The 47,241-nt window shown below is 43.6% G+C and carries 32 protein-coding genes and 1 tRNA gene (1 of these 33 only partly in view); 32 read left to right on the top strand and 1 reads right to left on the bottom strand.

Annotated features, from left to right (window positions below; genetic code table 11):
* The 6 genes from AB5150_RS05460 to AB5150_RS05435 form a co-directional block, all read left to right on the top strand.
* Positions 1-686, top strand: a 686-nt coding sequence (locus tag AB5150_RS05460; protein WP_368291457.1) for a phosphatidate cytidylyltransferase, incomplete at its 5' end; no start/stop codon positions are given.
* Positions 687-778: 92 nt separating this feature from the next.
* Positions 779-1,921 carry a 1-deoxy-D-xylulose-5-phosphate reductoisomerase gene (dxr, locus tag AB5150_RS05455; RefSeq protein WP_368291456.1) on the top strand — a complete coding sequence of 381 codons (1,143 nt, stop codon included), beginning with the start codon at positions 779-781 and terminating at the stop codon, positions 1,919-1,921.
* Between the two features lies 1 nt (position 1,922).
* Positions 1,923-3,020 carry an RIP metalloprotease gene (locus tag AB5150_RS05450; protein WP_055144682.1) on the top strand — a complete coding sequence of 366 codons (1,098 nt, stop codon included), beginning with the start codon at positions 1,923-1,925 and terminating at the stop codon, positions 3,018-3,020.
* Positions 3,021-3,078: 58 nt separating this feature from the next.
* Positions 3,079-4,128 carry a flavodoxin-dependent (E)-4-hydroxy-3-methylbut-2-enyl-diphosphate synthase gene (ispG, locus tag AB5150_RS05445; RefSeq protein ID WP_015534833.1) on the top strand — a complete coding sequence of 350 codons (1,050 nt, stop codon included), beginning with the start codon at positions 3,079-3,081 and terminating at the stop codon, positions 4,126-4,128.
* A gap of 47 nt (positions 4,129-4,175) precedes the next feature.
* Positions 4,176-8,987: a PolC-type DNA polymerase III gene (locus tag AB5150_RS05440; protein ID WP_368291491.1), complete on the top strand. Its 4,812-nt coding sequence runs from the start codon at positions 4,176-4,178 to the stop codon at positions 8,985-8,987.
* 130 nt (positions 8,988-9,117) lie between these two features.
* Positions 9,118-9,189, top strand: a tRNA-Glu gene (locus AB5150_RS05435).
* A 66-nt stretch (positions 9,190-9,255) separates the two neighbouring features.
* Here the strand turns inward: AB5150_RS05435 and AB5150_RS05430 are convergent.
* Complete coding sequence (locus tag AB5150_RS05430) at positions 9,256-10,488, bottom strand: peptidoglycan-binding protein (protein WP_055280011.1); 1,233 nt, start codon at positions 10,486-10,488, stop codon at positions 9,256-9,258.
* 99 nt (positions 10,489-10,587) lie between these two features.
* Between AB5150_RS05430 and AB5150_RS05425 the strand changes: the two genes are divergently transcribed.
* The 26 genes from AB5150_RS05425 to ffh all read left to right on the top strand — a co-directional run.
* Positions 10,588-11,226, top strand: coding sequence for a bifunctional precorrin-2 dehydrogenase/sirohydrochlorin ferrochelatase (locus tag AB5150_RS05425; protein ID WP_055280010.1), 639 nt, complete (start codon positions 10,588-10,590; stop codon positions 11,224-11,226).
* Between the two features lie 4 nt (positions 11,227-11,230).
* Entirely contained in the window at positions 11,231-11,833 is a 603-nt protein-coding gene (gene rimP, locus AB5150_RS05420; protein ID WP_368291453.1) for a ribosome maturation factor RimP, read from the top strand.
* Between the two features lie 12 nt (positions 11,834-11,845).
* On the top strand, positions 11,846-13,027 hold the full coding sequence (gene nusA, locus AB5150_RS05415) for a transcription termination factor NusA (RefSeq protein ID WP_055144675.1): 1,182 nt from the start codon (positions 11,846-11,848) through the stop codon (positions 13,025-13,027).
* A 49-nt stretch (positions 13,028-13,076) separates the two neighbouring features.
* Complete coding sequence (locus AB5150_RS05410; RefSeq protein ID WP_055144672.1) at positions 13,077-13,346, top strand: RNase P modulator RnpM; 270 nt, start codon at positions 13,077-13,079, stop codon at positions 13,344-13,346.
* Complete coding sequence (locus tag AB5150_RS05405) at positions 13,330-13,659, top strand: ribosomal L7Ae/L30e/S12e/Gadd45 family protein (RefSeq protein ID WP_082418050.1); 330 nt, start codon at positions 13,330-13,332, stop codon at positions 13,657-13,659. The genes AB5150_RS05410 and AB5150_RS05405 overlap by 17 nt, the downstream gene beginning before the upstream one ends.
* A 3-nt stretch (positions 13,660-13,662) precedes the next feature.
* Complete coding sequence (infB, locus tag AB5150_RS05400; protein ID WP_173795457.1) at positions 13,663-16,548, top strand: translation initiation factor IF-2; 2,886 nt, start codon at positions 13,663-13,665, stop codon at positions 16,546-16,548.
* 8 nt (positions 16,549-16,556) lie between these two features.
* The gene (rbfA, locus tag AB5150_RS05395; protein ID WP_015534838.1) at positions 16,557-16,970 is read left to right on the top strand and encodes a 30S ribosome-binding factor RbfA; all 414 of its coding nucleotides are present in this window, start codon (positions 16,557-16,559) and stop codon (positions 16,968-16,970) included.
* Between the two features lie 33 nt (positions 16,971-17,003).
* Entirely contained in the window at positions 17,004-17,951 is a 948-nt protein-coding gene (locus AB5150_RS05390; RefSeq protein ID WP_349818310.1) for a bifunctional oligoribonuclease/PAP phosphatase NrnA, read from the top strand.
* 84 nt (positions 17,952-18,035) lie between these two features.
* Positions 18,036-18,938, top strand: a complete 903-nt coding sequence (truB, locus tag AB5150_RS05385) for a tRNA pseudouridine(55) synthase TruB (RefSeq protein ID WP_055273491.1) — start codon at positions 18,036-18,038, stop codon at positions 18,936-18,938.
* 12 nt (positions 18,939-18,950) lie between these two features.
* The gene (locus AB5150_RS05380) at positions 18,951-19,922 is read left to right on the top strand and encodes a bifunctional riboflavin kinase/FAD synthetase (RefSeq protein ID WP_055273490.1); all 972 of its coding nucleotides are present in this window, start codon (positions 18,951-18,953) and stop codon (positions 19,920-19,922) included.
* Between the two features lie 134 nt (positions 19,923-20,056).
* Complete coding sequence (locus AB5150_RS05375; RefSeq protein WP_368291452.1) at positions 20,057-25,396, top strand: glycoside hydrolase family 9 protein; 5,340 nt, start codon at positions 20,057-20,059, stop codon at positions 25,394-25,396.
* A gap of 173 nt (positions 25,397-25,569) precedes the next feature.
* Positions 25,570-26,031, top strand: a complete 462-nt coding sequence (locus tag AB5150_RS05370) for a MarR family winged helix-turn-helix transcriptional regulator (RefSeq protein WP_368291451.1) — start codon at positions 25,570-25,572, stop codon at positions 26,029-26,031.
* Positions 26,028-26,723 (top strand): YitT family protein, encoded by a 696-nt coding sequence (locus AB5150_RS05365; protein ID WP_015534844.1) that lies wholly within the window; start codon positions 26,028-26,030, stop codon positions 26,721-26,723. The genes AB5150_RS05370 and AB5150_RS05365 overlap by 4 nt, the downstream gene beginning before the upstream one ends.
* Before the next feature lie 301 nt (positions 26,724-27,024).
* The gene (locus AB5150_RS05360) at positions 27,025-28,527 is read left to right on the top strand and encodes a type I restriction-modification system subunit M (protein ID WP_368291450.1); all 1,503 of its coding nucleotides are present in this window, start codon (positions 27,025-27,027) and stop codon (positions 28,525-28,527) included.
* A 39-nt stretch (positions 28,528-28,566) separates the two neighbouring features.
* Positions 28,567-29,394, top strand: coding sequence for a hypothetical protein (locus AB5150_RS05355; protein ID WP_055144638.1), 828 nt, complete (start codon positions 28,567-28,569; stop codon positions 29,392-29,394).
* A gap of 59 nt (positions 29,395-29,453) precedes the next feature.
* Positions 29,454-30,005 carry a restriction endonuclease subunit S gene (locus AB5150_RS05350; RefSeq protein WP_055144635.1) on the top strand — a complete coding sequence of 184 codons (552 nt, stop codon included), beginning with the start codon at positions 29,454-29,456 and terminating at the stop codon, positions 30,003-30,005.
* An 8-nt stretch (positions 30,006-30,013) separates the two neighbouring features.
* A complete protein-coding gene (locus tag AB5150_RS05345) occupies positions 30,014-30,646 on the top strand; it encodes a restriction endonuclease subunit S (protein WP_207643007.1) in 633 nt (210 codons plus the stop codon).
* Positions 30,647-31,001: 355 nt separating this feature from the next.
* A complete protein-coding gene (xerA, locus tag AB5150_RS05340) occupies positions 31,002-31,970 on the top strand; it encodes a site-specific tyrosine recombinase/integron integrase (RefSeq protein WP_307741214.1) in 969 nt (322 codons plus the stop codon).
* A gap of 17 nt (positions 31,971-31,987) precedes the next feature.
* Entirely contained in the window at positions 31,988-33,181 is a 1,194-nt protein-coding gene (locus AB5150_RS05335) for a restriction endonuclease subunit S (protein WP_368291449.1), read from the top strand.
* Between the two features lie 486 nt (positions 33,182-33,667).
* Complete coding sequence (locus AB5150_RS05330) at positions 33,668-36,844, top strand: type I restriction endonuclease subunit R (protein WP_368291448.1); 3,177 nt, start codon at positions 33,668-33,670, stop codon at positions 36,842-36,844.
* A gap of 13 nt (positions 36,845-36,857) precedes the next feature.
* The gene (locus AB5150_RS05325; RefSeq protein WP_368291447.1) at positions 36,858-38,924 is read left to right on the top strand and encodes a DUF262 domain-containing protein; all 2,067 of its coding nucleotides are present in this window, start codon (positions 36,858-36,860) and stop codon (positions 38,922-38,924) included.
* A gap of 38 nt (positions 38,925-38,962) precedes the next feature.
* On the top strand, positions 38,963-39,376 hold the full coding sequence (locus tag AB5150_RS05320) for a hypothetical protein (protein ID WP_022216717.1): 414 nt from the start codon (positions 38,963-38,965) through the stop codon (positions 39,374-39,376).
* A gap of 21 nt (positions 39,377-39,397) precedes the next feature.
* Positions 39,398-44,941, top strand: a complete 5,544-nt coding sequence (locus tag AB5150_RS05315) for a DUF4132 domain-containing protein (protein ID WP_368291446.1) — start codon at positions 39,398-39,400, stop codon at positions 44,939-44,941.
* Positions 44,942-45,082: 141 nt separating this feature from the next.
* Positions 45,083-45,328 carry an aspartate dehydrogenase gene (locus AB5150_RS05310; RefSeq protein WP_243002897.1) on the top strand — a complete coding sequence of 82 codons (246 nt, stop codon included), beginning with the start codon at positions 45,083-45,085 and terminating at the stop codon, positions 45,326-45,328.
* A gap of 199 nt (positions 45,329-45,527) precedes the next feature.
* Entirely contained in the window at positions 45,528-45,884 is a 357-nt protein-coding gene (ylxM, locus tag AB5150_RS05305) for a YlxM family DNA-binding protein (RefSeq protein WP_120123079.1), read from the top strand.
* A gap of 30 nt (positions 45,885-45,914) precedes the next feature.
* Positions 45,915-47,241, top strand: the 5' portion of a protein-coding gene (ffh, locus tag AB5150_RS05300; protein WP_118757790.1) for a signal recognition particle protein. Its footprint extends 20 nt past the window's final position; the window shows 1,327 of its 1,347 coding nt (coding positions 1-1,327); it begins with the start codon at positions 45,915-45,917; the stop codon falls past the right edge of the window.

The raw sequence follows: 47,241 nt of genomic DNA, 5'->3' as shown, positions 1-47,241 counted from the left end.
ATATGGAGCTGCTCAGAGTATACGGAGTGAACAAGAAGACTCCGGGAATCGTGTGTTACCTGGCGACAGTTCTGTATTATATAGCCATATACCTGGATCGTATGGACATTATTGTTCCTATGATGGTCATATATTTATTGGTTATGCTTGCTGTGTATGTGCTGACATTCCCAACATACAGTGATAAACAGATCATGGCGGCATTTATGGATTTCTTCTATGTAAGTGTCATGCTGTCATTTGTATATCTCATAAGAAACATGGAGCATGGACTGGTACTTGTCCTGCTGATATTTGTCAGCTCATGGATAAATGATACATGTGCTTACTTCGTGGGAAGAGCCCTCGGAAAGCACAAGATGGCACCTGTGCTCAGCCCTAAGAAGAGCATAGAGGGTCTTATCGGCGGTATCGTTGGAGCAGGTGTATTCGGAGCAGTGTTTGGCATACTGTTTGATAAGTATGTAGACACCATGAACTATGCGCCATTACTTTTTGCAGTTGTCGGCGCTGTCGGTGCACTTCCGGCGGTTATTGGAGATCTGGCAGCATCTGCGATAAAGAGAAATAACGACATCAAGGACTACGGAAAGCTGATTCCGGGTCACGGAGGAATATTGGACAGATTTGACAGCATAATATTTACAGCACCGATAATTTATTATCTGCTTGTATATCTGCTGTAGGATACATGATGGGCAGTGCCCAGTGGGTTCACTGGATACTGCCTATTATATTCGGATAGATGATCCGGTAAATCCGGATACAGGAGGATAACATGAAGAATGTAGCGATAATTGGCTCTACAGGTTCAATTGGAACACAGACCCTTGAGATAGTTAGGGTTCAGGAAGATCTGAATATAGTGGCGCTTGCCGCCGGAAGTAATATAGAGCTCCTGGAAAAACAGGCGAGGGAGTTTTCGCCTGAGGTTGTGGGAATATGGAGCGAAGAGAATGCTGCGAGACTCAGAGAGTGCCTTGCGGACACTGACATAAGAGTTGTTGCGGGCATGGACGGATTGATAGAGATAGCAGAGCTTTCGTCATCAGACATCCTTGTCACGGCAATAGTTGGCATGATCGGAATAAGACCGACTATAGCAGCCATAAATGCGGGAAAGGACATAGCACTTGCCAATAAAGAGACTCTGGTGACAGCGGGACATATCATCATGCCGCTGGCGGCGGAGAAGAATGTAGCGATACTGCCTGTTGACAGCGAACATTCCGCTATATTCCAGTCCCTTCAGGGAAATGTGCACGGCGATGTGGAGAAGATACTGCTCACAGCGTCAGGTGGGCCTTTCAGGGGAAAGGATACCGCATTTCTTGAGAATGTTCAGGTGGAGGATGCGCTCAAGCATCCAAACTGGAGTATGGGAAGAAAGATAACAATAGATTCAGCAACCATGGTCAACAAGGGACTTGAGGTTATAGAGGCAAAGTGGCTCTTTGATGTGAAGCCGGAGAATATCCAGGTGGTAGTCCAGCCACAGAGCATAATCCACTCGATGGTTGAGTACAGGGATGGCGCAGTCATAGCACAGCTTGGAACTCCGGACATGAAGCTTCCGATACAGTACGCTTTGTGTTATCCGGAGAGAAGATACATGGCCGGTGACAGACTGAACTTCTGGACTATGAACTCGATTCTTCTTGAGAAGCCGGACATGGATACATTTAAGGGATTAAAGTATGCGTATTCTGCCATAGCAGATGGCGGTTCAATGCCGACTGTATTCAATGCGGCAAATGAGTGCGCAGTGTCAAAATTCCTTGACAGGAAGATACGCTTCCTCGATATATACAGGATAATAGAGGAGTGTATGGCGAGTCATACAGTTATAGAAAACCCTGACGTGTCACAGATACTTGACACTGAGCGCAGGGTATATGATTTTGTAGAAAGCAGGTGGTAGATTGAACATAATTCTCATAATTCTAGTATTTGGTGTGATAATATTTTTTCATGAGCTTGGACATTTTATTGTCGCAAAGATCAATCATATATCGGTAATTGAGTTTTCCATGGGACTTGGCCCAAAGCTCTTCTCGTTTACCAAGAAGGATACACAGTATTCACTGAGACTCATACCTCTGGGCGGTTATTGTATGCTGCTAAGCGAAGGCGAGGAAGGTCATGAGGATGACGAGAACGCATTTGAGAAGAAGTCCATATGGGTGCGTATGGCGGAGGTTCTTGCCGGTCCGTTCATGAACATAGTTATAGCATTTATCTTTTCAGCGGTCATAATCCACTTCTGTGGTACAGATCCTGCGACTATCGGCAGGGTGTACGACAGCGAGATGGCGAAGGAAAGCGAGTATGCGGATGTTGTCAAGGAGTTCAATGGAGTTTATCCTGCGGAGCAGGCCGGGATAGAGGATGGAGATACCGTCCTTGAGATCGGCGGAAGCAAGATCAAGAACTTCAGGGAGCTTCAGATATATCTTGAGATATACGGGGACGGTTCTCCTATAGACCTCAAGATGCAGAAGAAGGATGGCACGGTGTACGATACGACTGTATATCCGGTGGAGACAAGTGCAGGTTATAAGGTGGGAATCGTAAGCTGCGGTTATGTCTTGCCACAGAATTTTGGCGAGCTGATGAAGTATTCTGCCTATGAGGTCAGATACTGGGTCAAGGCCACGTTCCTGAGCCTTAAGCTCATAGTCACCAGACAGGTCAGCTCAGATGAGGTGTCCGGCCCTGTGGGTGTGGCAAAGTCCATGAACGATACGTTCAATGAGGCTGCAAAGGTCGATGTCCTTACGGTTCTCCTCAACTGGATGAACTATATAGTGCTTCTCTCGGCCAACCTTGGAATCATGAATATGCTTCCGATACCGGGACTTGACGGAGGACGTTTCCTGTTCCTGCTGATCGAGCTTATAACCAGGCGGAAGGTTCCGAAGGACAAGGAAAACATAGTCACATTTGTGGGATTTGTGCTGGTCATGATCCTCATGGTCGTAATATTGTTCAATGATATAAAGAATGTATTTTTCAGTTAAAGACAATTAAAGAAGGAGGAAAGGCGCCAGTGCTTATGTACTGGCGCTGTGAGTATATATGAAGACAAGAGAGATCCACATAGGTGACAGGGTTATAGGCGGAGGCAATCCGATACTTATACAGTCCATGACCAACACAAAGACGAGCGATGTGGAGGCTACGGTTGCACAGATACTCCAGCTTGAGAAGGCCGGATGTGACATAATCAGATGTACGATAAACGATGAGGCTGCAGCAGATGCAATCCCGGCTATAAAGAAACAGATCCACATTCCGCTTGTGGGCGACATACATTTTGACTACAGGCTTGCCATAAAGGCCATAGAAAATGGTGTGGACAAGATCAGGATAAATCCGGGAAATATCGGAGGACAGGAGAAGCTGGCAAAGGTAGTCGAGGCTGCCAGAAAGAGAAATATTCCTATAAGGGTCGGTGTAAACAGTGGTTCTCTGGAGAAGAATCTCGTGGAGAAGTACGGCGGAGTGACCGCAGAGGGAATAGTTGAGAGCGCTCTTGACAAGGTGCGCATGATCGAGGAGCTTGACTATCACAACATAGTCATAAGCATCAAGTCGTCTGATGTTATGATGTGCGTGAGAGCCCATGAGCTCATCGCGGACAAGACAGATTACCCTCTGCATGTGGGAATCACGGAGTCAGGAACCGTCACAAGAGGAAATATCAAATCATCGGTGGGACTTGGAATCATACTCCATGAGGGAATAGGCGATACGATAAGAGTGTCCCTGACAGGAGATCCGGTGGATGAGATCCTGTCGGCAAAGCTTATTCTCAAGGCTCTTGGACTCAGAAAGGGCGGAGTAGAGCTTGTGTCATGTCCGACCTGTGGACGTACTGAGATTGACCTTATCGGACTTGCAAACAAGGTTGAAAAGCTTGTGTCAGACTATGACAATCTCAATATTAAAGTCGCAGTTATGGGGTGTGTGGTGAACGGCCCGGGAGAGGCCAAGGAGGCAGACCTTGGTATTGCAGGAGGCAAGGGCTGCGGACTGCTCATCAAAAAGGGTGAGATAGTAGGCAAACTCAGTGAGGATGAATTTATACCGGCGCTGAAGCGCGAGTTAGATAATTGGAGTGAATAGGATTGAACAACGAAGATCGTATTTGGGAACAAGAGAATATAGATCAGATGTATGCCGATGAGATGCAGACTCAGATGGATTATGAAGCCCAAATGGCTGAACAGGAGATGTATGAGAGCCAGATGTATGCTGATATGCAGCAGGAGAGCGCATCGTACACCCAGGCGGATGTTCACGACTCGGACTGGCATATCGCAGATGATATGGAGGAAGATGCCGAGGACGAAGACGTGGTCAGTGATGGCTCTGCAACGGCGGTTTCAGATGCCGGAAATGAGCAGGCGGAGCTCTTCATGACGGTGTTCCCCGGAGTGGAGATGACTAAGGAGCTTGCAGGTCTGTTCACCGAGGTGTATGTGACAAAAGTCACGATATATGACAGTAAAAATATCCTGCAGGTTGACATAAGATCGAGACATATAATAAGCAGACCGAATATAGAAAAGGCGGAGGAGTGTATCCGTAAGTTTGTATTTGGCAATAAAAGGTATACGGTCCAGATACGGGAACACTATACACTTTCTACACAGTACAATCTCGAAGCAATAGTCAAAGCATATCAGGACAGCATACTCTACGATATAAGATCATTCAGCAATGTGGGCTACAGGCTTATATCCAGATCGATAGGAGAACTGTACTGTGACGGAGACGCGATAACCATAGCTATAGAGGACAGTAAGATAGCGCATATACACGCTGAGAAAATAAAGGCGTATATGGAGGAGATGTTCCAGGAGAGATTTGACCTGAATGTCAATGTTGCATTTGAGTACAGTGAGGCGGACAAGGAGAAGCTGAGGAGAGCCAGTGCACTTGTTGAGCAGCAGAAGATAGATGCCATATTGAACAACCTCAGGGATCATGGCGACATCATCGTGGATGGAAAGGCCGTGGACAAGGATAAGCTCGGAGTGTCGAAGAAGGAAGATAAGAAGAGCGAGGGACACAAGTCTGATGAGAAGAAGGCTGCTCCTGCATCCTCCGGCGGCGATTCAGGCCAGAAAAATGGCGGTGAAAAGGAGAAGTTCGGAAGAAGGCGAAGATATTCAGATGATCCAGAGGTGTTCATAGGAAGAGATGTGGAGGGCAAGCTGCTTGAGATATCCAGCATCAACGATGGTATCGGAGAGGTCGTCATCCACGGACAGATCATGAGCACTGAGGAGAGAGAGCTCCGAAATGGCAAGATCATACTGACGGGATATATAACAGATTTCACAGACACCATAGGCTTCAAGATGTTCTGCAGTCCTGAGGATATGGAGGTCTACCGCGAGGAGATACAGAAGGGTAAGTTCTATAGGATGAAGGGCCTTGCCGAGTTCGACTCGTATGCCAAGGAGGTTATGATATGCCGAGTGCTCGGTATGAAGCACATTCAGGACTTCCGTGTACCTCGTATGGATACATATCCTGAGAAGCGTGTCGAGCTTCACATGCATACCAAGATGAGCGAGATGGACAGCGTGGTCGATATAGAGACCATCGTGAAGCGTGCCAGCGACTGGGGACACCCTGCCATAGCGATCACGGATCACGGTGTTGTTCAGGCTTTCCCTATAGCAAACCATACAAAGGGACTCAGAAAAGATTTCAAGATCATATATGGTGTCGAGGGTTACTTTGTCGATGACCTGAAGGATCTGGTTAAGAACTCAAGGAATCAGAGCCTTGATTCGGAATACGTGGTATTTGATATAGAGACAACGGGACTTTCCAAGAAGCACAACAAGATCATAGAGATCGGTGCGGTCAAGGTGAAGGACGGAGAGGTCGTAGATACATTCTCGGAGTTTATAAATCCGGGTGTGCCTATCCCATACCAGATAGAACAGCTCACATCCATAAATGATGATATGGTAAAGGATGCGCCGATGTTCGATGTGATCGTTCCGAGATTTGTGGAGTTCTGCGGTGACGATATCGTGGTTGCCCACAATGCGTCATTTGATACGGGATTTGTGAGAATGAATGCGGAGGAGCTTGGACTTAAGTTCGACAACACGGTTCTGGATACCATGACGCTCAGCCATATACTGCTGCCGGAGCTTGGAAAATTCACTCTGGACAGAGTGTGTAAGGAACTCAAAGTCGTGAATGCGCATCACCACAGAGCCATAGACGATGCGGAGGCCACGGCGAAAGTATTCTTCAAGCTGCTCGACATGCTGAAGGAGAGAGATGTTAAGACCATGGATGATCTAAATGTCCTTGGAAGCACCTCACCTGATGCGATCAAGAAGGATAAGACATATCACGGAATCATCCTGGCAAAGAACGAGATAGGAAGAGTCAATCTGTACAGGCTCATATCTGAGTCTCATCTGACATATTTTGCGCGAAGGCCGCGTATGCCGATGAGTCTCATCAACAAATACAGAGAGGGTCTGATAATAGGCTCTGCCTGTGAGGCGGGAGAGCTGTTCCGTGCCATAGTTGATGATGCGTCGGATGAGGAGATAGTGAGACTGGTCAACTGGTTTGACTACCTTGAGATACAGCCGCTTGGCAACAATGAATTCATGACGAGGGATACAAGGAATCCAAAGACCATGGACGATCTGATCGGATACAACAAGAGGATCGTGGAGCTCGGAGAGATGTTCAACAAGCCAGTGGTCGCAACCTGTGATGTGCATTTCCTTGATCCTGAGGATTATATATACAGGGCGATCATCATGAAGAGCAAGGGCTTTGACGATGCTGATATGCAGCCACCGCTGTATTTCCGTACCACGGAGGAGATGCTGGCAGAGTTCCAGTATCTTGGAAGTGACAAGGCCAAGGAGGTCGTCATCACAAACACGAATATGATAGCGGACATGATAGAGAGGATAGAGCCGGTCAGACCGGACAAGGCGCCTCCTATCATCGAGAATTCGGATCAGACACTTACGGATATATGTTATACCAAGGCACATGAGATATATGGCCCAGACCTGCCACCTCAGGTTCAGGAGAGACTTGACAGGGAGCTGCACTCCATCATTTCAAATGGATTTGCGGTTATGTACATCATCGCACAGAAGCTTGTGTGGGATTCCAATGACCACGGATATCTGGTTGGTTCCCGAGGTTCGGTTGGATCTTCATTTGTTGCAACAATGGCCGGTATCACGGAGGTAAATCCGCTGTCGGCTCACTATATCTGTCCGAAATGCCACTTTGTGGATTTTGATTCAGAGCTTGTAAAGTCGTATTCGGGAATGAGCGGATGTGATATGCCGGACAGAGACTGTCCGAATTGTGGAACACCGCTTATAAAGGAAGGGCACGATATACCATTCGAGACATTCCTTGGATTCAACGGAGACAAGGAGCCTGATATCGATCTGAACTTCTCAGGTGAGTATCAGTCGAAGGCACATGCATACACCGAGGTACTCTTCGGCAAGGGCAAGGCATTCAAGGCGGGAACCGTAGGTGGTGTTGCGGAAAAGACAGCATTTGGATATGTGTATAATTACTTCAAGGATCACTCCAAGGAGGATCTCATGGCGGAGGCCAAGGCGTCCGGAATGGATGAGAAGGCCGCGAAGAAGTACGCTGAGGAGAATGCAACGGTCACAAAGAGAAGATGCGAGATGGAGCGTCTGGCCCTGGGATGTACCGGTGTCAGGAGAACCACGGGGCAGCATCCGGGTGGTATGATAGTTCTTCCGAGACATGAGGAGATATATTCATTTACACCTATACAGCACCCGGCAAATGATGTGACGTCGGATATTATCACATCGCACTTTGAGTACCATTCAATCGATCATAACCTGCTGAAGCTTGATATTCTTGGCCATGATGATCCGACTATGATAAGGCGTCTGGAGGATCTGACGGGACTTGATGCCACGAAGATAAGACTTGACGACAAGGATGTCATGGAATTGTTTCACAGCACAAAGTCGCTGGGGATCACACCGGAGGATATCAATGGGATACCTCTTGGAAGCCTGGGGGTGCCGGAGTTCGGAACAGACTTTGCTATGCAGATGCTTATAGATGCCAAGCCGACATGTTTCTCAGATCTTGTGCGAATAGCGGGTCTGGCGCATGGAACCGATGTATGGCTGGGCAACGCGCAGGAGCTCATCAAGTCAGGCAAGTGTACCATATCGACAGCCATTTGTTGTCGTGACGATATTATGGTTTATCTGATACACATGGGACTTGATGCCGGACTTGCCTTCAATATCATGGAGAAAGTCCGTAAAGGAATAGTTGCCAAGGGCAAATGTGACAAATGGGATGACTGGAAGGCGGAGATGGCTGCCCACGGAGTACCGGACTGGTACGTATGGTCATGTCAGAAGATCAAGTACATGTTCCCGAAGGCCCATGCGGCGGCCTATGTCATGATGGCGTGGAGAATTGCCTGGTTCAAGGTCAATTATCCGCTTGAATACTATACAGCATTCTTCAGTATCAGAGCTGATGACTTCAGCTATGAGATGATGTGCTTTGGCAAGGAGAGAGTTCTCTTCCATATCAATGAGATAAGCAAGGTGGACAAGAACAAGAGATCAGCCAAGGACGAGGGCAAGCTCAAGGATCTGAAGATAGTTCTCGAGATGTACGCAAGAGGCTACGACTTTGTTCCAATAGATATATACAAGGCAAAGGCTGACAGGTTCCAGATAATAGACGGCAAGATCATGCCATCCTTCGCATCCATAGAAGGAATGGGAGAGAAGGCTGCACAGCAGCTCTACGATGCCGCCCAGAAGGGGCCGTTCCTCTCCAAGGAGGAGATCAATGAGCGTGCAAAGATCGGCAAGGGAACCATCGAGAAGATGAGTGAGCTGGGCATCCTGGACGGAATGCCGGAGACAAATCAGCTTTCGCTGTTTGACTTTATGTAGGCTGGCGGAACAAATTAAGTCAATAATCTGAAAAAAGTTTGCAATTTTATAAAAAAAGTGCTTGCATTCTGCTTTCGTTTCTGTTATATTAAACAGGTCGCAAGCGAAGCGGCAGGATACAAGCACTTATGGTTCGTTGGTCAAGCGGCTAAGACGTCGCCCTCTCACGGCGAAAACAGGGGTTCGATTCCCCTACGAACTGCTAAAAGCTGAAATCATTAAGATTTCAGCTTTTTTGTGTTTTCATGCCATAGTGTGTGAAGCGGTGCTACACATTCTCCGCAATCTTCGTAACTCCCACATATATCTGTGAAATTTTATACCACGTTTTATAGTCGGTGACTCCGGTAACCGGAAGATTGAATATCTGCTGGAACTTTCTCACAGCATCAGCGGTGTTCTGACCATATACGCCGTCGACGGTTACGGTACCGATGGCAGGATAGTTGAGTGCGATCCTGGCGAGCTGTCTCTGGAGCTGGGAGACCTTGTCACCGCTTGAGCCGATGGTCAGCTCGTAGCCCGGATAAGAAGAAGGTATACCGGATATAGTCTCCGAGGTGTTGATGTATATTGTATCCCCATAATAGTATCTGAGAATCTGGATGGCGGTAAGACCGTCGTCTGCCAGGGATTTTGATCCCCACTGTGTCATCCAGCCCGGACAGGATACACGTCTGCCGTCGCAGTATTGGGTGAACAGTGGCTGTGTAACGTTGGGCTTTGAGAGATAGTTGGCGAACATCTCATCGACGATCTGGGAGACATTTTCAAATATGGTTGCATTGTAGACCCACTTCTGGTCGAACGCAGTATTGCTCGTGATAGTAAAGTCGTATCCTTTTCCCCTATACCACTCGGTATAGACTCTATTAAGGGTAAATGACTGTATCGCCAGTACATTTGCACGGATGGCTGCATCAGGCCAGGTGGAATATATCTCGTTGCAGGCAACATTCTTTATGTAATCCTTATATGGAACATAGTAGTCCCTGGCGGTGGAGTCCGCCGGGGCGCCGTCATGGACAACTATGGTCTCAGGTACAACGACGCGGCTCAACACTATGCCGCCTGATGGATTCACCGGTTTTATCATGTCCTCGGCGATCTTGGGTGGATACTGCTCCCAGAGGGTGTGGGCGTCGAGAACGGTAGGGTTCGTATCGCTTCCATCGGATGGCGTCAGCTCTATGTTCTGGATCCCGTTCTCACCGGAGAATATCTGAACCCCGGAGATGAAGCGCTCGTTGTATCCGGGAGCGTTCACAAGCACGTTGTATTCCGAGTATGGCTGGTTGTCGCCAGGCTCCAGACTGTAGGCGACATCGGGGGCGGGAAGCTCTTCGTCGATGACGATACCATTTTCATCGGTGACAAATTCCTCTGAGGTGGAATCGGGCATTCCCGTAGGGCTTATGTATACGGAAGCACCCTCGACGGGAAAGAAATTGTTGTTCGTTATCTGAATTTTTAGTGAACCAACGTTATTTGTAATTGCCATTTCTTAATTCCTCATTTATAATTTGCTGTGAAAGTTTTTTAAGCAGCTTTCACAGTAAGTATATGACTAGATTTATAGAATATTCGGAGGAGATAAGATATGGCATACTTTCCAATGTACATCGATCTTGAGGGCAAGAAAGTAATAGTTGTAGGTGGAGGTAAGGCAGCACTTAGAAAGATCAATTCGCTGCTGTATTTCGGAGCGAAGATAGCGGTCATTGCGCCGAAGGTGTGCGATGATATAAAAGCGATAAAGGGAATAAATGTACATGAGAGCAACGTGGCACTTGACATACTGCAGAATGCAGACATTGTTGTGGCGGCAACCAGGCGCCCGGAGATCAATGCCAAGATAGGTACATATTGTAATGACAGGGGCATCATGGTAAATGTGGCTGATAACAAGGAGCTCAGCAGCTTCCTGTTTCCAGGCGTTATCGTCCGCGGAGATCTTGTGGTGGGAGTCACAACAGGCGGCAACAGCCAGGCGGTATCCAAGCAGATCAGGAATATGATAGACAGGATGCTTCCAGAGGAGTACGAGACGCTCACAAGAAAGATGGGAGCGTACACAGAGCTTGCAAATGTCAACATCAAGAGCACGGCACTTAGGGAGGAAGCACTGGATGAACTCGTCAAGGTTGCACTGTCCAACAAATGCGTTCTTGACGACAAGAAGGCGAACAAGGTGCTTGACAAATATTACCGTGAGGACGCAGCCAGAAGAAACGCATAAATATTTGTTAATATTTGTACTTGAATTATTTGATAATTATGATACAATAAGTGAGATTGTTATAGATTACAGCATGAGAGTGGGCCTTGGCCCACTCTCAATTGTTGTGGGGATAATATTTTACAGAAAGGTGGTCGTATTTACGAAGAGAGCGGATATTGAAGCAAAGACGGAGGCACTTGTGATGCCGATCATTGAGGAGAACAATCTGGAGCTTGTTGATGTGGAGTACGTCAAGGAAGGCAGTGATTATTACCTCAGAGTGTATGCGGACAAGGAAGGTGGCATCACGATCGGTGATTGCGAGATAGTGAACAGAGCACTTGGAGACCTGCTTGACCAGGATGATTATATAGGAGATGCCTATATACTGGAGGTCAGCTCACCGGGGCTTACGAGACCACTGAAGAAAGAGAAGGATTTCAAGAGAAGCATAGGTAAGGTCGTGGAGATCAAGACATTTGCCAAGGTGAATGGTGCAAAGGAATTCGAGGGTGTGCTCAAGGCATATGATGAGAATACAGTCACCATTGAGCTTGAGGATGAGACAGAGATAACGATAACGAGAAAAGATATTTCCATGATACGATTAGCATTTATATATTAGGAGGATAAAAAGGTGTCAGAGATCATTGAAGCATTGAATCAGCTTGAGAAGGAGAGAAACATTAGCAAGGATGTTCTGCTTGAGGCTATAGAGAGATCACTCAAGACAGCCTGCAAGAAGGATTTCAATACAGACGAGAACATTACAGTTTCACTGGACAGAGAGACTGGTGAGTGCCATGTATATGCAGCCAAAGAGGTTGTTGAGGAAGTTGAGAATCCTGCATGCCAGATAACACTGGAGCAGGCCAAGATGATAAGCAGCAAGTACGAGATAGGTGATACAGTAAATATAGAGATCACAACTAAGAACTTTGGAAGAATAGCAGCCCAGCGTGCGAGAAATGTCATCGTTCAGGCTATCAATGAGAATGAGAGAGCAGCTATATACGATCACTTCCATATGAAGGAGAAGGATATCGTAACAGGAATCGTTCAGAGACAGGTTGGAGACAGCGTGAATGTGAGCCTTGATGACAAGACAGAGGCACTCTTAAAGCCGTCAGAGATGATCGAGGGAGAGAGCTACGAGAGAGGCGACAGAATAAAGCTTTATATCACAGAGGTCAAGAAGACAAACAGAGGACCAAGGATCACTGTATCAAGAACTCATCCAGAGCTCGTCAAGAGACTTTTTGAGAAGGAAGTAACAGAGATCGCAGACGGAACAGTTGAGATCAAGAGCTTCTGCAGAGAGGCAGGATCAAGATCTAAGATCGCAGTATGGTCAAACGATGAGAACGTCGATGCAGTTGGAGCATGCGTAGGAATCAATGGTGACAGAGTAAATGCTGTCGTTGCAGATCTGAACGGTGAAAAGATCGACATCATTCCTTGGAGTGAGAACCCTGCTGAGTTTATTTACAATGCGCTCAGTCCTTCAGATGTTGAGGACGTATCAGTTGATCTTGATGAGAAGACAGCATTTGTCGTAGTACCTGATACACAGCTTTCACTTGCAATCGGTAAGAAGGGTCAGAATGCCCGCCTTGCAGCCAAGCTGACAGGATACAAGATCGATATTAAGAGCCATTCAAAGGCCGAGGAGATGGGTTACTTTGATGAGCAGCCAGAGGATGAGAACTTTGATCCTTATAACGAAGATGAATATTATGATGAAGTAAGCGAAGATAAAGATGCCGATGCTGCTTCATTTGACATAGATGAAACAGTAGACACAAACGACGAAGAGTAATCATTTGCATTGATGTAGTGGCACATGATAGAGAATAGGGAGTGATGAGATGGCAAAGAAGGTACCTCTGAGGCAATGCCTTGGATGCCGTGAGATGATGCCGAAGAGTGAGCTGATAAGGATAGTCCGAAGCAATGACGGGCAGTTCGCAGTTGATGCAACCGGCAAGCTCAACGGAAGAGGCGCTTATATATGCAAGAAATCCGAGTGCCTTAAGAAGGCGGTTGGAAGCAAAGCACTTGAGAAGGCTTTCAAGGTCAGCATACCTGCTGAGGTGTATGAACAATTAGACAAGGAGCTGCGTGACATTGAAGAATAACAAGATCTACTCGTTAATTTCTCTGTGTGCCAGAGCCAGAAGGCTGTGCAGTGGCAATTTCTCAGTAGAGAAAGCAGTTAAGAATCAGAGCGCGTACGTGGTCATTGTGGCGAAGGACGCTTCTGACAATACGAAGAAACTTTTCGACCAGAAATGTAATTATTATGGGATTCCTTATTATGAGTACGGGACAAAGGATGAGCTTGGCAAGTACAGTGGCAATGAGATGAGAACATCCATTGCGATACTTGACGAGGGATTCGGGAATCAGATCATAAAGTACATGAATGTAAATGAAAACATGGAGGTGTAACATTTGGCTAAAATCAGAGTACACGAATTATCAAAACAGTTAAACATTTCAAATAAAGATATCATAGATACACTTGGCGCAAAGGGAATAGAGATCAAGAGTCATATGTCCAATCTGGACGATTCGATGGTTGGAATAATTAAAGCTAAGTTTGGAGCAAAGACTGCGCCAAAGGCCGAGGCTCCAAAGGCTGAGACCCCAAAGCCTGCAGCACCAAAGCAGGAGGCTCCAAAGGCAGCGCCTAAGACAGAGCAGCCAAAGCCTGAGACAGCAAAGCCTGCTGCAGCGCCAAAGGCGGACGCGCAGAAGCAGAATCCTTCAAGGGATGACAATTCAGCAGCCAGACAGGGTTCTGGCAATCATGTAAGATTTGCCAGGGAGGACAGAAACGGCGGCAAGATGAATAACAACGGTAACAGAGTCAGATTTAACAACGACAGACAGGGCGGTTCAGACAGAGCCAGATTCAGCAACGACAGGAACCAGGGCGACAGAAATCAGGGTGACAGACCAAGATTCGGCAGAGATGGCCAGGGCGACAGAAATCAGAGTGACAGACCAAGAGTAGGCAGAGACGGTCAGGGCGACAGACCAAGGTTTAACAGAGATGGCGACAGAAACCAGGGTGACAGACCAAGATTTAACAGAGACGGCCAGAATGACAGACCAAGGTTTAACAGAGATGGTGATAGAAACCAGGGTGACAGACCAAGATTTAACAGGGACGGCCAGGGTGACAGACCAAGGTTTAACAGAGACGGAGACAGAAACCAGGGTGGCGGACGCTTCGGCAATGGCGATAGAAACCAGGGCGGAAGAGGCTTTAACAGAGATGGTGGCAACCGTTTCAGCAACCGTATCAATATGCCATTTGGCAAGGATGACGAGGATGACAGCCCAGCTCAGAAGAGAGCACCATTCAAGAGAGACCGCAAGGACTTCGATGCGAAGGAGATGCCGGGTAAGGATTTAAAGAGCCAGAACAGAGATAACTACAACAGAGATAAGAACAAGCCACGTAAGGGCAACAGAAGATCACCTGAGGAGGTCGAGGCTGATATCAGCAGACTTGCGAAGAATGTGAAGAACAAGCCACAGAAGAAGCAGCAGGCACCACAGGAGGATCCGGATGCAATCAGAACCATCACACTTCCTGAGGTTGTAACACTCAAGGAGCTGGCTGATGCGGTAAAGACTCCTGTAACAGCACTTATCAAGAAGTTGTTCCTCGCAGGTAAGATGGTCAATGTGAACTCAGAGCTTCCATTTGACGAGGCTTCAGAGATCGCACTTGAGTACAACTGTATAGCTGAGGAAGAGGAGAAGGTAGATGTGATCGAGGAACTCCTGAAGGAGGACGAAGAGGACGAGAAGGACATGGTTCCAAGACCTCCAGTAGTCTGCGTTATGGGACACGTTGATCACGGTAAGACATCACTCCTTGATGCGATCAGACAGACAAAGGTTACATCGGGCGAGGCTGGTGGAATCACACAGGCGATCGGTGCATCTGTTGTCGATGTAAATGGCCAGACTATCACATTCCTTGATACTCCTGGACATGAGGCGTTCACAGCGATGCGTATGCGTGGTGCACAGAGTACAGATATCGCTATCCTTGTTGTAGCTGCCGATGATGGTGTTATGCCACAGACAATCGAGGCTATCAACCATGCAAAGGCTGCCGGAATCGAGATCATAGTAGCGATCAACAAGATCGATAAGGAAAGTGCGAATATAGAGAGAGTTAAGCAGGAGCTCACAGAGTACGAGCTGATCCCAGAGGATTGGGGCGGTTCAACAATATTCTGTCCTGTATCTGCACATACTAAGGAAGGTATCGACAATCTCCTTGAGATGATCCTCCTCACAGCAGATGTGCTTGAACTCAAGGCAAATCCTAACAGAAAGGCAAGAGGTATCGTCATCGAGGCTGAGCTTGACAAGGGACGTGGACCTGTTGCAACAATGCTTGTACAGAAGGGAACACTCCATGTTGGAGATTACATCGCTGTCGGAGCGTCACATGGTAAGGTACGTGCCATGACCAACTCAAGAGGTGAGAGAGTTACAGAGGCTCTTCCATCAACACCTGTACAGATCCAGGGTCTCAACACAGTTCCTGATGCAGGCGAGATATTCATGGCAGTTGACAATGAGAAGGAAGCAAGAACCATATCAGAGACATATATCTCGCAGGGTAAGGAGAAGCTTCTTGCAGATACAAAGCAGAGAATGTCACTTGACGATCTGTACAGCCAGATCCAGGCCGGCAACCTCAAGGAGCTCAAGATCATCATCAAGGCAGATGTACAGGGTTCAGTTGAGGCCGTTAAGCAGAGTCTCTTAAAACTCTCAAATGACGAGGTAGTTATCAAGTGCATACATGCAGGTGTAGGTGCTATCAACGAGTCAGATATAATTCTTGCATCAGCATCAAATGCCATCGTAATCGGTTTCAATATCAGACCGGATGCGAGAGCAAAGGATATGGCTGACAGCGAGGGGGTAGATGTTCGTCTGTACAGAGTCATTTACAATGCAATAGAGGATATTGATTCAGCAATGAAGGGTATGCTTGATCCTATATATGAGGAGAAGGTCATCGGACACGCAGAGATCAGACAGACATACAAGGCTTCTGGTATCGGTGTCATTGCCGGTTCATATGTTCTCGACGGAACAATCAACAGAAACTGCAGCGTAAGGATTACCAGAGAGGGCAATCTTATATTTGAAGGAAAGCTTGCTTCACTCAAGAGATTCAAGGATGATGTCAAGGAAGTTAAGTCCGGCTTTGAGTGTGGTATGGTATTCGAGAACTTCCAGGACGTTGCAGAGGAAGATCAGATAGAGGCATACGAGATGGTAGAGGTGCCTAGAAAGTAGTAATAGATATGAGAAAAAACAGTGTAAAGAATAACAGGATCAACGGTGAGGTCCAGAGAGAACTCAGCAGGATCATCAGCCGTGAGATCAAGGATCCAAGAATATCACCTATGACTTCGGTCGTTGATGTGGTTGTCACACCTGATCTCAAGTTCTGTAAGGCATATATCAGTGTCCTGGGTGACCAGGATGCTGTTGATTCCACATTTGCAGGGCTGAACAGCGCAATGGGATATATCAGAAGAGAGCTTGCTCATTCTGTAAATCTGCGCAATACACCGGAGATAACATTTATCATGGACCAGTCCATAGAGTATGGTGTCAGTATGTCCCACAAGATAGATGAGGCTCTCGGAAAGCATGGCGATGCTGACGAGAGTACAGATGAAAACTCAGAGAGTGAAGATGAGTTTGAAGAGTAGGATATAATATGAGAATTTAAAAGGAGGTATATCATGAACGATCTTATAAGGGAGATAGAGAATGCAGACAGCATAGCCATAACAGGACATATCAATCCTGATGGTGACTGTATAGGTTCAACACTTGGAATGTATAACTATATTACAAGCAATTACCCTGACAAGAGGGTTCAGGTATATCTTCAGGAATTCCCAGATGTATTTATGTTCCTGAATGGTGCATCTACTGTAAAACATGAGGCAGATGACGAGACCTATGATCTGTTTATGTCGCTTGACTGCGGAGATATGGATAGATTCACACCATTTGTCAGATATTATGAGACTGCGAAGAGAACCTTGTGTATAGACCACCATGTGTCCAATAAGGGCTTTGGTGATGTGTGCTATGTGGAAAGTGATGCGTGCTCCGCTGCGGAAGCTATATTCAAGCTCCTTGACGCTGATAAGATCAATCAGAAGTGTGCAGAGTGCCTGTATACCGGAATAGTCCACGATACGGGAGTGTTTAAGCACAGCAATACAACAAGGGCAGCCATGACTATAGCGGGAATCCTGATAGAGAAGGGGGCAAGACCAAGCTTTGTCATAGATGAGACCTTCTACAAGAAGACGCTCATACAGAACAAGCTTCTGGGCTATGCGCTTCTCAACATGAAGCAGTTTGCAGATGGAAAGATAACCCATACACTTCTGACAAAGGAGGACTTTGACAGATTTGGTGCCAGCAAGATGGATACGGATGGAATCGTGGATCAGCTCAGACTGACATCAGGTACTGAGGTTGCTTTCTTCATGTATCAGGCTGGTGAGGATAATTACAAGATATCCCTCAGGGCAAATGATATCGTGAACGTGAGTGAGATCGCGTGCAGCCACGGCGGTGGCGGCCATGTGAAGGCTGCGGGATGCAATATGTCAGGTGATCCGGAAAAGATAGTTGCGGAGATAGTTGCGGATATAGAGAAACAGCTTGGCTGATAAATTGCAGAAAAGATGTGATCTGGAACAGGTACTGATACAGCGGACTGATGTAAAAGACTTTGGATTGGATTTGAAATAGTTATGATAGATGGATTTATCAATATATATAAGGAGCAGGGGTTCACGTCATTTGATGTGGTGGCAAAGCTCCGTGGTATATTAAAACAGAAAAAGATAGGTCATACCGGAACTCTCGATCCCATGGCGGAGGGAGTTCTTCTTGTGTGTCTGGGAAGTGCTACGAAGATGTGCGACCTGCTCACTGAGAAGAACAAGACATACACATGTACCATGCTTCTCGGAAAGACAAGTGACACCGAAGACGTGACAGGAGTCATGACAGACGTGACAGATGTATATCCTGATGAGAAGACAGTCAGGGCTGCGGTGATGAGTTTTGTAGGCGATTACATGCAGATCCCACCGATGTATTCAGCCATCAAGGTGAATGGTAAGAAGCTCTATGAACTGGCAAGAGCCGGACAGGTCATTGAGAGGGATCCGAGACCGGTCACGATACATGGGATTACTATACAGTCAGTAGAACTCCCGAGAGTGACATTTGATGTGAGCTGTTCCAAGGGAACATACATCAGAAGCCTGTGCAGGGATATAGGAGAAAAGCTTGGCTGCGGTGCTGTGATGGAGAAGCTTGTCAGAACCGAGGTGAAGGGCTTTACTATAGAAGAAAGTCTGACGCTTGATGAGGTGGAGAAGGCAAGGGATGACGGGACACTCATGCAGCATATATTAACAACGGATAAGCTCATGCCGGATATACCGGAGCTTCATATAGCTGAGAAGGGTGTTAAGCTTCTGGCAAATGGAAATAAGCTCAGTGCGGATGCATTTGCCGAGAATAAGATACACAGGGATACCTATGTCAAGGTGTTCGATGAGAATGGAAGATTTGCGGCACTGTATGAATACAGCGATGAGAAGAGGCAGTATGTGCCGTTCAAGATGTTTCCGGTGAGCAATTAAGGACAGACAGTTATGATTCATATAAAGGACACGAAGAAGGTAAAACTGAATAGCACAGAGCGCACGGCGGTTGCCCTGGGCAAGTTTGATGGTATCCATCAGGGACACATGCTGTTGATAGAGCAGGTGTTGAAGCTTCAGAGACAGGGATATATGGGCGTTGTGTTCACATTTGACATGAGGGAGAATCATGTGTTTGATGTGAGCAATATGAAGACCATATACACATCTGATGAGAAGGCACAGGTGGTATCGGATACCGGAGTTGACGTCCTGGTTGAATATCCGTTTGACGATGCATTTGCGGCTACAGAGCCGAAGGCGTTCATCAGAGATGTTCTGGTGGACATGATGCGGGCCGGATATGTCGTGGTTGGAAGCGATTACAGATTCGGCAGAGACAGAAAGGGCGATGTGGATACCCTCAGAAGCTATGCGGACGAGTATGGATATAAGGTCATAGTCATAGACAAGCTGGAACAGGATGACGAGGTGGTCAGCTCAACTGTCATCAGGAAGAATATTTCTGAGGGAGATGTGAGGTCGGTCATTCCGATGCTCGGCAGACCGTACAGTATGACAGGTGAAGTGGTGTCCGGTAAACAGCTTGGAAGGACAATAGGAATACCGACTGCGAATATGCTACCGGAGGAGCGCAAGCTGTACCCGCCGGCTGGTGTGTATGCTTCAAGGATCAGGATAATCCGGGGGAAGCATACGGGACATGAGGATCCTTTCAGAGTCTATATGGGAATCACCAACATAGGAGACAATCCTACAGTCAACGACAAGGGAAATATCACCATAGAGACGAATATCTTCGACTTTGACAGGAACATATATGGACAGGTCATCAAGGTGGAGCTTATCGAGCAGATCCGAGGTGAGAAGAAATTTGGAAGCCTGGATGAGCTCAAGGCCCAGATGGCAAATGACATAGAAACTTCAAAAAGAATACTTGCTAATAAAGTATTGGTAAAATAGCACAGAAAACATTGGTAATTATGCGCATAAATAATGACAGATTATTTGGTCGCAAGAAGATGTTTTCTGTGCTATATTTTTAATAATAGGGTATTTTTTAGGAGGAAAAAGGAAGTACAAGGAGGAAAAGTAAAATGAGAAAGAAAGCAGCGAGCAGGATCCTGGCATATGTTCTCACCTTATGCATGATCATCGGCAGTATAACCTGGCCGGAGATCACAGCTAAGGCGGAGAGCATCACAAAGGATCTGAAACCGGACACCGGCTGGAAGACGGTGACTGCGGCAACAGATGAGTGGAGTGATTATGGAAAGGCGGAGATCAGATTTTCGCCTTCATCAGATCTGGCATCCATGAAGGCTATTGCGGATGCGGGATATAAGACGCTCAAGATCACATATGCGGTTGACACATTTACCGCTGCAAGTGGACAGAATGCGGGAGTTATGCCATTTGCGTCATATGGATCTTCATGGTCGAATAATGACAAGTGGATCGATCTGTCCAAGACCGGTCAGTTTGAGACCGTACTTGATCTGTCATCTATCAGCACAACAAGCACGGAGAAGGTGGCATTTGGAATACAGGTTGCCAATCTTCAGGAAAACAGCACGATCAAATTCAGGATCGTGTCAGCGGTTCTCTCAGGAACAAAGAGCACCTCTGGTGGTTCATCAGGGGAGTCAGGCGGTTCAGGCGACAGCGGATCAGGCAGTGCGGACCTTGATTCAATTGGAAACACAAGTTCAAGCGTAACCGCAAGTCTTGCTGATGGAGATGGAACAGCCAAGGGAGACGGCTACTACGAGACAGAGATAACGATAAATAACAAGAGCAATTCATACATAGCAGACTGGATAGCGGTGGCTGATGTGAGTGGCTCTGTAACTGCAGTTAAGGATTACAGCAGCTGGTCAGCCCTCAAGGGTGTATTCAGTGATGGAAAGCTGTACATATATCCAAACACATCCAAGAAGTCAGGTGCAGTAAATGCAGGTTCGAGCGTGAGCTATTCAAAGCTTGGCTACACAGGTACGGCAAACGGTGTGTCTATAACAGGTGTCAAGGTGTACTACAGCTCACAGTCAGGTGCATTTGACACATTTATCGGTTCACTTTCATCATCATCTGGCGGAGCCGGGGACAATACAGGTGAGATCAATACGGATGTTGAGTACAACTATGCGAAGCTTCTTCAGGAGTCACTGTATCTTTATGATGCGAATATGTGCGGAAGTGATGTATCTGCAAAGAGTGAGTTTTCTTGGAGATCAAACTGCCATACTGAGGATGCAAAAACAACATATAATGGAAAGACTGTGGATGTCAGCGGTGGATACCATGATGCGGGAGATCATGCCAAGTTTGGTCTGCCACAGGCATATTCGGCTACAGTTCTAGGACTTGCGCACATGGAGTTTGCCGAGGCATTTGCGGATACTGCTACAGAGGCACACTATAAGAGGATCATGGACAGATTCGTTGCTTATTTCGAGAGATGCACAGTCCTTGGAAGTGATGGCTCGGTTCAGGCTTTCTGTTATCAGGTCGGTGATGGAAATGTCGATCATGGATACTGGGGAGCTCCGGAAAAGCAGTCATCAAGAAGTGGACAGGCAACATTTACATCTGATTCGGATACGTGTACAGATATCGTTTCAGAGACAGCGGCGGCACTTGCGGCATATTATATAAATTACAAGGATAAGAAAGCACTTTCCTATGCGGAGAAGCTCTTCACATATGCGGATACAAAGGCTAAGAAGAACAGCTCGGGTCCGGCATCAACTTTCTATAACTCAGATTCGTGGGAAGATGACTATGCCCTCGCGGCGGCTCTTCTGTATAAGGCAACAGGTAAATCAACATATGCAACAAAATACAATAATGTATATGGTGGCAGAACAAATCCAAACTGGGCTCTTTGCTGGAACAATGTGGCTCAGGCGGCTCTGCTTTACAGTCCTAACTCATCAAAGAAGAGTGTGTTTGTAGAGAACCAGTCAGGACTTATAGCAAGCAAGACACAGTCAGGAGATAACAACTTCTGCCTGATAGACAGCTGGGGATCAGCGAGATATAACACTGCTCATCAGATGACAGGTCTCATGTATGACACGATATATGGAAAGACTGATTATTCATCATGGGCAAATGGTCAGATGAAGTACATACTTGGCAACAATGCTGGTTCAAAGTGTTTCGTTGTAGGTTACAACAAGTATTCATCAAAGTACCCTCATCACAGAGCCTCAAGCGGATATCAGGGTTCTGTAACTGGAAATGCATATACAAAGCAGGCACATGTACTAGTCGGCGCTTTGGTTGGCGGTCCGGCGGGTTCGAGTACATCCTATGTAGATAGCTCAGAAGATTATAACCAGAACGAGGTTGCACTGGACTATAATGCAAGCCTTGTGGGTGCAGCAGCCGGACTTTATCTGTATGTAAAGAACAGCGGAACAGATGAGGAGAAGGCAGCACAGAAGGTAGTTCCAAAGAGCGAGGTGTCGTCAGAGCTCAGGACGATAAGCGGGGAGTCAGGTGGAGGCATGACAACAGAGGACGACACGAAGGATCCTTCAACTGGCTCAACCGGCTCAACCGGATCGACTGGCTCAACTGGATCAACAACGGGTTCAACGTCTGAGAAAGACACAGAGACTCCGTCAGAGCCCCCAGCCGTAAAGGTTACAGGAATCTCATTTGACAAGACATACATAACACTTAATGTGGGCGACAGTGATGAGATCAAGGCAACGATAACACCTGCTGATGCAAAAGATACATCCCTTGTGTGGTCAAGTTCAGACAAGGCTAAGGTATCCGTACAGAATGGCAAGATAACAGCCCTCGCAGCCGGAACGGCGACTATCACAGCTACGGCTAAGGATGGCTCGGGAATAAAGGCGGCGTGTGTTGTCAAAGTGCTCACTCCTGGAAAGCTGTCATGTAGCAGTGCTGACAAGTCATGGACAGACCTCGTATATGGCTATTCAAATGCGAATCATGCAGCTATTGAACTGTCAAACTCCGGGGAGACAACCCTTACAGATGTAAAGGCCAAGCTTAAGGATGGAACGGCATTCCAGATCGTTTCATCACCGGCAGGGCAGATTTCTGCAGGAAATAAAACAACAGTAGTTGTAAAACCGGTAAATGGACTTGGTGCCGGAAGCTACAGCGATACACTGGTTATATCATCAGCAAATGGCTCAGCGAACATAACACTCAAGGCGACAGTGGCAAAGAGAGAAAATACCGCAGTTGTCACTGTGACAAAGACATCAGTAACATCTGATGCGGTGACTGTCAGCGGCAAGGTGTCAGGTATAGTGGGTGAGATCGAGTATGCAATATCCAGTGAAAAGGATGCTGATGCATCAAAGCTTGTATGGCAGAATGGTGCTCAGTTTACCGGATTCAAGGAATTTACTACATATTATGTATATGGCAGGGTAAAAGAAACTGCAAATGTCAAGGCTGGTCAGATCAGCCAGGCACTTGAGGTGACTACACCTTTATCAGATCCTTTCGTAATTGACATCGGAAGACTGAATGACAGCAGATATGTTGGAGCATTCACAGACAGTGAGGAAAATCCAACTGTAAAGGTATCACAGTCTGGTGGAATCATATCAGTTTCATTTACCGAGAATAAGGATTACACGATCACAGGAAATGGTGAGGATGTAATTGTAGATACCGGAAATGCAAGTGGAATAACCGTGGACAATGCTACTGTAAAGAAGATCACGGTTCGTCCGGGCAATTCTGAAACATTTGTCATAAAGGTAAGCGGAGAAAATAAGATTGCTGATGGTATAACATGCGTCAGCGATAACAGTAACGCAGCGGATGTAAAGGTATCTGGAAAGGATACATCTTCCAAGATATCAGCGACAACCCCGGGTGCGTCTGCGATCAAGACAGATGGAAATCTTGAGATAGACAACATACAGATAAAGTCCGATGGTAAGGGAATCGAATCTGCGGGAACTGTGAAGATAGCAGGTGGAAGCAACAGCATAGATTCTGTATCTTCGGCAATATCGGCATCGGATGTGGAGATCACAGGAGGCTCTGTTGATGCAAAGTCATCAGGACTTGGCGATGGGGAGTCGGTAATCTCAGCAGACAATTCTATCAAACTGGTTGGTGGAAGTGTTACGGCGGATGCATCCGGATCAACCGGTGGAAATTCATTTGGCGTAAAGTCAGATGATGGAACGATCATTGTTGATGGCGATGTGTCAATAGGTGGAGATCCAATTTATTCCAAGGATCCGGTAGACAGCAAGGGCGACAGTGTAACCATGGTAAAGGTTGTGTTCACAGATGAGAATGGCAACCAGTTGTATGCGTCATCTGTAAACAAGGGATCAACTCTTGATCTGTCGAAAATAAATATCACCATGTCTGATGGTACTGATTACAAGACATCGAGGGCTGGATATGCGCTGGCATGGCAGGATGAAGCCGGAACAAGCTATAATGCTGATTCTGCATACGGCGCTGTATCAGAGGATATAACATTTAAGGCTGTATGGACATGGATAGTTGTGGATATAAGCGTTGATGCAAATATTACATTTGCGGCAACTGGAAATGCTTCGTACAAGACTACATATACAGGCGCAGCGATAAGACCGGCCGTAAAGGTTGTATCACGTGGAAGAACACTTGATGCGGGAACTGACTATATAGTTTCATATAGCAGCAATACCAATGCCGGTACAGCAAAGGTAGTTGTCAAAGGTCAGGGCAGATATAAGGGCTCGAAGACTTTTACATTTGCAATAAACAAGCAGGCGATAAGTAAAGCCTCTGTGACAATCACAAAGTCGGCTGTATATACAGGCAAAGCTATAACACCAGCGGTGAAGGTGACTAGCGGTAAGCGGACACTCACAGCGGGCAAGGATTACAGAGTTGCATATTCGTCAAATAAAGACTTTGGCAAGGCAAAAGTTGTGATAATGGGAATCGGTAATTACAGTGGAACACAGACAAAGTATTTTGACATAACTGCGGCTGTGGGTAAGATCTATGCAAATGGAAATTACAAGTACAAGATCACAAATGCATCCCTGAATGGCAAGGGAACGGTAACTCTCGTATCTGTTGTCAAGAAGACCAAGACAGTTGTGGTTCCTGACACTATAAAGCTTGGTGGCAAGACATTTAAGGTCACAGCGATAGGAAAAGCGGCGTTCAAGAAGAATGTAAAGGTTACAAAGGTGACCTTGGGCAAAAACGTCAAGACTATAGGTGCCAAGGCGTTCTATGGATGTAAGAAGCTCAGGACAGTAGTGATAAAGAATACACAGATGACAGGAAAAACAGTTGGATCTGGTGCATTTACAGGGACATACGCCAAGATGACCGTCAAGGTTCCGTCGAAGAAGCTTAAGAGTTATAAGACAATCCTTCTGAAAAGAGGAGTGTCAAAGAAAGCAGTCATAAAGAAATAAAGGCTCAATAAAATAAAGAATAATTGGAGATCCGGGGTGGTTCATATGATCCCGGATCTTTTTTGTGCGTATGGAGGTGACCGAAGTTCGATTTGACATGGGTAAAAATATGTGTATAATATCGTTAGCATTCTAATAATTAGAATTATAACTATCTGGAGAGGAGAATCCATATGGACGAACATACAAAATCCATACATTATCTGCTGATGGCGGATCATTTCATGGTGCAGAAGGCATTGCTGAGTCAGATAAAGGATACAGAGCTCACCATGGGACAGCCCAAGGTGCTGGACTATCTGAAGGATCATGATGGGGCGTGCCAGAAGGATATCGCGGCGGGATGTCATATAGAGCCGGCATCGATAACCGCTGTGTTGAGTGGCATGGAGAATAAAGGTTATATACAGAGAAGTACAAAGTCAGGGGACAGAAGATCCCTGTACGTGTATTTGACAGATAAGGGCAGAGAGTATGTGGAGATGCTCAATAAGAAGTTTGACTTAGTTGAATCTTTGGCACTGAGGGGATTTACAGCGGAAGAGACGGAAGAATTGCAGTCACTTCTTGTAAGGGTGTACGACAATATGAAGGGCAGCGAAAAAGATAACAGAAAAGAGGAACGTAAGAGATGAAGAACATGAAGGTAAGAATCCCAATGTATTTTGTTGGACTGTTTATTATGACTATAGGAATAGCACTTTCAGTCAAATCCAATCTGGGAGTGTCACCGGTGAGCTCTATACCATATACGATGACATGTGTATGGGGAATCGAGATGGGAAAGGCAACGATCATATTCCATGCGGCATTGGTGCTTATACAGATCATTATACTTCGAAAGAATTTCAAACCGATAAATCTCCTTCAGATAGTGGTTGGAGTAGTATTTGGATACTTCACGACATTCTGCAATTATCTTGCCACATTTCTGCCATCAACAGATAACATAGTTGTCAGGGTTGTTTTGATGCTTGTGAGTACCATATTCATAGCAGGCGGAATATTCTTTTATCTGCCGGCGAATCTTATCCCACTTGCCGGGGAGGGTGTTATGCAGGCTGTCTCAGAGGGCACACACATTGAATTTTCAAAGGTAAAGATCGGATTTGACTGTTCTATGGTGGCTGTGTCGGTCGTAACATGTCTGATCTGCATACATAGTCTTGGAAGCGTGGGCGCCGGTACTGTTATTGCCGCATTCCTTGTTGGATTCAATCTTGGCAAGTTGAATAAGGCATTTGGCGGAAAACGAGATAAACTTCTTGGAAAGCACACATACACTGAGGAGGAAGTGCTCAGGGAGAGAATGGAGCAATTGCATTAGGACTTTTGGATAAAATTGTATCGTATAAACTATTTTATAATGGTAATCAAAATTACCAATTAGAACTGCAATCTGCCTGCACTGTATTTGAAGTCGTCGAAATCATCGGGTATCCGTGAGAGTTCGTCTATGTGTGCCTGACTGTCATATGGCTCATTTGCATTTATATGATGTTCCATATCTGTTATTTTCCCTTCATAAATGGCTAGCCTGGGGAGTTTTATTTGTTTGCTTTTGATATTCCGTGGTGTATAATTTATAGCATGATAAATAAAAATTTGCGCATAGGAGGAGAGGGAAGATGGCTGATAAGAATACTGCTGAAATAGGCTTTGAAAAACAGATTTGGGATGCGGCATGTGTACTTCGTGGAAATCTGGATGCATCAGAGTATAAAAGTGTTGTGCTTGGTCTGATTTTCTTGAAATACATATCGGATAGATTCGATGAGAAATATAATGAACTTGTGGAAGAAGGAGACGGATTTGAGGAAGATGTAGATGAATATACATCAGAAGGTATCTTCTTTGTACCTGCAGGAGCACGTTGGAAGGATATAGCTGCAAATGCGCATACTCCGGAGATAGGAACAATAATAGATAATGCAATGCGAGCGATAGAGAAAGAAAATAAGAGACTTAAGGATATTCTTCCTAAGAATTTTGCCAGACCAGAGCTTGATAAGAGGCGCCTTGGGGATGTAGTAGACTTATTTACAAATATTCAGATGATTGAACATGGGAACGAGAAGGACATCCTTGGTCGAACATATGAATATTGTCTGTCAATGTTTGCCGAGCAGGAAGGCAAGCGTGGAGGAGAATTCTTTACTCCGTCATGTGTTGTGCGTACTCTCGTGGAAGTTCTCAAACCATTCAAAGGTCGTGTGTATGATCCGGCATGTGGATCAGGCGGTATGTTTGTTCAGTCGGCGAAGTTCATAGAAAAGCATAGTGGAAATATAAGTGATATATCAATATATGGTCAGGATTCCAATCCAACGACATGGAAGATGGCTCAGATGAATCTTGCTATACGAGGAATAGAGCCTGATTTGGGATCTTATGCAGCAGATACATTCCTTGAAGATCGTCATCCAACATTGCGCGCGGATTACATCATGGCAAATCCGCCATTTAACCTTTCAAACTGGGGAGCGGATAAGTTAAAAGATGATGTACGTTGGAAGTATGGAATGCCACCGGCAGGAAATGCAAACTTTGCATGGCTGGAGCATATGATATATCATCTTGCGCCGTCAGGAAAGATAGGTATGGTTCTTGCAAATGGATCTCTGTCATCACAGTCTGGTGGAGAGGGAGAAATCCGTAAGAATATAATAAATGCTGATTTGGTAGAGTGCATCGTTGCTATGCCAACTCAGTTATTCTACACAACTCAGATTCCGGTATCATTGTGGTTCCTTAATAAACAGAAAAAACAGTCTGGCAAAACTTTGTTCATAGATGCTCGTAAGATGGGGACGATGGTTAGCCGCAAGCTCAGAGAGCTCACAGATGAAGATATTCAGAAAATAGCAGATGCATATACAGCATTTGTCGATGGAACTCTTGAAGATGTGAAGGGATTCTGTGCAGTTGCAGATATTGCAGAGATTGAAAAACAGGATTTCATACTTACTCCGGGTAGATATGTAGGAATAGAAGAGCAGGAGGATGATGGCGAGCCGTTCGAGGAGAAGATGACAAGGCTTACATCGGAACTGTCTGAATTGTTTGATAAGAGTCATGAGTTGGAGGATGAGATTAGGCGCAAACTTGGTGCTTTAGGATATAAAATATAATTTGAGGATTATTGCAATTTGTACTTTTGGGGGACTTGTTTGAAAGAAGAAAACATAAAAGATTTAATGAATTGTAAATCTCTAGACGAATTTTTTGCAAGGTTTTTTGGATTGAGTTTCCAAGAAAGAATGTCAGTACTAGGGAATGAGTATACTGTTCCAGCAGGAACAATTTTATATAGGGCAAGGAAATATAATGGGATTCCTTTGGTAAATGAGAATGAATGGTGGTTGGCACCTCCTAAATATGTAAAAAGGGGGAGGTTTAATTACGATAGAAAACCTATATTATATTTGGGAACGATGGAATTTGTGTTACCTAGAGAGATTGGTCTGAAACCTGGGGATTCATATTATCTTGCAAAATACGAATGTGTAACTGGATTTAAGGTGGGGTCTTTATTAAAGACAAATAGTTTAGTGACTCATGTATTGCATAAGGTGGCAATGGCAATAGAAAATGATTCTAAACTGACAGAAAATGAGAGAAAAAACTTGAGAGTTAGATTTGATGAGATAACGCCAATGAGAATTTTGGATGATTATAATTCGCCATTTTATTTGCACCGTTGTATGAAAAAAGATTTGTATATGGTAACAAATAGACTTGCAGATTTGATTATGCAAAAATCTCCATGTGGAATTAGATATTGTTCTTGCTTTATTCCAACAGAAATGTCAGGGGGACCACAAATAATTACCCTAGACGGAGAGATAGAAGGAAATTATGCTTTGACAGAAAAAGGCATTTCAAATTTGAGATGGTTAGGATGTGAAAGAAAAATGTATACAGAAGAAGATTATAAGAGAGATATGAGTATGTGGATTAATATTGTAAATAATTCTATGGATAAAGAGGATACATAAATATATATTAGTAGTATTTATCTAAAAATATAGTTAGGATAGAAAAGGTAGATAAATTGATGGATTTTGTAAAAAAAACCTTGGGGGACCTTACAGTAGGAAAAGGTCAATATGGTATAGGCGCTTCAGCTGTTGATTATTCAGAAGACTTATATACATATTTGAGAATTACGGATATAAATGATGATGGAACTTTGAATGTGAATAATTTAAAATCTATAAATGATAAAAATGCAGAACGATATTTACTGCAACCGAATGATATTGTTTTTGCAAGAACTGGAAATAGTACTGGACGGAATTATTTTTATGATGGAACAGATGGAATATTGGTATATGCAGGTTTTCTAATAAAATTTAGTATTGATTCAAGCAAGGTGAATCCTAAGTATATAAAATATTATTGCATGTCAGATGAATATAAAGGGTGGGTACAAGGGCATTTAACAGGAAGTACAAGAGGAAACATAAATGCTCAAACATATGCAAATATGGAAATAAGTATCCCTCCAAGAGAACAGCAAAATAGGATTGTTAGTATTTTGGAAGAATTAGAGAGAAAAAGAAAAAATAATATTGCGATAAATAGGAATTTAGCACTGGTTGCATAAATAGGAATTTGTCGGAGCAGGCAAAAATTCTTTATAAAGAATGGTTTATAGATTTTGGACCGTTTGAAGGAGAGATGCCGGGTGATTGGCATTTGGGCACTGTCGAGGAAATTATAGAACTTCATGATTCAAAGCGTAAGCCACTGTCTGGCAGGCAGAGAGATGATATGGAGAAGATATATCCTTACTACGGGGCTACATCAATCATGGATTATGTAGATAATTATATCTTCGATGGAATCTATTTACTTCTTGGAGAAGATGGTTCTGTAATTGATACAGAAGGATATCCTATTCTTCAGTATGTATTTGGAAAATTCTGGCCTAATAATCATGCACACGTTATAACTGGGGAAAAGGGATTTTCTGTTGAGATGCTGTATTTGCTATTTAGTTTGACAAATGTTCAAAGTATTGTTACAGGAGCTGTTCAGCTAAAAATAAGCCAGCAAAATCTTAAAACTGTAGAAGTGGTAATACCATCTTATGAAGCTATTACTGAATTTGATGAAATGATTCAACCTATTTTTAGGGAGATTCGTAGATTGAGAACGGAAAATGATAAGTTGACAACATTAAGAGATAACTTACTTCCAAAACTTATGTCAGGCGAGCTTGACGTATCGGATTTGGATATTTAGTTACTCCGACAAATGGTAATAGAATACATTATACTCAAACAATAAAAACGATATATTTGACATAAAAGCGGTTGAATGCTAATATAAGTGTAAAGAGGTGCTACCGATAGACGGTTAGCCCTGATATTGCAATTACAAAAAAGTAACCGCCAAGTTTTGTCAGGACAGGGCGGTTACTTTTTTGTCTTATTTCTTATCATTGCTCTTAGAGCCAACGGCATAACCAAGAGCAAAGCATGTAATGCATAAGCTGATGATGGCTATAAAAAGACTGAATTGAAAAGATAAATTTTTATTTGTTTTGTATTTTTATTATATCCTCCTGATAATGTAATGAGTGAAGGAGGATTTCGATATGAATCAAGAGATAATAAATGAAGTAATTTGTCAGATGATACCGCATTTATCTAATGATCAGATAGTGCTGTTAAAGAATGTGTTAGAAGGGGCAATGTTGAAGAGTGGCACTGGGACGGATCAATCTGATGAAGTGTTGGTTGATAGTTTTATTGCAGCAAAACGCCTTGAAGGATGTTCGGAGAGAACCCTGGTATTTTATAAGAATACAATAGATAAAATGTTGGCTTCAATTGGAAAAAATATTAAGGCTGTTACGACAGATGATTTGCGAGGATATCTTTCAGAGTATCAAAACAGTAATATGGTTAGCAAGGTTACAATAGATAATATACGAAGGAATCTGTCGAGCTTTTTTTCTTGGCTTGAGGATGAGAATTATATACTGAAAAGCCCGGTAAGACGTATACATAGGGTCAAAGCTACGACTTCTGTAAAGGAAACGTATACTGATGAAGACTTGGAACGGTTAAGGGATAGCTGTACGGAGTTACGAGACTTAGCATTGATTGATATACTTGCATCAACAGGAATGAGAGTGGGGGAATTGGTTAGACTTAATCGGGTAGATATAAATTTTAACGAAAGAGAATGTGTTGTATTGGGAAAGGGAGATAAGGAGCGAATCGTATATTTTGATGCGAGGACGAAGATACATCTGCAGAATTACTTGGATGACAGAATAGATAATAATCCCGCACTTTTTGTTGGATTGAAGCATCCATATAATAGGCTAAAAATAGGTGGTGTAGAATCGAGACTTAAGAGAATGGGAAAAGCTATTCAGGTTGATAAGGTACATCCGCATAAATTTAGAAGAACAATGGCAACGACAGCAATAGATAAAGGTATGCCGATTGAACAGGTTCAGAAGCTGTTGGGGCATGAAAAGATAGATACAACATTGCATTATGCTATGGTGAAACAGAGTAATGTTAAGAATGCACATAGGAGATATATAGGTTAAAGAGGAAGAAGAGAATTATGAGTAATTGGAAAGAAAAAACATTATCCGAGTATTGTGAATTTCAAGAGGGATATGTTAATCCACCCAAAGGACATAGTGAATATTTTGGGGGAGATATAAAATGGTGTAGAGCAGTAGATATTAACAATGGTTATGTGTATAGTACATCGCAAACACTTACAGATGCAGGATTTAATAGCGCAAAAAAGAGTGCTGTGCTTTTTAAACCTAATACAATTGTTATTACTAAATCAGGTACAATAGGACGACTTGGAATAATTAAAGATTATATGTGCGGAAATAGAGCTACTATAAATATAATTCCAAAGAATAATGCAGATGTTGAATTCGTTTTTTATTTGTTGAGGAGTAGACAGAACGAATTTTTTGATCTAGCAGTTGGAAGTGTTCAGAAAAACTTATATGTATCAATTCTGGAAAAAATGATGTTTAAATTTCCCTCATTGTATGAGCAAAAAAAGATTGCCTCTTTTTTTTCAGTTATTGATAAAAAAATTGACATTAATAATCGGATAAATAGGAATTTGTCGGAGCAGGCACAGGCTATATATGAATCGTGGTTTGTTTCATTTGAAAAATTTGGCGGAATGGTTCCGTTAGATTGGGGAGAGGGTGTTCTTGGAGATATTGCAGAAATAAAGACTACCACATTTAAACCGGATAAAGAACCTGATGTGATAGTTGAACATTATAGTATCCCTGCGTTGGATGAAAATCATTTTCCAATATTTGAACTAGCTGAAGGAATTAAGAGCAATAAGTATTTACTTAATAAAAATTCAGTTATGATTTCAAAACTTAATCCGGATATAAAACGCATTTGGAGACCAATGTGTTTAAGTGACAGGCCTGTTTGTTCAACTGAGTTTATTGTATTTGAGGCAAAAAACAAGAAGAACAAAGATTTTATTTTTTCAATTTTGGATAGTGATAATTTTAGTAACCATTTGTGTTCTCATGTTACAGGTTCCACTGGAAGCCGGCAGAGAGCTGTTCCTAAGGCAACTTTAGATTTTAAAGTGCTGATACCTCCATCGGAGGTGATTGAACAATTCTGTTCTATGGTTACGCCTATTTATGATTTGATTGGAGTAAATGAAATAGAGAATCAGAGATTGTCAGAGTTGAGGGATAGTTTACTTCCAAAACTTATGTCGGGAGAACTTGATGTATCTGATTTGAATATTTAGTTACTCCGACAAATGGTAATTGTTATGATTATACTTAAATAATAAAAACGATATATTTGACATAAAAGCGGTTAAATGCTAATATAAGTGTAAAGAGGTGCTACCGATAGACGGTTAGCCCTGATATTGTTGACAAGAAATAACCGCCAAGTTTTCTCAGGACCGGGCGGTTATTTTTTTGTCTTATTTCTTATCATTGCTCTTAGAGCCAACGGCATAACCAAGAGCAAAGCATGTTATGCATAAGCTGATGATGGCTATAAAAAGTTCCGTTGTAAGCATAAGCACAAACCTCCGTAATAGATTTCCGTAAATGGATGTATCTATGTAAACACAGGCTATAAACTCCTGTGGCGAAGGCTAACCGCCTACCGAATAGGGTAGCACCTCTTATATTATAACAAACATATGTTCGATAATCAATATACATGAAAAGATAAATTTTTATTTGCTCTACAAAACACAACACAAAGGGGAGGGGAATAAATGCCGGGTTTATTTACAGAAGATACATATGAACAAGCGATAATAGAGCTGTTCGAGAATATGGGATATGACCATATCTATGCGCCGGATTTTGACAGGGATTACACCAGCCCGTTGATGGATTCGGTACTTAGGGATAGTTTGGTGCGTGTCAATCGGGGATTGCCTGTAGATGCCATAGAAGAAGCTATTAATAAGCTTAGGACATTTGATACTGGAAGCTTGTTGCAGAAAAATATGACATTTATGGACTATCTGCAGAATGGAATTACAGTGAAGTTCTTTGTGAATGGCGAGGAACAGGCAACTATAGTGAAATTGGTTGACTATGAGAAGATAGACAACAATACGTTCTATGTGGTAAATCAGTATACATTTGTTGAGAATGGCAATAACAGGCGGCCGGATATTATTCTGTTTATAAATGGCATGCCACTTGTGTTGATGGAGCTTAAGAGTCCTTCTAAGGATGAGGTAGGAGTAGAGAATGCATATAAGCAGATTCGTAATTACATCAAGGACATACCATCTCTGTTTTATTACAATGCAATATGTGTAATCAGTGATCTTTCATCGAATAAAGCTGGAACTATAACATCCGGGCTTGATAGATTTATGGATTGGAAATGCAAGGATGGAAGTAAGGAAGAGAGCGGGTTTGCGGAATTTGAGACATTCTATGAGGGAATGTTTCAGAAGAAAAGACTGCTTGATATACTGAAGAACTTTATACTTTTTTCAGGAACGGGTACTGGTAGATTTAAGGTGCTTGCGGGATATCATCAGTATTTCGCAGTTAGAAAAGCTATAGAGAGGGCAAAGATTGCAACAAGAACGGACGGAAAAGGTGGTGTGTTCTGGCATACACAGGGTTCAGGTAAGTCACTCTCTATGGTATTTTATGCGCATTTGCTGCAGGAGGCACTTGATAGCCCTACCATAGTCGTAATGACAGATCGTATTGATCTGGACGATCAGCTCTATGCACAGTTTTCTCAGTGTGCAGATTTCCTCAGACAGACTCCTGTTCAGGCGGAGAGTAAGGAACATCTTAAGTCACTCCTTGATGGCAGAAGTGCAAATGGTATTATTTTCACAACTATGTTCAAGTTTGAGCGAGGTGAGAAACCTCTTTCAGAACGCAGAAACATTGTGGTTATGGCGGATGAGGCCCATCGTGGTCAGTATGGATTTGAGGAGAAGATTGTAGTATCCGAGAATCAGGCAGGAGAGAAAGAGGCACATACTGTTGTAGGAAATGCAAGAGTCATACATGATGCCCTGCCGAACGCTACGTTTATAGGATTTACCGGAACTCCAATATCAGCGAAAGATAGAAATACCAGGGAGGTATTTGGCGATTATATAGATATTTATGATATGACGCAGGCGGTTGAAGATGGGGCGACCAGACCTGTGTATTATGAGAGCAGAGTTGTTCACCTGAAACTTGATGAGAATACGCTTGCACTTATTGATTCGACTTATGATATTCTTGAGCAGCAATCCGATAAAGCAACGATAGAGAAGAGCAAGAAGATGCTGGGACAAATGGAGAGTGTCCTCGGCGCTGATTCAACTATTGCGTCATTATGCGATGATATTGTGGAACATTACGAGAAGTACAGGGCTAATCTGCTTACAGGTAAGGCTATGATAGTTGCCTATTCTCGTACAATAGCCATGAAGATATACAGAAGAATTCTTGAGATACGACCTGATTGGAAAGAGAAGGTTGGAGTAGTAATGACTGGTGGCAACAATGATCCAGAGGATTGGAAGGAGATAATTGGTACCAAGGCACATAAGGAAGAACTTGCAAGAAAATTCAAAGATAATGACGATCCAATGAAGATTGCAATAGTAGTGGATATGTGGCTGACAGGGTTTGATGTTCCGTCACTTGCGACTATGTATGTATATAAGCCTATGCATGGGTATAATCTTATGCAAGCGATAGCGCGTGTTAATCGTGTGTTTAAGGACAAAGAAGGTGGTCTTATTGTTGACTATGTAGGTATAGCTTCTGCGCTTAAGGCTGCCATGAAGGAATATACTGAGAGGGATAAAAACACATATGGGGATATGAATATTGCTAAAGTGGCATATCCTAAGTTCCAGGAAAAACTACAGGTGTGCAAGGATCTGCTTCATGGATTTGATTTCAGTGGATTTATAGATGGTTCGCCGCTTGTTATGGCAAAACTTATAACCAAGGGAGTGAATTTTGTTCTTGATGCGAGGGTACCTGACAGAAAAGATTTGTTCTTGAAGGAGGCTATGCTGTTAAGACAGTCTCAGTCTCTCTGTTCAAGTATGACTACTGAGAAAGAACGCCATGAGGCAGCCTATATGGAGGCGGTTCGTTCAACAGTTATCAAGATTACATATGGCGGTGCAGATGGAAAGACACTATCACTTAAGGAGATAAACAACCAGATAAATGATCTGCTCAAGGCAGCAGTTCAAAGTGAGGGTGTAATCAATCTGTTTGACAGTAGCAAGACTGGTGGAGAGAACTTCAGCTTATTTGATCCGGCTGTATTGGATGAAATATCCAAAATGAAAGAAAAGAACATTGCTGTGGAAATATTGAAAAAACTCATGGCAGAGCAGGTATCTTTATACAAAAGAACAAATGTTGTTCAGTCACAGAAGTTTTCAGAGAAGATAGCGCAGCTTATGAATTCGTATTACAACGGACTTATAACAAATGAGGAAGTAATAAAAGAGCTTCTTGAGACTGCTGAAGAGATTGCAAATCTGTATAAGAATGGACAGAAGCTTGGACTTTCCCAGGAGGAATTGGCATTCTATGATGCGCTGACAAAGCCGGAACATATAAAAGATTTTTATAAAAATGATGAATTGATTGCGCTTACCAAGGAACTGACGGAAATGCTCAGAAAGAATAGAACCATAGACTGGCAGAAGAAGGAAACTGCAAGGGCAACTATGCGAAAGATGGTTAAGAGACTGCTTAAGAAACATGATTACCCACCAGAGGATTATGATTTTGCCATAAATACAGTAATAAGCCAGTGCGAGCTGTGGACGGATAATAGCGATGCGCCTTATGTGGAAGAGCATGATAGTATGTTTAGATATAGTGAAGAGGCAAAATTTGCTAATGTTGCTGAGGGGAAAACAATGTACACAATAAGTAAAAATAGTTAGGAGGGGATTGTTAATGGATGCACGAAAGGGTAATATTTTTGAAATTTTGAATGGCAATAAGCAATTTATAATACCTGTATATCAGAGATATTATAGCTGGGGAGAAGAGCAGTGTAAAAGATTATGGGATGATATTGTAAATATGCAGAAAAATGGCAAGCCTGGACATTTTGTTGGTTCAATAGTTAATATTGCTGAACAGGCAATGCCAACAGGCGTTCAAAAATATATGATTATAGATGGACAACAGCGTATGACGACATTAACTTTGTTGCTTATAGCGCTTAGAAATTATGTCCTGATGCATCCAGATGATAATTCAATAAATGCGAAACGTATTGATGGTATGCTTTTAAAAAATGAATATGAGAGTGGCATAGATCAATACAAGTTACTGCTTACAGAAAATGATAGAGAAATATTAATCAGTCTTGTAGAAAATAAGCCAATTAATTCAAATGTTAAATCACGTATATTAGATAACTATATGTATTTTAAGGACAAGGTTTCGGAAAAAATTCTAATGCTTGATGAAATATGGGACTCTATTGGTAAATTGCAGATTGTGAATATTACATTGGATCGTGCAATTGATGATGCTCAGGCAATATTTGAAAGTCTAAACTCTACAGGAAAAGAATTGTCAGAATCTGATCTTATACGAAATTATGTTCTTATGGGGTTAGAACCTTCAGAACAGACATATGTATATGAACATTTGTGGAGACCTATGGAGAATTTGTTTATATATGATACACAAGAGACTGTCATGGATGCTTTTTTCAGACATTATTTAACGATGAAGATAACCCGTATACCGAAACAAGGGAGAGTGTATGAAGAGTTTAAATTATATCACTTAAATTGCGAATTTGGTACTATTTCGGAATTGTGTCATGATTTGTTGGATTATGCGAAATATTATACAGATATAGTATTTAAGAGAAACGATGACGTAGAGTTAAGAAAGCTATATGGAGATATTGTTGATTTGAGGATGGAAGTATCTTATCCATTCTTATTAAAATTACATCATGATTGTTGTGAAAAAGTTATATCAAAAGATGAACTTAAAGAAATTTTGAGACTGTGTATAAGTTATGTTCTTAGAAGAGGAATTTGTGACATACCAACAAATTCTATGAATAAGACTTTTGCAACATTCAAAAATTTCATTAGACAGGATGATTATCTTAATTCCGTCAAGGCTCATTTTATTTTGCAGGACACATATAAAGAATTTCCAGATGATGGCAAGTTTGGAGCTGCGTTTGTTAGTAGAGATATATATAATATGCGTGTTAGAAACTATATTCTAACCAGACTTGAGAATTATGACAATAAGGCACCGATTGTTATTGAGAACTATACTATAGAGCATATTATGCCACAGAATAAGAAACTTTCTACAGAGTGGCAGCGTGATTTAGGAGATAATTGGGAGAGTATTCAAAAAAGATATCTTCACACAATTGGAAACTTAACATTAACTGCTTACAATTCAGAAATGAGTGATAAATCGTTCATAGAAAAAATGAATATGGAGGGTGGTTTTAAAGAAAGCGCACTTAGATTAAATAAATATATTTTAGGGTTAACGGAATGGAACGAATCTCATATCCAGGAAAGGGCAAGGTTGTTGGCTGAAAAAGCGGAGAAGATATGGCCGTATCCTTCAATGAATGAACATGAGCTCGCTCCATATGAGATAGAGGAAAAAGTTCCTCAGAAATATAGTTTAGATACATACGATACAAATGCATTCACTAAGATATTGTTTACAGCTTTAGATAAAAGAATAATGAATCTTTCTCCAGAGGTAAAAAGAGAGTATAAGAAATTGTATGTAGCGTATAAACTTGATACAAATTTTGTAGACATTGTATTTCAGAAACAACGACTTCGTATAAGTATAAATATGAAATTCTCAGATATAGTAGATCCAGAAGGAATTTGTAAGGATGTTACTGGACTGGGAAGATGGGGAAATGGAGATGTTGAGTTGTTCATGGAACATAATGATGAGCTCGACACGGTTATGGAAATCATAGAGCAATCTTATAATGCTCAAGCAGAATGAGAAAAATGTACAAAGATAATAAAATTCGGGGGAATCACATGACTTTATACATGAACATAAAACAGCTTGGCAAGCGGAAGGACACAGTGCACAAGGTCCCATTTGAATATGACACAGCACCGAGCACGCTGCGGGAACTCATAACAGAGACAGTAAAGATCTGCGTAGCACAGTACATATCCCGCATGGATCGCGGCGATGCAGTGTTGACAGATGAACAGATCGATGATATGGGAAGAATAGGAAAGATAGCGTTCGGGATCGTCTATGGGGAGAAGAAACCGGATGTGGATGAAGCAGTGAAGACAGCCATTCAAGGATTTGAGGATGGGCTGTTCAGAGTGTTCCGCGGTATGGATGAATTAACGGAGCTGGACAGGGAAGAGAAGTTTAACGAAGGGGATGAGATCACATTTATCCGCCTCACAATGCTGGCGGGCAGAATGTGGTAGAACATAAAGAAAGGGGTTACAATGGCGGTGGACAAGAAGACAAGGTTTGAGCTTGAGGAGCAGAAGAAGATCGCAGATGAAGTGAGAGAGGCATTTGACGAGAATTCCACGAAGCTCAGAAAGAGCTACAGTGCGGATGCGCAGAAGCTTCTTAAGGAGATGGATAATTACTATGGAGATGTAAAAGAGTCAACGATCGGCAAGAGACTTGAGACATTTCTTGAGAATGAAAAGAATGTTCCTTCGGAATTCTTCAGGAACGAGCTGAAGCATTTGCCGGGGTGGGTGCCGGATCATCTGATGGAGGATTTCTACACTTCTATAGACAGCATAATCAAGTGGCAGACAAGCCAGTATTATTACAGAAGAACCATGCGTACGAAGAGATATGGGGCATTTCTTGACAGATATTTCAGTATCATGAATGAATATCACTCTATGGGGATATACGGATGCGACATAGTATCTCTCTACAAGGAGAAATTGCCGCAGGATATATTGTGCTATTACAGGGATGGCAGCAGCAACGGATATAGAATAATATCAGAATATTGGATACAGGCGGAGCTCGACAGGGGGAATGCAGAGCTTGAGAAAGTGCTCATGGACATCATGTTCGGTGAGAGTGCGCAGACAAGGCTCACGACCAATATCCTCAGGGGAATATATATGAGCTCCAACACAAGACTCCATGAGGCTGTAGGCAAGCTGCTCGTTGCGGCAAAGCTTCAGGAGGGGCTTAGGCAGGCGATATGTGAGAATATGGATTATGGAACGGCAGGTGCATTTATGACCCTGTTCCATGTGATAAAGGAGAATGATCTTCTGAGATTCTCATCTGTCATGAGGGCTGTAGCCACCTGGACAGGACTTGTGGCTGACGAGGAGAGCAAGCTTGACCGTATACAGAAGAAACAGCTGCTTCTTATAGATACATATCTGAATGATGAAAATGCAAGGCGTGAAGCTTTATCCGGCGAGGATGCCATGCAGATCTATCTTGCGCTGTGGAGCTATGGTTTCTTTGATGTGGACGAGGCATGCCATGTGATGAACAAGCTGGCGCTTGATGGCAGCAGACACCAAAGACTGGTATTTGGCACATATATCAGGGCAATGAGTCTGGGAAAGGTGTACACACACAGCGTTGCAAAGGAATTTATCAAGAGATTCCCAGACGAGATGGACACCATGGCGGTCATCATGCCAAGCTTTATGTCGGATTACCAGCCTTATATGAATAGTCTCATATATAAAGACGGCAGATCGTACAACAATGAACTTAAGAAAATGACATTTGCCGAGGTGGACAAATATTTTGACAGTAGGAAAGAATGTCAGGAGATGTACGATATCCTCATGGGCATACTTGAGCGCATGCCAAAGAAGAGGCTTGAGTTTGATCCGTGTGTATTTCCATGGAATGCCGAATATCTGGACAGATCCGCAATCATCATGAGACTTGCGGTCTGTGCAAGTGCTCTCAGGGATGAGGACAAGATCACTTACATAGCGGAGATGGTTCCTGAGATAGATTCCGCAAGGTACAGCAGAGATGCGCTTCTGCTTCTGCTTGTAAGGCAGCCGGCAAATGACAGACAGCGTGCCATACTGGTGGATGCGGTTGCCGACAAGGAGACATATACCAGAAACAAGGCGGCGATGATCGTTAAGGATATGAAGCTTTCGCCGGAGAATTATGTACAGCTTGAGAATATGCTCAAGTACAAGAAGTCAGACATAAGGGAGACTGTACTGTCTATATTATATAAGCTTGATGGTGATGACATGGATGATCTCATCGGAAGACTTCTCACAGATGCCAAGGAGGAGAAGAGAACAGCGGGACTTGACCTGCTGCTCCAGCTCAAAAATGATGAGAACAGGCAGAAACTTTTTGCAGATTGTGTTGGTCATATAGACGCTATGCAGAGGGAGTCTGCGAATGGAAGATCCAGTGTTACAACTAAGGAGCAGATTCTTATACGTGAGATTAAAAATGTTGGCACAGACCGGGCTGGTGCAGATGAGGGATATGGACTTTATGATGTAAATGCGTACTATGAGCCAATATTTGACAAGAGTTATCTGGCTGAGTGCCTTGAGCTGTACAAAAAGTATTTCCCTGAAAGCGGGATTGCAAATGATAATCTGTGCAAGACTGCCAAGAGCGAGGGTGCATTTGCAAAACTCAAATCAAAGATTGTGCCTAAAAAGAAAGACACGACATCTGATTCAGAAGTTATAAATATATTAAGAAAATTTGATGCATTTGTGGATGAGCACAAAAATGATGAGTATGAGATGGCTGACGGAGAGATCGGTCTGCTTGGTGAGTCAGGTGGGAACATATATGTGAGCCGTGACAAGGTGGCATGTGAGGAATTGTGGGTAGATTTCTACGAGAAAAATATTCAGACTCCGTATATGTGCATGCAGCTCTACGTGTATCTGAATGGCTACAACAGTGACAAACAGGATTTCAAGAAGTACTGCGAGACCTTTATGGCGGATATGTTTGGAAATATATATAGAGAAGAATGTCCAGCATTCGGATATCTTGCCATTGTCAGAGCTGTAATTGGATTCCTGTATAGAAGATATGTGATGGATAGTGACAAGATGAGACTTGCCGTTGTGGCAGCAGACTATCTGCTGGGAAGAAGTGATGAGCTCATATATACATTTGGCGGGAATAAAGGTGGCAGCAGTATATCTGGTGATGATTCAAAGGTATATCACAGAAGTGTGCTCACAAATGAGCAGATCATGATAATAACAAGGTGGCTTGCAATCGATGGTGACAGCGATATATTGGACGTAAAAGAGGATTCTGACGAGGCAAGGCAGAATGAAGAGGATTTCAGGCATTTGTTCCCATACAACTATGCCCTTGCAAAGTGTCATAACTTTAATATACCTTCAGACGTTGTAAATGATAGAAATTCATATTACTGGGTACACACAGGAAGTGTAATGTCGGTTCCTGGTCTCCTGAACTATATTGCCGCATACAGCCGTGGTATTATATCCAGGGATTATATGTACAAGATGGCATTTGAGGGGAATTCCCTGGATAGGGGCCTCAAATGTGTATCTGACGTGATGCGTTTTATAACGGAGCGTAACAGGAAGGTGCAGACCAGAGGCTATGAGTGGGGATATACGGAGCGTGAAAGGCTGAGAAGTGTGCGGCAGATACTTCTTCACAGTCCGGAAGGAGAGTTCTCAGAGACGGACGAGAAAAGGCTGGATATAGCTAAGAAGCTGTACACTGATATGTCAGAGCTTGTGCTTTCTGCAGAGCTCACAAGGGGAGACACGGAGACAGAATTCTCTCCATATATATACGGGCTTACAAGAATATTCGGAGCGGAGTATTTTGTCAGGATACTGTCAGCCCTAGGCAAGGAGACGTTGGAGAGATCAACGTATTTCAATACCGGTTATTACTATAATCGTCAGAAGGTCAGCAAGAAGAACAGTATGTCTCATCTTCTTCAGGCGTGTGTGCCTGATGCAAATGACAGTGCGGAGACTTTGAAGGCCTATCTTACAGGTACGGATATAAGTGATGCCAGGCTTATAGAGGCGGCTATGTATTCTCCGGAGTGGATAGATATAGTTGGAGAGTATCTTGGATGGGATGGATTTACTGCGGGATGCTATTACTTCATGGCGCACATGAACGAGTCATTTGATGACAAGAGAAAGGCTATGATAGCGAGATTTACACCGCTTGAGGTGGATGAGCTGAACGACGGGGCATTTGACAGGACGTGGTTCACCGAGGTCTATGACAGATTGGGTGACAAGCGTTTCCAGCTTATATACAAGGCGGCGAAATACATTTCAGACGGTGCAAAGCACACCAGAGCGAGAAAATATGCGGATGCGGCGCTTGGCAAATATGATGAGCCCGAGCTGATGGCTGAGATCGAGGCAAAGAGAAACAAAGATCTGCTCATGGCGGTGGGAATCCTGCCGATAGAGAATGAGGAGCAGATAAAGGACAGGTACATGTTCCTTCAGAAGTTCAAGAAGGAGAGCAGGCAGTTCGGAGCACAGAGGAGAGCCAGCGAGGCGGCAGCAGTTTCTACAGCTATGCGCAATATGGCGATCAATGCCGGATATCAGGACGTGACGAGACTTACCCTACGTATGGAAAGCCTTGTAGTTCAGGGCATGACAGAATATTTTCAGCCGCATGAGGTCGGAGAAGTGACCGTATGGCTTGAGATGGATGACGGCGGCAAATGCGCTGTCATCTGTGAGAAGAACGGCAAACAGTTAAAGTCCGTTCCGGCAAAGATCAAGAAGGATGAGTATGTATTGGCTCTGATGGATGCCAAGAAGCAGATGGCGGAGCAGTCAAGGCGTACAAAGGCGATGCTTGAGGATGCGATGGAGAGTCAGGAGGAATACACCTGGGCTGAGATCAGGGGCATGCTGGAGAATCCTGTTATACATGACATGGTGGCTGCGCTGGTGTTTAAGGTAGTGGAGCCTGACGGTGTGAAGGCAGGGCTGGATAGTACGGCTGACAGTATTATGTCAGGGGCAAATGAACTTTATGATAGCAAGAATATTGATTTGAGGAATAACAGCGATGCTGGTGATGTGCAGTTAGATAATGCAATAGGCGAAAGTGCTGGCGTACCTAGTCAGAATGTAGTTCTTGGATTTGCAACTGAGGATGGATTCAATGTGTTTGTTGAAACAACCGCTGGTGATGAAAACAAACATTTGTCAGACGACACCAAGCTCACAGTAGCACATCCATTCCACATGTACATGGCTGGCAAATGGCATGATATACAGAAATATGTATTTGACAACAAGATCGTCCAGCCGTTCAAGCAGGTGTTCAGAGAGCTCTATGTGAAGACCGAAGAGGAAATGAACATGGAACATTCCCTCAGATACGCGGGCAATCAGATCCAGCCGAAGAAAACACTGGGCTGTCTGAGGTCAAGACACTGGGTGGCAGACATAGAGGATGGACTTCAAAAGGTTTATTACAAGGAGAACATAGTAGCACAGATATACGCGCTTGCAGACTGGTTCTCACCTGCAGATATAGAATCACCGACGCTTGAATGGGTGGTATTTTCGGATAGAAAGACAGGAAAGGATATGAGAATCAAGGACATACCGGATATCATATTCTCCGAGGTCATGAGGGATGTGGACATGGCTGTTTCCGTGGCACATGCCGGAGGCGTGGATCCAGAGACCTCACATTCGACTGTTGAGATGCGAAAGGCGATAGCAGAATTTACCATGCCGCTTTTCAGACTGACAAATGTCACATTTACAAAGAACCATGCAGTGATAGAGGGCAAGCGTGCCAATTATACAGTCCACCTTGGAAGTGGAGTGGTACATCAGGAGGCAGGACCTATGATAAATGTACTTCCTGTACATTCACAGAGACGAGGCAGAATATTCCTTCCGTTTGTGGATGATGATCCAAAGACATCGGAGGTGCTCACGAAGATACTGTTCTTTGCGGAGGACAATAAGATCAAGGATCCGTATATACTGGAGCAGATCGAGGCGTAAAGTCAGCATAATGATAAGATGGTCTTGCCATGCTGTCGTATCGGATTATGTGTCTGAGGCGTAATGTTAGCATAATGATAAGATGATGGTTCAGAATGTATATTGTCAGTTGTTTACATGGTATGTATAGAGGTGGATATAGTGACTGGAAAAAGTTTTATTTCAAAATTAAAGTCAAAACACAAGGGGAACGCAAAACTGTTCCCTTATGACGAGGCAAAGCATGAGGCTGTCATCAGATGTTCTATCTGCACCGGAGAACAGGTAGCTGGATTCAGGAGCAGAGAGGACGGGAACTTTGTGGGTGTGATGGTGATACAGTCGGAGAAGGATCTGGAGAATTTTAAGAGACTTTACCGGGTGGATGATGTGAAGAAGATATATTGAATACAGTTTGTAAAACTATCGCTGTAGCGATATAACAAACATACAGGGTTTTGTGTTGTAAGACGGAGGATTTGCTACAAATATAAATATAATTCACTTTGTCAAGAAAAAACACTTGACAACCCACCCTGCCTGTATTAGAATAGCCCATGGTAAAGCAAAAACACTTTACATGCAAGTGCGTTACGGAGAGTTTGTTATGGAGAAGATAGTCAGACAGTCTATGTTATATGATTTTTATGGTGAGCTGCTCACAGAGCATCAGAAGAGCGTGTACGAGGATGTCGTGAACAATGACATGTCTTACTCAGAGATAGCGAGACTCAACAACATAAGCAGACAGGGCGTATATGATATGGTAAGGCGCTGTGACAAGATCCTCGAGGAGTATGAGGAGAAGCTTATGCTGGTACATAAGTTCATGAAGGCACAGGAACAGGTTCAGAAGATCAAGGAATGTGCGGATGAGCTTAAGACGATGAACTCGGATGAACGGCTTGCGGGCAGAATTGAAGATATAGTGAATTATTCAGATAAGATACTCGAAGATTTCTGATGATAGATAATATCAGAAGGGAGAATGTCTATGGCATTTGACAGTTTATCAGATAAACTGCAGAACGTTTTTAAGAAGCTGAGAAGCAAGGGCGTACTTACTGAGGATGATGTCAAGGAGGCCATGAAGGAAGTCAAGAGAGCACTTCTCGAGGCGGATGTCAACTTCAAGGTCGTAAAGTCATTTGTCAAGTCGGTGAGTGACAGAGCTGTAGGAGAGGAAGTCCTCAAAGGTCTGAATCCTGGACACATGGTCATCAAGATCGTTAAGGAAGAGATGGATAAGCTCATGGGCTCTGAGATGACAGAGATCAAGCTCAGACCATCCAATGAGATCACGATCATCATGATGTGTGGACTTCAGGGAGCAGGTAAGACCACCACGGCGGCAAAGCTTGCATATCAGTTCAAGAACAAAGGCAAGAAGCCACTTCTTGTGGCATGTGATGTATACAGACCGGCGGCTATCAAGCAGCTGCAGGTGAATGGTGAGAAGGTTGGAGTTCCCGTGTTTGCCATGGGAGACAACAACAAGCCATTGGATATTGCGAAGGCGGCTATACAGCATGCAGCCAAGAACAATATCAATCTGGTGTTCCTTGACACCGCAGGACGTCTTCATGTTGATGAGGACATGATGAACGAGCTTGCAGAGATAAAGGAGAATCTGGACATTGCCTACACCATACTGACTGTGGATTCCATGACAGGTCAGGATGCGGTAAATGTAGCGACAACGTTCAATGATAAGATAGGTATAGATGGTGTCATCCTCACAAAGCTGGATGGTGATACCAGAGGCGGTGCTGCACTGTCGATCAAGGCAGTAACGGGCAAGCCGATCCTGTACTCAGGTATGGGAGAGAAGCTTACAGATCTGGAACCATTTTACCCGGATCGTATGGCGAGCCGAATCCTCGGAATGGGTGATGTAGAGTCACTTATAGAGAAAGCCCAGTCGGCCATCGACGAGGAGAAGGCTAAAGAGATGGAACAGAAGTTCCGCAAAGCAAGTTTTGATTTCAACGATTTTCTTGATCAGATGGCTCAGCTCGAGCAGATGGGCGGCATGCAGGAGATCCTTTCCATGATGCCTGGCATGGCAAGTCAGATGAAGAATGTTGAGATAGATGAGAACGCTGCTAAAACACCAAAAGCAATCGTTCTGTCCATGACACCTAGAGAGCGTTCACTCCAGGATCCGATATCGCCATCCAGAAAGAAGCGTATCGCAGATGGAGCCGGTGTCCAGATAGCAGATGTCAATCGTTTCCTTAAACAGTTTGAACAGTCTAAGAAGATGATGAAGCAGATGTCCGGCATGATGGGCGGAAAGAGAAAACGTGGTGGTTTTAAAA

The organism is Coprococcus sp. RTP21281st1_F1_RTP21281_210402 (genome assembly GCF_040915325.1).
GTDB lineage: Bacteria > Bacillota > Clostridia > Lachnospirales > Lachnospiraceae > Coprococcus > Coprococcus aceti.
This window is presented reverse-complemented; position numbering and strand designations above follow the sequence as displayed.

What these genes read in the sequence shown, in the direction of transcription:
- dxr (WP_368291456.1), top strand. Translation starts at nt 779, where the DNA reads ATGAAGAATGTAGCGATAATTGGCTCTACAGGTTCAATTGGAACACAG.
- AB5150_RS05315 (WP_368291446.1), top strand. Translation starts at nt 39,398, where the DNA reads ATGGCGGTGGACAAGAAGACAAGGTTTGAGCTTGAGGAGCAGAAGAAG.
- AB5150_RS05350 (WP_055144635.1), top strand. Translation starts at nt 29,454, where the DNA reads ATGGATTTTGTAAAAAAAACCTTGGGGGACCTTACAGTAGGAAAAGGT.
- AB5150_RS05335 (WP_368291449.1), top strand. Translation starts at nt 31,988, where the DNA reads ATGAGTAATTGGAAAGAAAAAACATTATCCGAGTATTGTGAATTTCAA.
- AB5150_RS05330 (WP_368291448.1), top strand. Translation starts at nt 33,668, where the DNA reads ATGCCGGGTTTATTTACAGAAGATACATATGAACAAGCGATAATAGAG.
- truB (WP_055273491.1), top strand. Translation starts at nt 18,036, where the DNA reads ATGATAGATGGATTTATCAATATATATAAGGAGCAGGGGTTCACGTCA.
- AB5150_RS05320 (WP_022216717.1), top strand. Translation starts at nt 38,963, where the DNA reads ATGACTTTATACATGAACATAAAACAGCTTGGCAAGCGGAAGGACACA.
- rbfA (WP_015534838.1), top strand. Translation starts at nt 16,557, where the DNA reads ATGAGAAAAAACAGTGTAAAGAATAACAGGATCAACGGTGAGGTCCAG.
- AB5150_RS05430 (WP_055280011.1), bottom strand. Translation starts at nt 10,488, where the DNA reads ATGGCAATTACAAATAACGTTGGTTCACTAAAAATTCAGATAACGAAC.
- AB5150_RS05375 (WP_368291452.1), top strand. Translation starts at nt 20,057, where the DNA reads ATGAGAAAGAAAGCAGCGAGCAGGATCCTGGCATATGTTCTCACCTTA.
- AB5150_RS05325 (WP_368291447.1), top strand. Translation starts at nt 36,858, where the DNA reads ATGGATGCACGAAAGGGTAATATTTTTGAAATTTTGAATGGCAATAAG.
- AB5150_RS05380 (WP_055273490.1), top strand. Translation starts at nt 18,951, where the DNA reads ATGATTCATATAAAGGACACGAAGAAGGTAAAACTGAATAGCACAGAG.
- AB5150_RS05360 (WP_368291450.1), top strand. Translation starts at nt 27,025, where the DNA reads ATGGCTGATAAGAATACTGCTGAAATAGGCTTTGAAAAACAGATTTGG.
- AB5150_RS05410 (WP_055144672.1), top strand. Translation starts at nt 13,077, where the DNA reads ATGGCAAAGAAGGTACCTCTGAGGCAATGCCTTGGATGCCGTGAGATG.
- ispG (WP_015534833.1), top strand. Translation starts at nt 3,079, where the DNA reads ATGAAGACAAGAGAGATCCACATAGGTGACAGGGTTATAGGCGGAGGC.
- AB5150_RS05370 (WP_368291451.1), top strand. Translation starts at nt 25,570, where the DNA reads ATGGACGAACATACAAAATCCATACATTATCTGCTGATGGCGGATCAT.
- AB5150_RS05390 (WP_349818310.1), top strand. Translation starts at nt 17,004, where the DNA reads ATGAACGATCTTATAAGGGAGATAGAGAATGCAGACAGCATAGCCATA.
- xerA (WP_307741214.1), top strand. Translation starts at nt 31,002, where the DNA reads ATGAATCAAGAGATAATAAATGAAGTAATTTGTCAGATGATACCGCAT.
- AB5150_RS05440 (WP_368291491.1), top strand. Translation starts at nt 4,176, where the DNA reads ATGTATGCCGATGAGATGCAGACTCAGATGGATTATGAAGCCCAAATG.
- ylxM (WP_120123079.1), top strand. Translation starts at nt 45,528, where the DNA reads ATGGAGAAGATAGTCAGACAGTCTATGTTATATGATTTTTATGGTGAG.
- AB5150_RS05365 (WP_015534844.1), top strand. Translation starts at nt 26,028, where the DNA reads ATGAAGAACATGAAGGTAAGAATCCCAATGTATTTTGTTGGACTGTTT.
- AB5150_RS05425 (WP_055280010.1), top strand. Translation starts at nt 10,588, where the DNA reads ATGGCATACTTTCCAATGTACATCGATCTTGAGGGCAAGAAAGTAATA.